This window comes from Pseudomonas sp. p21 (assembly GCF_001642705.1).
In the GTDB taxonomy this organism is placed as follows: Bacteria; Pseudomonadota; Gammaproteobacteria; order Pseudomonadales; family Pseudomonadaceae; genus Aquipseudomonas.
The window spans coordinates 517,465-572,506 of record NZ_LWBV01000001.1; the positions used below are offsets into that span (position 1 = coordinate 517,465).

At 62.7% G+C, this 55,042-nt stretch carries 58 protein-coding genes (2 of these 58 running past the window's edge); 23 read left to right on the plus strand and 35 right to left on the minus strand.

Features of this window, described 5'->3' with window-relative positions:
• Positions 1-86 carry the end of a metalloprotease TldD gene (gene tldD, locus A4C63_RS02445; RefSeq protein ID WP_063911355.1) on the plus strand. The gene continues 1,354 nt to the left of window position 1, outside the view, so only the last 86 of its 1,440 coding nucleotides appear in the window; its start codon lies off the left edge, out of view; its stop codon occupies positions 84-86.
• A 138-nt stretch (positions 87-224) separates the two neighbouring features.
• On the opposite strand, the gene yjgA is transcribed toward tldD, so the two are convergent.
• Positions 225-746 carry a ribosome biogenesis factor YjgA gene (gene yjgA / locus A4C63_RS02450; RefSeq protein ID WP_063911356.1) on the minus strand — a complete coding sequence of 174 codons (522 nt, stop codon included), beginning with the start codon at positions 744-746 and terminating at the stop codon, positions 225-227.
• A 108-nt stretch (positions 747-854) separates the two neighbouring features.
• On the opposite strand from yjgA, the gene pmbA reads away from it, so the two are divergent.
• From pmbA to A4C63_RS02470, 4 genes are all read left to right on the plus strand, one after another.
• Entirely contained in the window at positions 855-2,201 is a 1,347-nt protein-coding gene (gene pmbA / locus A4C63_RS02455) for a metalloprotease PmbA (protein ID WP_063911357.1), read from the plus strand.
• A gap of 242 nt (positions 2,202-2,443) precedes the next feature.
• Complete coding sequence (locus A4C63_RS02460) at positions 2,444-2,845, plus strand: hypothetical protein (protein ID WP_063911358.1); 402 nt, start codon at positions 2,444-2,446, stop codon at positions 2,843-2,845.
• Complete coding sequence (locus tag A4C63_RS02465; RefSeq protein WP_063911359.1) at positions 2,838-4,214, plus strand: lyase family protein; 1,377 nt, start codon at positions 2,838-2,840, stop codon at positions 4,212-4,214. The genes A4C63_RS02460 and A4C63_RS02465 overlap by 8 nt, the downstream gene beginning before the upstream one ends.
• A 75-nt stretch (positions 4,215-4,289) precedes the next feature.
• Positions 4,290-4,901: a superoxide dismutase gene (locus A4C63_RS02470; protein WP_063911748.1), complete on the plus strand. Its 612-nt coding sequence runs from the start codon at positions 4,290-4,292 to the stop codon at positions 4,899-4,901.
• A gap of 364 nt (positions 4,902-5,265) precedes the next feature.
• Here the strand turns inward: A4C63_RS02470 and A4C63_RS02475 are convergent, their stop codons facing one another.
• The 10 genes from A4C63_RS02475 to A4C63_RS02520 all read right to left on the minus strand — a co-directional run bounded on the left by A4C63_RS02475 (position 5,266) and on the right by A4C63_RS02520 (position 12,279).
• Complete coding sequence (locus A4C63_RS02475; protein ID WP_013971075.1) at positions 5,266-5,538, minus strand: HPr family phosphocarrier protein; 273 nt, start codon at positions 5,536-5,538, stop codon at positions 5,266-5,268.
• A 19-nt stretch (positions 5,539-5,557) separates the two neighbouring features.
• The gene (rapZ, locus tag A4C63_RS02480; RefSeq protein WP_063911360.1) at positions 5,558-6,412 is read right to left on the minus strand and encodes an RNase adapter RapZ; all 855 of its coding nucleotides are present in this window, start codon (positions 6,410-6,412) and stop codon (positions 5,558-5,560) included.
• A 2-nt stretch (positions 6,413-6,414) separates the two neighbouring features.
• Positions 6,415-6,879, minus strand: a complete 465-nt coding sequence (gene ptsN / locus A4C63_RS02485; protein ID WP_015269060.1) for a PTS IIA-like nitrogen regulatory protein PtsN — start codon at positions 6,877-6,879, stop codon at positions 6,415-6,417.
• Between the two features lie 12 nt (positions 6,880-6,891).
• Positions 6,892-7,200, minus strand: a complete 309-nt coding sequence (gene hpf, locus A4C63_RS02490) for a ribosome hibernation-promoting factor, HPF/YfiA family (RefSeq protein WP_003255135.1) — start codon at positions 7,198-7,200, stop codon at positions 6,892-6,894.
• Between the two features lie 79 nt (positions 7,201-7,279).
• Positions 7,280-8,773, minus strand: a complete 1,494-nt coding sequence (locus A4C63_RS02495; RefSeq protein ID WP_063911361.1) for an RNA polymerase factor sigma-54 — start codon at positions 8,771-8,773, stop codon at positions 7,280-7,282.
• Between the two features lie 176 nt (positions 8,774-8,949).
• On the minus strand, positions 8,950-9,675 hold the full coding sequence (lptB, locus tag A4C63_RS02500) for an LPS export ABC transporter ATP-binding protein (RefSeq protein ID WP_003255132.1): 726 nt from the start codon (positions 9,673-9,675) through the stop codon (positions 8,950-8,952).
• Positions 9,676-10,200, minus strand: a complete 525-nt coding sequence (gene lptA / locus A4C63_RS02505) for a lipopolysaccharide transport periplasmic protein LptA (protein ID WP_063911362.1) — start codon at positions 10,198-10,200, stop codon at positions 9,676-9,678. It abuts the gene before it with no gap.
• The gene (gene lptC, locus A4C63_RS02510) at positions 10,187-10,759 is read right to left on the minus strand and encodes an LPS export ABC transporter periplasmic protein LptC (protein WP_063911363.1); all 573 of its coding nucleotides are present in this window, start codon (positions 10,757-10,759) and stop codon (positions 10,187-10,189) included. Before lptC ends, lptA begins: the two co-directional genes overlap by 14 nt.
• 8 nt (positions 10,760-10,767) lie before the next feature.
• Positions 10,768-11,292 carry an HAD family hydrolase gene (locus A4C63_RS02515; RefSeq protein ID WP_063911364.1) on the minus strand — a complete coding sequence of 175 codons (525 nt, stop codon included), beginning with the start codon at positions 11,290-11,292 and terminating at the stop codon, positions 10,768-10,770.
• 12 nt (positions 11,293-11,304) lie between these two features.
• Positions 11,305-12,279 carry an SIS domain-containing protein gene (locus A4C63_RS02520; RefSeq protein WP_063911365.1) on the minus strand — a complete coding sequence of 325 codons (975 nt, stop codon included), beginning with the start codon at positions 12,277-12,279 and terminating at the stop codon, positions 11,305-11,307.
• A gap of 248 nt (positions 12,280-12,527) precedes the next feature.
• Between A4C63_RS02520 and A4C63_RS02525 the strand changes: the two genes are divergently transcribed.
• The 13 genes from A4C63_RS02525 (at position 12,528) to A4C63_RS02585 (ending at position 23,286) form a co-directional block, all read left to right on the plus strand.
• Entirely contained in the window at positions 12,528-13,337 is an 810-nt protein-coding gene (locus tag A4C63_RS02525; protein WP_012270662.1) for an ATP-binding cassette domain-containing protein, read from the plus strand.
• Positions 13,337-14,134 carry a lipid asymmetry maintenance ABC transporter permease subunit MlaE gene (gene mlaE / locus A4C63_RS02530; RefSeq protein WP_063911366.1) on the plus strand — a complete coding sequence of 266 codons (798 nt, stop codon included), beginning with the start codon at positions 13,337-13,339 and terminating at the stop codon, positions 14,132-14,134. The genes A4C63_RS02525 and mlaE overlap by 1 nt, the downstream gene beginning before the upstream one ends.
• Complete coding sequence (gene mlaD / locus A4C63_RS02535; protein WP_003257921.1) at positions 14,134-14,619, plus strand: outer membrane lipid asymmetry maintenance protein MlaD; 486 nt, start codon at positions 14,134-14,136, stop codon at positions 14,617-14,619. The genes mlaE and mlaD overlap by 1 nt, the downstream gene beginning before the upstream one ends.
• Before the next feature lie 9 nt (positions 14,620-14,628).
• Complete coding sequence (locus A4C63_RS02540) at positions 14,629-15,276, plus strand: phospholipid-binding protein MlaC (RefSeq protein ID WP_063911367.1); 648 nt, start codon at positions 14,629-14,631, stop codon at positions 15,274-15,276.
• On the plus strand, positions 15,273-15,575 hold the full coding sequence (locus A4C63_RS02545; RefSeq protein WP_063911368.1) for a lipid asymmetry maintenance protein MlaB: 303 nt from the start codon (positions 15,273-15,275) through the stop codon (positions 15,573-15,575). The genes A4C63_RS02540 and A4C63_RS02545 overlap by 4 nt, the downstream gene beginning before the upstream one ends.
• Positions 15,576-15,692: 117 nt before the next feature.
• The gene (locus A4C63_RS02550) at positions 15,693-15,932 is read left to right on the plus strand and encodes a BolA family protein (RefSeq protein ID WP_003255121.1); all 240 of its coding nucleotides are present in this window, start codon (positions 15,693-15,695) and stop codon (positions 15,930-15,932) included.
• A 23-nt stretch (positions 15,933-15,955) separates the two neighbouring features.
• Positions 15,956-17,221: a UDP-N-acetylglucosamine 1-carboxyvinyltransferase gene (gene murA / locus A4C63_RS02555; protein WP_063911369.1), complete on the plus strand. Its 1,266-nt coding sequence runs from the start codon at positions 15,956-15,958 to the stop codon at positions 17,219-17,221.
• Positions 17,222-17,323: 102 nt separating this feature from the next.
• Complete coding sequence (hisG, locus tag A4C63_RS02560) at positions 17,324-17,959, plus strand: ATP phosphoribosyltransferase (protein WP_003257924.1); 636 nt, start codon at positions 17,324-17,326, stop codon at positions 17,957-17,959.
• Between the two features lie 134 nt (positions 17,960-18,093).
• Positions 18,094-19,419: a histidinol dehydrogenase gene (gene hisD / locus A4C63_RS02565; RefSeq protein ID WP_063911370.1), complete on the plus strand. Its 1,326-nt coding sequence runs from the start codon at positions 18,094-18,096 to the stop codon at positions 19,417-19,419.
• 2 nt (positions 19,420-19,421) lie between these two features.
• The gene (hisC, locus tag A4C63_RS02570) at positions 19,422-20,468 is read left to right on the plus strand and encodes a histidinol-phosphate transaminase (protein WP_063911371.1); all 1,047 of its coding nucleotides are present in this window, start codon (positions 19,422-19,424) and stop codon (positions 20,466-20,468) included.
• A gap of 208 nt (positions 20,469-20,676) precedes the next feature.
• Positions 20,677-21,327: a FadR/GntR family transcriptional regulator gene (locus A4C63_RS02575; protein WP_063911372.1), complete on the plus strand. Its 651-nt coding sequence runs from the start codon at positions 20,677-20,679 to the stop codon at positions 21,325-21,327.
• 13 nt (positions 21,328-21,340) lie between these two features.
• The gene (locus tag A4C63_RS02580; RefSeq protein ID WP_063911373.1) at positions 21,341-22,621 is read left to right on the plus strand and encodes an MFS transporter; all 1,281 of its coding nucleotides are present in this window, start codon (positions 21,341-21,343) and stop codon (positions 22,619-22,621) included.
• A gap of 179 nt (positions 22,622-22,800) precedes the next feature.
• Complete coding sequence (locus A4C63_RS02585) at positions 22,801-23,286, plus strand: nuclear transport factor 2 family protein (RefSeq protein WP_063911374.1); 486 nt, start codon at positions 22,801-22,803, stop codon at positions 23,284-23,286.
• Here A4C63_RS02585 and A4C63_RS02590 read toward each other — a convergent pair.
• Complete coding sequence (locus tag A4C63_RS02590; RefSeq protein ID WP_156510840.1) at positions 23,265-24,113, minus strand: hypothetical protein; 849 nt, start codon at positions 24,111-24,113, stop codon at positions 23,265-23,267. The two genes, A4C63_RS02585 and A4C63_RS02590, sit on opposite strands and share 22 nt — an antisense overlap.
• Positions 24,114-24,174: 61 nt before the next feature.
• Between A4C63_RS02590 and A4C63_RS02595 the strand changes: the two genes are divergently transcribed.
• A complete protein-coding gene (locus tag A4C63_RS02595; RefSeq protein ID WP_172827480.1) occupies positions 24,175-24,489 on the plus strand; it encodes a GIY-YIG nuclease family protein in 315 nt (104 codons plus the stop codon).
• A gap of 5 nt (positions 24,490-24,494) precedes the next feature.
• On the opposite strand, the gene yejK is transcribed toward A4C63_RS02595, so the two are convergent.
• Positions 24,495-25,502 carry a nucleoid-associated protein YejK gene (gene yejK / locus A4C63_RS02600; RefSeq protein ID WP_063911749.1) on the minus strand — a complete coding sequence of 336 codons (1,008 nt, stop codon included), beginning with the start codon at positions 25,500-25,502 and terminating at the stop codon, positions 24,495-24,497.
• Between the two features lie 370 nt (positions 25,503-25,872).
• Here yejK and A4C63_RS02605 point away from each other — a divergent pair, with 370 nt between their 5' ends.
• Positions 25,873-26,154 carry an HU family DNA-binding protein gene (locus tag A4C63_RS02605; RefSeq protein ID WP_003257928.1) on the plus strand — a complete coding sequence of 94 codons (282 nt, stop codon included), beginning with the start codon at positions 25,873-25,875 and terminating at the stop codon, positions 26,152-26,154.
• Positions 26,155-26,204: 50 nt separating this feature from the next.
• On the opposite strand, the gene rlmF is transcribed toward A4C63_RS02605, so the two are convergent.
• The 5 genes from rlmF to A4C63_RS02630 form a co-directional block, all read right to left on the minus strand.
• Positions 26,205-27,158, minus strand: a complete 954-nt coding sequence (rlmF, locus tag A4C63_RS02610) for a 23S rRNA (adenine(1618)-N(6))-methyltransferase RlmF (protein ID WP_063911376.1) — start codon at positions 27,156-27,158, stop codon at positions 26,205-26,207.
• A 178-nt stretch (positions 27,159-27,336) separates the two neighbouring features.
• A complete protein-coding gene (locus A4C63_RS02615) occupies positions 27,337-30,183 on the minus strand; it encodes a valine--tRNA ligase (protein ID WP_063911377.1) in 2,847 nt (948 codons plus the stop codon).
• Positions 30,184-30,393: 210 nt separating this feature from the next.
• Positions 30,394-30,753, minus strand: a complete 360-nt coding sequence (locus A4C63_RS02620; protein ID WP_063911378.1) for a hypothetical protein — start codon at positions 30,751-30,753, stop codon at positions 30,394-30,396.
• 5 nt (positions 30,754-30,758) lie between these two features.
• Entirely contained in the window at positions 30,759-31,190 is a 432-nt protein-coding gene (locus A4C63_RS02625; protein WP_063911751.1) for a DNA polymerase III subunit chi, read from the minus strand.
• 49 nt (positions 31,191-31,239) lie between these two features.
• Positions 31,240-32,733, minus strand: coding sequence for a leucyl aminopeptidase (locus tag A4C63_RS02630; protein WP_063911379.1), 1,494 nt, complete (start codon positions 32,731-32,733; stop codon positions 31,240-31,242).
• Positions 32,734-33,034: 301 nt separating this feature from the next.
• Here A4C63_RS02630 and lptF point away from each other — a divergent pair, with 301 nt between their 5' ends.
• Both lptF and lptG read left to right on the plus strand, forming a co-directional pair.
• Positions 33,035-34,150, plus strand: coding sequence for an LPS export ABC transporter permease LptF (lptF, locus tag A4C63_RS02640; RefSeq protein WP_063911380.1), 1,116 nt, complete (start codon positions 33,035-33,037; stop codon positions 34,148-34,150).
• On the plus strand, positions 34,143-35,204 hold the full coding sequence (lptG, locus tag A4C63_RS02645) for an LPS export ABC transporter permease LptG (RefSeq protein ID WP_063911381.1): 1,062 nt from the start codon (positions 34,143-34,145) through the stop codon (positions 35,202-35,204). The genes lptF and lptG overlap by 8 nt, the downstream gene beginning before the upstream one ends.
• 161 nt (positions 35,205-35,365) lie before the next feature.
• Here the strand turns inward: lptG and A4C63_RS02650 are convergent, their stop codons facing one another.
• From A4C63_RS02650 to A4C63_RS02700, 12 genes are all read right to left on the minus strand, one after another.
• Positions 35,366-35,854, minus strand: a complete 489-nt coding sequence (locus A4C63_RS02650; protein WP_063911382.1) for an RDD family protein — start codon at positions 35,852-35,854, stop codon at positions 35,366-35,368.
• A 91-nt stretch (positions 35,855-35,945) separates the two neighbouring features.
• The gene (locus A4C63_RS02655) at positions 35,946-36,158 is read right to left on the minus strand and encodes a cold-shock protein (protein WP_003257941.1); all 213 of its coding nucleotides are present in this window, start codon (positions 36,156-36,158) and stop codon (positions 35,946-35,948) included.
• 355 nt (positions 36,159-36,513) lie between these two features.
• The gene (gene gcvT / locus A4C63_RS02660) at positions 36,514-37,635 is read right to left on the minus strand and encodes a glycine cleavage system aminomethyltransferase GcvT (RefSeq protein WP_063911383.1); all 1,122 of its coding nucleotides are present in this window, start codon (positions 37,633-37,635) and stop codon (positions 36,514-36,516) included.
• 27 nt (positions 37,636-37,662) lie between these two features.
• Entirely contained in the window at positions 37,663-39,039 is a 1,377-nt protein-coding gene (locus A4C63_RS02665) for an L-serine ammonia-lyase (RefSeq protein ID WP_063911384.1), read from the minus strand.
• Between the two features lie 153 nt (positions 39,040-39,192).
• A complete protein-coding gene (gene gcvP / locus A4C63_RS02670; RefSeq protein WP_063911385.1) occupies positions 39,193-42,048 on the minus strand; it encodes an aminomethyl-transferring glycine dehydrogenase in 2,856 nt (951 codons plus the stop codon).
• A gap of 11 nt (positions 42,049-42,059) precedes the next feature.
• The gene (gene gcvH / locus A4C63_RS02675; protein WP_063911386.1) at positions 42,060-42,443 is read right to left on the minus strand and encodes a glycine cleavage system protein GcvH; all 384 of its coding nucleotides are present in this window, start codon (positions 42,441-42,443) and stop codon (positions 42,060-42,062) included.
• Between the two features lie 445 nt (positions 42,444-42,888).
• Complete coding sequence (locus A4C63_RS26980; RefSeq protein ID WP_082888236.1) at positions 42,889-43,284, minus strand: GFA family protein; 396 nt, start codon at positions 43,282-43,284, stop codon at positions 42,889-42,891.
• 481 nt (positions 43,285-43,765) lie between these two features.
• Entirely contained in the window at positions 43,766-45,826 is a 2,061-nt protein-coding gene (locus A4C63_RS02680; protein WP_063911387.1) for a TonB-dependent receptor, read from the minus strand.
• 79 nt (positions 45,827-45,905) lie between these two features.
• Positions 45,906-46,310 carry a DUF2946 family protein gene (locus A4C63_RS02685; RefSeq protein WP_063911388.1) on the minus strand — a complete coding sequence of 135 codons (405 nt, stop codon included), beginning with the start codon at positions 46,308-46,310 and terminating at the stop codon, positions 45,906-45,908.
• Positions 46,311-46,502: 192 nt separating this feature from the next.
• Positions 46,503-47,075 carry a histidine phosphatase family protein gene (locus A4C63_RS02690; RefSeq protein ID WP_063911389.1) on the minus strand — a complete coding sequence of 191 codons (573 nt, stop codon included), beginning with the start codon at positions 47,073-47,075 and terminating at the stop codon, positions 46,503-46,505.
• A 7-nt stretch (positions 47,076-47,082) separates the two neighbouring features.
• Positions 47,083-48,126 carry an SDR family oxidoreductase gene (locus tag A4C63_RS02695; RefSeq protein ID WP_063911390.1) on the minus strand — a complete coding sequence of 348 codons (1,044 nt, stop codon included), beginning with the start codon at positions 48,124-48,126 and terminating at the stop codon, positions 47,083-47,085.
• 3 nt (positions 48,127-48,129) lie between these two features.
• The gene (locus tag A4C63_RS02700; RefSeq protein ID WP_063911391.1) at positions 48,130-48,552 is read right to left on the minus strand and encodes an ester cyclase; all 423 of its coding nucleotides are present in this window, start codon (positions 48,550-48,552) and stop codon (positions 48,130-48,132) included.
• Between the two features lie 118 nt (positions 48,553-48,670).
• Here A4C63_RS02700 and A4C63_RS02705 point away from each other — a divergent pair, with 118 nt between their 5' ends.
• The gene (locus A4C63_RS02705; RefSeq protein WP_063911392.1) at positions 48,671-49,573 is read left to right on the plus strand and encodes a LysR family transcriptional regulator; all 903 of its coding nucleotides are present in this window, start codon (positions 48,671-48,673) and stop codon (positions 49,571-49,573) included.
• 16 nt (positions 49,574-49,589) lie between these two features.
• On the opposite strand, the gene gltS is transcribed toward A4C63_RS02705, so the two are convergent.
• The 5 genes from gltS to A4C63_RS02730 form a co-directional block, all read right to left on the minus strand.
• Complete coding sequence (gene gltS / locus A4C63_RS02710) at positions 49,590-50,786, minus strand: sodium/glutamate symporter (RefSeq protein WP_063911393.1); 1,197 nt, start codon at positions 50,784-50,786, stop codon at positions 49,590-49,592.
• A gap of 209 nt (positions 50,787-50,995) precedes the next feature.
• Positions 50,996-52,504: a sigma-54-dependent transcriptional regulator gene (locus A4C63_RS02715; protein WP_063911752.1), complete on the minus strand. Its 1,509-nt coding sequence runs from the start codon at positions 52,502-52,504 to the stop codon at positions 50,996-50,998.
• Positions 52,505-52,688: 184 nt separating this feature from the next.
• Positions 52,689-53,057 (minus strand): DUF5064 family protein, encoded by a 369-nt coding sequence (locus A4C63_RS02720; protein WP_063911394.1) that lies wholly within the window; start codon positions 53,055-53,057, stop codon positions 52,689-52,691.
• A 56-nt stretch (positions 53,058-53,113) separates the two neighbouring features.
• Positions 53,114-54,043, minus strand: a complete 930-nt coding sequence (arcC, locus tag A4C63_RS02725) for a carbamate kinase (protein WP_063911395.1) — start codon at positions 54,041-54,043, stop codon at positions 53,114-53,116.
• A gap of 179 nt (positions 54,044-54,222) precedes the next feature.
• On the minus strand, positions 54,223-55,042 hold the 3' portion of the coding sequence (locus A4C63_RS02730) for an ornithine carbamoyltransferase (RefSeq protein ID WP_063911396.1). 191 nt of this gene lie beyond the right edge of the window; 820 of the gene's 1,011 nt are visible here — the last part of the coding sequence; the start codon falls outside the window, past its right edge; the stop codon is at positions 54,223-54,225.

The following is a 55,042-nucleotide window of genomic DNA, read 5'->3' on the forward strand; positions in this document are numbered from 1 at the left end:
GCAAGGACGGGCAGTCGGTGCCGGTCGGGGTCGGGCAGCCGACCTTGAAGCTGGATGCGATTACCGTGGGCGGTACAGGGGCGTGATGGCCATCTGGGACCGCTTTGCGGTCCTTTCGCGACGCAAGGCCGCTCCCACAGGGACCGCGCCGTGCAGAAATGGCAGCGCACTTACTGTGGGAGCGGCCTTGTGTCGCGATTGGGCCGCAAAGCGGCCCCAGCGATTCAGCGCAAGCCGCGTTGCAGCTCGTCCAGGTCGCGGATGTACTTGAACACCTTGCGCGCGGCGGCAGGCGGCTTGTTCCGCGCCTTCTCGTGCTGGGCATGGCGTACCAGCGAGCGCAGCTGCTGGCGGTCGGTGTCGGGGTACTCGTTGACGAAGCGCTCGAGGTCTTCGTCATTACCGTCGATCAGCCGGTCGCGCCAGCGCTCCAGGTTGTGGAAGCGCTCGTTGTACTGGCGGGTCGAGCTGTCCATCTGTTCGAGCAAGGCGTGGATGGCATCCAGGTCTTGCACGCGCATCAGCTTGCCGACGAACGACATGTGGCGTTTACGGGCACCGTGAGCGGTGTGCTTGCTGGCTTCGGCCAAGGCCTTGCGCAGCTCGTCGGTCAACGGCAGGCGGGCCAGGGTATCGGCCTTGAGCGTGGTAAGGCGCTCGCCGAGTTCGACCAGCGCATGCAGCTCGCGCTTGATCTGGGTTTTGCTTTTTTCGCCGTCGAAGGCGTCGTCGTTTGAATCAACCATGGTGGCAGTCCGCTAGAAATCGCCGCCATGATAACCAGTCGGGGGCCGCTTGTCCGGCCCGGTCGTAGAATGACCCTTGCCGAACGCAGAATTTGAGTGGAGAAAACCATGAGTGCAGTCCAGAGCGTAGGTCCCAAGGACCTGCCAGCATTGCAGGAGCAGGTCGAGGCGATCATCGCCGAAGCGCGCCGCCAAGGGGCCAGTGCCTGCGAAGTGGCAGTGTCGCTGGAGCAGGGCCTGTCCACCACGGTACGTCAGCGTGAGGTCGAAACGGTCGAGTTCAACCGCGATCAGGGGTTTGGCATCACCCTCTATGTCGGCCAGCGCAAGGGCTCGGCCAGCACCTCGGCCAGTGGCCCGGAAGCGATCCGCGAAACCGTCGCCGCCGCCTTGGCGATTGCCAGGCATACCTCCGAGGATGAGTGTTCCGGCCTGGCCGACGCAGCGCTGATGGCCCGCGAGATTCCGGACCTGGACCTGTACCACGACTGGAACCTCGAGCCTGAGAAGGCCATCGAGATGGCCCTGGCCTGCGAGGCGGCGGCGTTCGACGCCGACCCGCGTATCCTCAATGCCGACGGTACCACCCTCAATACCCATCAGGGCTGCCGCGTGTATGGCAACAGTCATGGCTTCATCGGTAGTTACGCCTCGACCCGGCACAGCCTGAGCTGCGTGATGATCGCCGAAGGCGACGGGCAGATGCAGCGTGACTACTGGTACGACGTGAACCGTCAGGGCAACCTGCTGGCCGACCCGCGTAGCATCGGCGTGCGCGCTGCCCAGCGTGCCGCCAGCCGCCTGGGTGCGCGGCCGGTGCCGACCTGCGAGGTGCCGGTGCTGTTCTCGGCCGAGCTGGCCGGTGGCCTGTTCGGCAGCTTCCTGTCGGCCATCTCCGGCGGCAACCTGTACCGCAAATCCTCGTTCCTGGAGGGGACCATTGGCCAGCGCCTGTTCCCCACCTGGCTGACCCTCGACGAGCGTCCGCACATTCCGCGGGCACTGGGCAGTGCCGCATTCGATGGCGATGGCCTGGCTACCTATGCCAAGCCGTTCGTCGACAAGGGCGAACTGGTCTCGTACCTGTTGGGTACCTATTCCGGGCGCAAGCTGGGGTTGCCAAGCACGGCCAACGCCGGCGGTGTGCACAACCTGTTCGTCAGCCACGGTGTCGAAGACCAGGCGGCGCTGATCCGCCGCATGGGTCGCGGGCTGCTGGTGACCGAGCTGATGGGGCATGGCCTGAACATGGTGACGGGGGATTATTCCCGTGGCGCGGCAGGGTTCTGGGTCGAGAATGGCGAGATTCAGCACGCGGTGCAGGAAGTGACCATTGCCGGGAACATGAAAGACATGTTCCAGCAGATTGTCGCGATTGGCAGCGATCTTGAGACCCGCAGCAACATTCACACCGGTTCGGTGCTGATCGAGCGGATGACTGTAGCAGGCAGTTGATCCATAACCTGCACCGGCCTCTTCGCGGGCTTGCCCGCGCCCACAGGTACTGCATCAAGCTTGAAACCTGTGCGATCCCTGTGGGAGCGGGCAAGCCCGCGAAAGGGCCGGTGCAGGCTACAGAGAATTTTCAAGAAAATCGAAGACCCGGCCCCCGCGCCGGGTTTTTGTTTCATCACCTTTTCCTTGAAGTGATTCTAGTTATCACCTAATAATGAATATCATTATCCAGTAACTCGGCGATGATGTTCATGAAACCCGTCCTCCGCGAACTGCCCTACCTGGAAAACTGGCGTTGGCTCAGCCGACGCATCCGCTGCGCGCTCGAACCCGACGAGCCGCGCCTGATCGAGCATTACCTGGCCGAAGGGCGCTACCTGGTGTGCTGCACCGAGACCTCGCCATGGACGGTGGCGCTGACTTCCTTTCGCCTGCTGCTGGATACCGCCTGCGACCGCATGCTGCCCTGGCATTGGCGCTGCCTGTGCCTGGACCAGGCCTGGCGCCCGCTGCTGGACCTGCGCAACCTCGACCGCGAGGCACAGAACCCGCGTTGGCAGCCCTACGCCCTGCAGTTGGCCAACTGCCGCCTGCTGCCGTCGATTTCTCCCGATGAACTGATGCAAGGATTTGATGATGAGTGATACCCGTATCGAGCGTGACAGCATGGGCGAACTGCAGGTGCCGGCCCAGGCCCTGTACGGTGCCCAGACCCAGCGCGCGGTCGACAACTTCCCGATCAGCGGCCAGCGCATGCCGGCCCAGTTCATTCGTGCGCTGCTGCTGGCCAAAGCTGCCGCGGCCAAGGCCAACGTCGAACTGGAACAGCTGTCGGCTGCGCAGGGACAGGCCATCGTCAAGGCAGTCGAGCAGCTGCTGGCTGAAGATTTCATCCAGCACTTCCCGGTGGATGTGTTCCAGACCGGTTCTGGCACCAGCTCGAACATGAACGCCAACGAGGTGATCGCCACCCTGGCCAGCCGCGTGCTGGGTGACGCTGTCAACGCCAACGACCACGTCAACTGCGGCCAGAGCAGCAACGACATCATCCCGACCACCATCCACGTCAGCGCCGCCCTGGCCCTGCACGAGCAATTACTGCCAGCCTTGGCGCACCTGGTGCAGGTGATCGAGGCCAAGTCGGCACAGGTGCATCAGTACGTGAAGACCGGCCGCACCCACCTGATGGACGCCATGCCCGTGCGCCTGAGCCAAGTGCTGGATGGCTGGGCGGCGCAAATCACTGGCGCCAAGGCACACATCGAAGCGACCCTGCCGAGCCTGCAGGCGCTGGCCCAGGGGGGCACCGCCGTGGGCACCGGCATCAACGCCCACCCACAGTTCGCTGCTGGCTTCGCCCGCCAGCTCAGCGGCCTGACGCAGGTCGAGTTCACCCCCGGGCAGAACCTGTTCGCCCTGATCGGCTCGCAGGACACCGCCGTGGCGCTGTCGGGCCAGCTCAAGACTACTGCCGTGGCGCTGATGAAGATCGCCAACGACTTGCGCTGGATGAACTCCGGCCCGCTGGCCGGGCTGGGCGAAATCGAGTTGCAAGGCCTGCAGCCGGGCTCTTCGATCATGCCAGGCAAGGTCAACCCGGTGATTCCGGAGGCCACCGCCATGGTCGCCGCCCAAGTGATCGGCAACGATGCCACCATCGCCATCGCCGGCCAGTCCGGCAACTTCGAGCTGAACGTGATGTTACCGGTGATCGCCCGCAACCTGCTGGAGAGCATCGAGCTGATGGCCAACGTCAGCCGCCTGCTGGCCGACAAGGCCATCGCCAGCTTCAAGGTCAACGAAAGCAAGCTCAAGGAAGCCCTGGCGCGCAACCCGATCCTGGTCACCGCGCTGAACCCGATCATCGGCTATCTCAAGGCCGCCGAAATCGCCAAGACCGCCTACAAGCAGGGCCGACCTATCATCGACGTGGCGCTGGAGCACACCGACCTGTCGCGCGACCAGCTGGAAGCGCTGCTGGACCCGGAAAAACTCACCGCCGGTGGTATCTGACACGGAGTCACGGCCCAAGCGCCTGCGATGGCCGTGCTGGCCATCGCCCAACCCATGCCTATGGAATTTGCTGAAATGCCTCATACCTTGCCTGCACTGCCTTATGCCTACGCTGCGCTGGAGCCGCACATCGACGCGCAGACCATGGAAATCCACCACACCAGGCACCACCAGACCTACGTCAATGGCCTCAACGCCGCCATCGAAGGCACCGAGTGGGCTGAGTGGCCGGTGGAAAAACTGGTCGGTGCGGTCAGGCAACTGCCGGAAAACCTGCGTGGTGCGGTGACCAATCATGGCGGCGGGCACGCCAACCACAGCCTGTTCTGGACCGTGATGTCGCCGCAGGGTGGGGGGGAGCCGCAGGGCTCGCTGGCGCAAGCCATCAGCGCGCAGCTGGGCGGTTTCGACACCTTCAAGGAGGCCTTCACCAAGGCTGCGCTGACCCGCTTCGGCAGTGGCTGGGCCTGGCTCAGCGTGACACCGCAGAAAACCCTGGCAGTGGAAAGCAGTGGCAACCAGGACAGCCCGCTGATGCACGGCAATACACCTATCCTCGGCCTGGATGTGTGGGAGCATGCCTACTACCTGAAGTACCAGAACCGTCGTCCGGAATACATCGGTGCCTTCTACAACGTCATTGACTGGGCGGAAGTGGAGCGCCGCTACCTCGAAGCCCTGAAGTGAGTCGCACCGGAATGCGCCCCGGGATGATGGCTGTCAGCCGTGTGCGCTTGTTTCGCTTGTTTCGCCTGACGCTTGGGACTTTGCTGTTGCTGGTAGGCACTGCGCTGCTATTGGCGCGCGGTTTCACCTGGTTGGACCTGGCTTGGCCGGCTTGGGGCTGTGTATTGGCTTGCGCCTGATGATGGGGGCACCGGCTTCGCTGTGGGAGCGGCTTCAGCCGCGAACACCGGCGCAGCCGGTGCCATGCACCGCGTTGGATTCTTCGCGGCTAAAGCCACTCCCACAGGGTACGCGGACCGCTTGCGCAGCCCAAAGGACTGGGCAATCTAGCTGTTCCCACAAGGACCGTGCGGGCCAGCGAAATTCATTCACCTTCGTCGAAATAATTGTTGATCAGCTCGACCAGCGCTGCCATGGCATCGTCGTCCTGCTCACCTTCGGTATGCAGGTGCACCTGGGTGCCTTTGCCGGCCGCCAGCATCATCACCGCCATGATGCTCTTGCCATCCACCAGCTTGTCCGGCGCACGGCCAACCCTGACCTGGCAGGGGAAGCGGCCGGCAACGCCGACGAACTTGGCTGCCGCCCGGGCATGCAGACCCAGCTTGTTGATGATGGTTATTTCACGGGCGGGCATCGTGGGGTGGATCCTTGGGCTAGAGGTCGCGGTGGCGGACCTGGACGTTTTTCAGGGATTGCTGCAGCAACTGGCCAAGGCGTTCGGTGATATACACCGAGCGGTGGTGGCCGCCGGTGCAGCCAATGGCAATGGTAACGTAGGCACGGTTGCTGGCGGCGAAGCGGGGCAGCCACTTGAGCAGGTAGCTGGAAATGTCGTTGAACATCTCTTCGACATCCGGCTGTGCGGCCAGGTAGTCGATCACCGGTTGGTCGAGGCCGGAGTGCTCACGCAACTCGGGCTTCCAGTAGGGGTTGGGCAGGCAGCGCACATCGAACACCAGGTCGGCATCGACCGGCATTCCGCGCTTGAAACCGAACGACTCGACCAGGAACGCGGTGCCAGGCTCGGGCTGGTTGAGCAGGCGCAGCTTGATCGAATCACGCAGCTGGTAAAGGTTCAGGTTGGTGGTATCGATCTTCAGGTCGGCCAGGTCCGCAATCGGCCCCAGCAATTCGCTTTCCACACGAATCGCTTCCGCGAGCGAGCGGTTGGCGTTGGTCAGCGGGTGGCGTCGGCGGGTTTCCGAGAAGCGCTTGAGCAGCATGTCTTCGTCGGCATCCAGGTACAACACGTCGCACTGGATGTGCCGGGCGCGGGCTTCTTCGAGCAGTTCGGGGAAGCGTGTCAGGTGGCTGGGCAGGTTGCGCGCGTCGATCGACACGGCGACCTTGGGTTGCTGCGATTCGGTGTTGATCAGCGCATTTTCCGCCAACTGCGGCAGCAGCCCGGCGGGCAGGTTGTCAATGCAGTAGAAACCGTTGTCTTCCAGGACATCGAGGGCGGTGCTCTTGCCGGAGCCGGACCGGCCGCTGACGATGATCAGGCGCATGTTCAGTGCTCGTTCTGTACGTCCAGGACAACCTGGAACAGGGCCTCGCTGCTGGTGGCCGCACGCAGGCGATCACGGACCTCCTTGCGATCGAGCATGCTGGCAATCTGGCGCAGCAGTTCCAGATGGGCATCGGTGGCGGCTTCCGGCACCAGCAGGACGAACAGCAGGTCCACCGGCGCGCCATCGATGGCGTCGTAGTCGATAGGGGCTTCCAGGTGCAGCAGGGCGCTGACCGGAGCGGAACATCCTTCAAGCCGGCAGTGCGGGATGGCGATGCCATTGCCGAAACCGGTCGAACCGAGTTTTTCCCGGGCGACCAGTTTTTCGAAGACATCCTGCATCTCCAGTTCTGGCACTTGTTCGGCGATGACGGTGGCGACCTTTTCCAGGGCGCGCTTCTTGCTGCCGCCCGGCACGTTCACGAGGGAACGGCCGGGGGTCAGGATGGTTTCAAGTCGGATCATGGATGAGGGGGATCAGCGGGCAGCTGCACCTTGCAGCAGGCTTTGCTGTTTTTCCTTGTGTTTTTTCAGTTGGCGGTCGAGCTTGTCGGCCAAGGCGTCGATCGCTGCATACATGTCTTCGTGTTCGGCGTTGGCAACCACTTCGCCGCCAGGAATCTGCAAGGTCGCTTCGACCTTCTGCTGCAGCTTCTCGACTTTCATGATGACCTGCACGTTGGTGATCTTGTCGAAGTGACTTTCCACGCGAGCGAGCTTTTCAAGCACATAATCGCGCAGTGGCTGGGTGACTTCTACATGCTGTCCACTGATATTGACTTGCATACAGCTTCTCCTTTGTTGCCCGTGCATAAAGAGGCAGGTCTTGCACCTGCCCCACAAACGCTTTGGTACATCTCAGGGGCTACATCAGTCGCTTGCGCTCGCTCGACGGTGCGATGCCGAGGGACTCGCGGTACTTGGCGACGGTGCGACGGGCTACCTGGATGCCTTGTGCCTCCAGTAAACCAGCGATCTTGCTGTCACTCAATGGCTTTTTCTGATTTTCCGCCGCAACCAGTTTCTTGATGATCGCGCGGATCGCCGTGGACGAGCATTCTCCGCCTTCGGAGGTGCTGACATGGCTGGAGAAAAAGTATTTCAGTTCGTAGATGCCACGCGGCGTGTGCATGTATTTCTGCGTGGTAACCCGCGAAATGGTCGACTCGTGCATGCCCACCGCTTCGGCGATGTCATGCAGCACCAACGGCTTCATCGCTTCGTCACCGTGGTCAAGGAAGCCGCGCTGGTGCTCGACGATCTGCGTGGCCACCTTCATCAGGGTTTCGTTGCGGCTTTGCAGGCTCTTGATGAACCAGCGCGCTTCCTGCAGCTGGTTGCGCATGAAGGTGTTGTCGGCGCTGGTGTCGGCCCGGCGCACGAACCCGGCGTACTGCGGGTTGACGCGCAGGCGCGGGATGGCCTCCTGGTTCAGTTCCACCAGCCAGCGGTCGCTGTCCTTGCGCACGATGACGTCGGGCACCACGTACTCAGGCTCGCTGGACTCGATCTGCGAGCCGGGGCGCGGGTTGAGGCTTTGTACCAGCTCGATGACCTGGCGCAGCTCGTCTTCCTTGATTTTCATGCGACGCATCAGCTGGCTGTAGTCACGGCTGCCGAGCAGGTCGATGAAATCTGTGACCAGGCGCTTGGCTTCGGTCATCCACGGGGTGTTGGCGGGCAGCTGGCGCAGTTGCAGCAACAGGCATTCGCCTAGGCTGCGGGCGGCAATACCGGCGGGCTCGAACTGCTGGATGCGGTGCAGCACCGCTTCGACCTCGTCCAGCTCGATATCCAGCTCCGGGTCGAAACCGGCGCAGATTTCCTCGAGGGTGTCTTCCAGGTAGCCCTGGCCGTTGATGCTGTCGATCAGGGTGACGGCGATCAGGCGGTCGGTGTCGGACATCGGTGCCAGGTTCAGCTGCCACAGCAGGTGGCTTTGCAGGCTTTCGCCGGCCGATGTGCGGGTGGTGAAGTCCCACTCGTCGTCATCGTTGCTTGGCAGGCTGCTGGCACTGGTCTGGTAGATGTCTTCCCAGGCCGTGTCGACTGGCAGTTCGTTGGGGATGCGCTCGCTCCACTCACCGTCTTCCAGGGTGTCGGCACTGGTGGTGCTTTCCTGGAAGCTGTTGTCCTGGACTTCGGCGGCCGGCTTGTTCTCGGCGTTGTCCGCCATCGGGTCGCTGTTGTCGAAGTCGTCGCCGTCTTCCTGACGTTCGAGCATCGGGTTCGACTCCAGCGCTTCCTGGATTTCCTGTTGGAGGTCCAGGGTGGAGAGCTGGAGCAGGCGGATGGCCTGTTGCAACTGCGGTGTCATCGTCAGTTGCTGGCCCATTTTTAGGACGAGCGATGGTTTCATGGCTGGGGCTTAATACCTTGTTCGCCGGCGCGCATGCGCCATCCACTACACGAGGGCGCCGGAGCGCCAAATCAAGCAAGTTTTATGCCTTAAATTGTAGCGTTTGCCTAGAGCACTGTAACAACTTTACCCGCTGTTTCAGGGCGATTTGCCAGTACTCCAGGCGCGTGCCGGGCTCAGAGCCGGAACTCGTGGCCCAGGTAAACCTCTTTGACCAGGTCGTTGGCCAGGATGGTTTCGGCGTCGCCTTCGGCGATCAGTCGGCCATCATTGACGATATAGGCGGTTTCGCAGATATCCAGGGTCTCACGCACGTTGTGGTCGGTGATCAGTACACCGATGCCCTTGGCCTTGAGGTGGTGGATGATCTGCTTGATGTCGCCGACCGAGATCGGGTCGACACCGGCGAAGGGTTCGTCCAGCAGGATGAACTTGGGCGCGGTCGCCAGCGCGCGGGCAATTTCCACGCGGCGGCGCTCACCGCCGGACAGGCTCATGCCGAGGTTGTCGCGGATGTGGCTGATGTGGAACTCCTGCAGCAGGCTTTCCAGCTCTTTGCGCCGGCCGTCGCGGTCGAGGTCCTTGCGGGTCTCGAGGATGGCCATGATGTTGTCGGCCACCGACAGCTTGCGGAAGATCGAGGCTTCCTGCGGCAGGTAGCCGATGCCGGCGCGGGCGCGCCCGTGCATGGGCTGGTGGCTGACATCGAGGTTGTCGATCAGCACGCGCCCCTGCTCGGCCTGGACCAGGCCGACGATCATGTAGAAGCAAGTGGTCTTGCCGGCGCCGTTGGGGCCGAGCAGGCCGACGATCTGGCCGCTGTCGATCGACAGGCTGACATCACGTACGACTTGCCGCCCCTTGTAGCTCTTGGCCAGGTGCTGGGCTTTGAGGGTTGCCATTTACTCGGCCTTCTTCTTGGGCTGGATCACCATGTCGATACGCTGACGCGGCGAGGTCACGTTGCCACCACGACCGGCGGTCGCCACCTGGGTCTGGGTGTTGTAGACGATCTTCTCGCCTTCGGTGGTGTTGCCTTCGTTCTCGACCTTGGCGCGGTCGGTGAGGATCACCAGGTCCTTCTGCGACTGGTACTGGATGGTCACGCCCCAGCCTTTCATCTTGTCCGGCTTGGCCGCGCTCTGCTGCTGCTCGAAGTAGGCCAGGTTGCCCACCGAGGTCACCACGTCGATATCGCCGGAGGCGGAGCGGGTGATGGTCACGGTGTTGCCTTTGATCATCATCGAACCCTGGGTGATGATCACGTCGCCGGTGTAGGTGGCCACGCCCTGCTTGTCGTCCAGGTGGGCGTTGTCGGCCTGGATGCGGATAGGCTGGTCACGGTCGTTCGGCAGGGCGAGGGCGCTCGCGCTTCCCAGTGCTGCGCTCAGGCTGAGCAAAAGGGGGAGGGTTTTAACGAGCCTCATACTGTCCTCTTACGTTAGAGAGCAAGTCCATCTTGCCTTCTTTCAAATACGCTTTCATTCCTTTGCCCGTAGTTGTGCCACCGGCGCCGTCGATTCTAACGGCTTGCTCGGTCTGCGCATATTGCTTCTGCGGGAACACGGTCATGCGTGAGCTGGTAATGATGGTTTCACGCTGCTTTTCGTCGGTGCGGGCAACCCGGACCTTGTCGATCAGTTCGACCTCGCTGCCGTCCGGGTTGACCTCGGCGCGGGTGCTCTGCACGTGCCACGGGTATTCGGTACCGCGGTACAGGTGCAGGTCCGGCGTGGTCAGCAGGGTGATTTCGCTGGCCTTGAGGTGCTCGACCTTGTCGGCGGTCATTTCGTACTGCAGCTTGCCGTCGGGCAGGAACTGCACACTGTGGGCGTTGATCGCGTAGTAGTCGATGGCGCTTGCGTCGACCTGGGCCACCGGCTTGTCGAGGAAGCTTTCCGGGCTGACATTCCAGTAGCCGATCGCCACCAGCAGGGCGGCGATTGCCGCGAGCAGCGCAATGTTGCGGGCTTTCTTGCTGAACATGGGCAGCCTTACAGGTAATTGGCGTTGGCAGCGTCCAGGGTGCCCTGGGCCTGCATGATCAGTTCGCAGAATTCACGGGCCGCGCCTTCGCCGCCACGTGCCTGGGTCACGCCATGGGCGTGCTGGCGAACGAACGGCGCGGCGTTGGCCACCGCCATGCCCAGGGCGACCCGGCGAATCACCGGCAGGTCGGGCAGGTCGTCGCCCAGGTAAGCCACTTCAGCATAGCTCAGGCCCAGTTCGGCGAGCAGGCCGTCCAGCACCACCAGTTTGTCCTCGCGGCCCTGGTACAGGTGCGGGATGCCGAGGTTCTTCGCCCGGCGCTCGACCACCGGGGTCTTGCGCCCGCTGATGATCGCCGTGGTCACGCCCGAGGCCATGAGCATCTTGATGCCCTGGCCGTCGAGGGTGTTGAAGGTCTTGAACTCGCTGCCGTCCTCGAGGAAGTACAGGCGCCCGTCGGTGAGCACGCCGTCCACGTCGAACACTGCCAGCTTGATATGCTTGCCGCGTTGCATGAGGTCCTGGTTCATTCCATCGCTCCTTTACATTACGCCGGCGCGCAGCAGGTCGTGCATGTTCAGGGCTCCGGTCGGGCGGTCCTCGCGGTCCACCACCACCAGGGCGCCGATCTTGTGGTCCTCCATGATCTTCAGGGCCTCGGCCGCGAGCATTTCGGCGCGGGCCGTCTTGCCGTGCACGGTCATGACCTGGTCGATCAGGGTGGTGTGAACGTCGATGTTGCGGTCCAGGCTGCGGCGCAGGTCACCGTCGGTGAAGATCCCGGCCAGCTTGCCGTCGGCTTCGACGATCACGGTCATGCCCAGGCCTTTGCGGGACATTTCAAGGAGTGCGTCCTTGAGCAGGGTGCCACGGGGCACCTTGGGCAGTTCGTCGCCGGCGTGCATCACGTTCTCCACCTTGAGCAGCAGGCGGCGGCCCAGCGCACCACCCGGGTGCGAGAAGGCAAAGTCCTCGGCGGTGAAGCCGCGGGCTTCGAGCAGGGCAATGGCGAGCGCGTCGCCCAGCACCAGCGATGCGGTGGTGGAGGAGGTGGGGGCCAGGTTCAGCGGGCAGGCCTCTTGCTCGACGCGGGCGTCGAGGTTGACCTCGGCAGCCTGGGCCAGGGGCGAGTCCGGGTTGCCGGTCAGGCTGATCAGCTTGATGCCCAGGCGCTTGATCAGCGGCAGCAGGGTGACGATTTCGGCGGTGCTGCCGGAGTTCGACAGGGCAAGGATGACATCATCGCGGGTGATCATGCCCATGTCGCCATGGCTTGCTTCGGCCGGGTGCACGAAAAACGCCGGTGTGCCGGTGCTGGCCAGGGTGGCGGCGATCTTGTTGCCGATGTGCCCGGACTTGCCCATGCCGACCACGACGACCCGGCCCTTGCTGGCCAGGATCAGTTCGCAGGCCTTGACGAAATTGTCGTCGATGCGCGCCAGCAGGGCCTCTACGGCCTCGAGTTCCAGGCGCAGGGTGCGTTGGGCGGATTGGATCAGCTCGCTGGATTGGCTCATGTCGAAAAAGCAATGCCTGATGAAAAGGCGGCGATTATAGCTGCAATGAAAGAAACCCTCACGCTTTCGATTGCCGTGGCGAATGTCTCGTTAGCCTGTCGCAGGGCTGAACGACTCGTTAGCCGACCTTGGGGCGGCGCTGTCAGCGGTGCTATAGTTCGCCGCTATTCGGCCTGCCAGGGGCGCTTGTGCCTTCCAGATGGAGGCCGACGTCCATAAGGACGAGGCTGCACTAGCAAGGAGTCTAGATGAGTGTGGATAGCGCCTACGCGGTCGAGTTGAAGGGGGTTACCTTCAAACGCGGTTCGCGCAGCATTTTCAGCAACGTCGACATTCGCATCCCGCGCGGCAAGGTCACCGGTATCATGGGGCCATCGGGTTGCGGCAAGACCACGTTGCTCCGCCTGATGGGCGCGCAGTTGCGCCCTTCCAGCGGTGAGGTCTGGGTTGCCGGGCAGAACCTGCCGACGTTGTCGCGCAGCGACCTGTTCGACGCCCGCAAGCAAATGGGGGTGCTGTTCCAGAGCGGCGCGCTGTTCACCGATCTCGATGTGTTCGAGAACGTTGCGTTCCCGCTGCGCGTGCACACCCAGCTGTCGGACGAAATGATCCGCGATATCGTGCTGATGAAACTGCAGGCCGTAGGGCTGCGCGGTGCCATCGACCTGATGCCCGACGAACTGTCCGGTGGCATGAAACGCCGGGTGGCACTGGCCCGGGCGATTGCCCTGGACCCGCAGATCCTCATGTACGACGAACCGTTCGTCGGCCAGGACCCGATCGCCATGGGTGTATTGGTGCGCCTGATCCGCCTGCTCAATGATGCCCTGGGTATCACCAGCATCGTCGTTTCCCACGACCTGGCAGAAACCGCCAGCATCGCCGACTACATCTATGTGGTAGGTGACGGCCAGGTGCTGGGCCAGGGGACGCCTGACGAACTGATGGGCTCGGACAATCCGCGCATTCGCCAGTTCATGAAGGGCGACCCGGACGGCCCGGTACCTTTCCACTTCCCTGCGCCTGACTACCGCGCCGACTTGCTGGGGGCGCGTTGATGCGCAGAAAATCCTTACTCGAACGTGTCCGCCTGTTGGGCCGCTCGGCAATCGACGTGCTGGCGGTGCTGGGGCGCTCCTGCCTGTTCCTGTTCCATGCGCTGATTGGCCGTGGCGGTATCGGCGGCGGCTTCCAGCTGCTGATCAGGCAGCTGTACTCGGTGGGCGTGCTGTCGCTGGCGATCATCGTCGTGTCTGGGGTGTTCATCGGCATGGTGCTGGCGCTGCAGGGCTTCAGCATCCTGACCAAGTACGGCTCGGAGCAGGCGGTGGGGCAGATGGTCGCCCTGACCCTGCTGCGAGAGCTCGGCCCGGTGGTGACGGCGCTGCTGTTTGCCGGCCGTGCCGGTTCGGCGCTGACCGCCGAAATCGGCAACATGAAGTCCACCGAGCAGTTGTCGAGCCTGGAAATGATCGGCGTCGACCCGCTCAAGTACATCGTAGCGCCACGCCTGTGGGCCGGCTTCATCTCGCTGCCGTTGCTGGCGCTGATTTTCAGCGTGGTCGGCATCTGGGGTGGCTCTTGGGTGGCGGTGGACTGGCTGGGCGTCTACGAGGGCTCGTTCTGGGCCAACATGCAGAACAGTGTTTCGTTCACCGACGACGTGCTCAACGGGCTGATCAAGAGCCTGGTATTCGCCTTCGTCACGACCTGGATCGCCGTATTCCAGGGGTACGACTGTGAGCCCACCTCAGAAGGGATCAGCCGTGCCACCACCAAGACCGTGGTCTATGCCTCGTTGGCAGTGCTGGGTCTGGACTTTATTCTGACCGCCTTGATGTTTGGAGATTTCTGATGCAAAACCGCACCCTGGAAATCGGTGTCGGCCTGTTCCTCCTGGCCGGGATCCTGGCGCTGCTGCTGCTGGCACTGCGTGTCAGCGGGCTGTCGGCCAGCCCGAGCAGCGATACCTATAAAGTTTATGCCTACTTCGACAATATCGCCGGTTTGACGGTCAGAGCTAAAGTGACCATGGCCGGTGTGACCATCGGCAAGGTTACCGCCATCGATCTGGACCGTGATTCCTACACCGGTCGGGTGACGCTGCAGCTGGACAAGTCGGTGGACAACCTGCCGACCGACTCCACTGCCTCGATCCTGACCGCCGGGTTGCTTGGCGAGAAGTACATCGGCATCAGCGTGGGCGGTGAAGACCAGGTGCTCAAGGATGGCGGGACCATCCACGACACCCAGTCGGCGCTGGTGCTGGAAGATCTGATTGGCAAGTTCCTGCTCAACTCCGTTGGCAAGGAACCTAAAGAAGCGCAACCGGCTAATTAAGGAGTTTCCATGATTTCCATCCTGCGACGTGGCCTGCTGGTCCTGCTGGCGGCCTTCCCCCTGCTGACCATGGCTGCGCAGACCCCACACGATGTGATCCAGGGCACCACCACTGAACTGCTGGGCGACCTGAAGGCCAACAAGGAACAGTACAAGTCCAACCCTAATGCCTTCTACGATGCGCTGAATCGCATCCTCGGCCCGGTGGTGGATGCCGACGGTATTTCCAAAAGCATCATGACCGTCAAGTACTCGCGCAAGGCCACCCCTGAGCAGATGCAGCGCTTCCAGGAAAACTTCAAGCGCAGCCTGATGCAGTTCTATGGCAATGCCCTGCTCGAGTACAACAACCAGGGCATCGCAGTCGACCCGGCCAAGGCTGATGACGGCAAGCGCGCCAGCGTCGGCATGAAGGTCACTGGCAACAACGGTGCCGTGTATCCGGTGCAGTACACCATGGAAAACATTGGCGGCGAGTGGAAGGTGCGTAATGTGATCGTCAACGGCATCAACATCGGCAAGCTGTTCCGCGACCAGTTCGCCGACGCCATGCAGCGCAACGGCAACGACCTGGACAAGACCATCGACGGCTGGGCCGGCGAAGTGGCCAAGGCCAAGCAGGCCGCCGACAACTCGCCAGAGAAGACCGTCAAATGAGTGAGGCCGGTGTAAGCATGGCCGAGCCGGGCGTGTTGCGCCTGGCCGGTGTGCTGGACTACCGCAGCGGGCCGGCCCTGCGCAAGCAGGGCAAGGCACTGATCGCGGCCTGCCGCGAGGTGCAGTTGGTACTCGATTGCTCGGCGGTGCAGCGCTCCACCAGTGTCGGCCTGTCGTTGCTGCTGGCCTTCATGCGCGATGCCCAGGCCGCCGGCAAGGGCTGCCAGGTGCGCAGCATGCCCGACGACATGCGGGAAATTGCCGAGGTCTATGACCTTGACGAAGTGCTGGCAACCTGATAGCTCGGCACGGGTGATGGCCCCTCGGTCAGCGAAGCCCTCGTTGGGCTTCGCAGGCGAGGGGCTTTTTTGTATGATGGCCGACCCGTGCGCATCGGGCGCCGATTGAGGTTGAGCATGCAGGCCGTAGAAGTTAAAAGCTTCCTTGAAGAGAAATTGCCGGGTTCCCGGGTCGAAGTTGAAGGCGAAGGCTGCAACTTCCAGTTGAACGTGATCAGCGACGAGTTGGCTGGCCTGAGCCCGGTCAAACGCCAGCAGGCGATCTATGCTCACCTGAATCCGTGGATCGCCAATGGCAGCATCCATGCGGTAACCATGAAATTTTTCAGCAGCGCAGCCTGGGCTGAGCGCACCTGAGCCAACGTGGCGGCGAGATTCCAATGGACAAACTGATTATTACTGGCGGCGCTTGCCTTGATGGCGAGATCCGTATTTCGGGCGCGAAGAACGCAGCCCTGCCGATTCTGGCGGCGACCCTGCTGGCCGACGGCCCGGTCACCGTGGGCAACCTGCCGCACCTGCACGACATCACCACCATGATCGAGCTGTTCGGCCGCATGGGCATCGAGCCGGTGATCGACGAAAAGCTGGCGGTGGAGATCGACCCACGCACCATCAAGACCCTGGTCGCGCCTTACGAGCTGGTCAAGACCATGCGCGCCTCGATCCTGGTGCTGGGCCCGATGGTCGCCCGTTTCGGTGAGGCCGAAGTGGCCCTGCCTGGCGGTTGCGCCATTGGCTCGCGCCCGGTCGACCTGCACATCCGTGGCCTTGAGGCCATGGGCGCGAAGATCGAAGTCGAAGGCGGCTACATCAAGGCCAAGGCGCCTGAGGGTGGCCTGCGCGGTGCGCACTTCTTCTTCGACACCGTCAGCGTGACCGGTACCGAGAACATCATGATGGCCGCTGCCCTGGCCAACGGCCGCAGCGTGCTGCAGAACGCCGCGCGCGAGCCGGAAGTGGTCGACCTGGCCAACTTCATCAACGCCATGGGCGGCAAGGTCCAGGGCGCGGGTACCGACACCATCACCATCGATGGCGTCGAGCGCCTGCACTCGGCCAATTACCGCGTGATGCCGGACCGTATCGAGACCGGTACCTACCTGGTCGCTGCTGCCGTGACCGGTGGCCGCGTCAAGGTCAAGGACACCGACCCGACCATCCTTGAAGCCGTACTGGAAAAGCTCAAGGAAGCCGGCGCCGACATCAACACCGGCGAAGACTGGATCGAGTTGGACATGCACGGCAAGCGGCCGAAAGCCGTCAACCTGCGTACCGCCCCGTACCCGGCGTTCCCGACCGACATGCAGGCGCAGTTCATCTCGCTCAACGCCATTGCCGAAGGTACTGGCGCGGTGATCGAGACGATCTTCGAAAACCGCTTCATGCACGTCTACGAAATGCACCGCATGGGCGCGCAGATCCAGGTCGAAGGCAACACAGCCATCGTCACTGGCGTCAAGGCGCTGAAGGGGGCCCCGGTAATGGCCACCGACCTGCGTGCTTCCGCCAGCCTGGTGCTGTCGGCGCTGGTAGCCGAAGGCGATACCCTGATCGATCGCATCTACCACATCGACCGTGGTTACGAGTGCATCGAAGAAAAACTGCAGATGCTGGGCGCGAAGATTCGTCGCGTACCGGGCTAGTCGTCTGCTGCGGGAGTGGGCTTGCCCGCTCCCGCATAACGAATTGAATGCGGTCGGGCTCGACGCCCGGCCGGCAGTAGCCGCTTAAGGACCGACGTTCCAATGCTGACCATCGCGCTTTCCAAAGGCCGTATTCTCGACGATACCCTGCCGTTGCTGGCCGAGGCCGGTATCGTGCCGACCGAGAACCCGGACAAGAGCCGCAAACTGATCATCCCCACCACGCAGGACGATGTGCGCCTGCTGATCGTGCGTGCCACCGACGTGCCGACCTATGTCGAGCATGGTGCCGCCGACCTGGGTGTGGCCGGCAAGGATGTGCTGATGGAGTACGGCGGCCAGGGCCTGTACGAGCCCCTGGACCTGCAGATTGCCCGTTGCAAGCTGATGACCGCTGGCGTGGTCGGCGCACCCGAGCCCAAGGGCCGTCTGCGCGTGGCAACCAAGTTCGTCAACGTAGCCAAGCGCTACTACGCCGAACAGGGCCGCCAGGTCGACATCATCAAGCTGTACGGCTCGATGGAACTGGCACCGCTGATCAACCTCGCCGACAAGATCATCGACGTGGTCGACACCGGTAATACCCTGCGTGCCAACGGCCTGGAGCCCCAGGAACTGATCGCCACGATCAGCTCGCGCCTGGTGGTCAACAAGGCCTCCATGAAAATGCAGCACGCCCGTATCCAGAGCCTGATCGACACGCTGCGCGGTGCGGTCGAATCGCGACACCGCGGCTGACTCTCTACCGACTGTGCGCGGCCTTTGCTGTCGCGCCCGTCTATCCGCGTCATAGCCATTTTTCTCGGGTGCCCGCGCGGATGGACTGGTAGCCTAGGGCGCCTGAGCATTCGCCAATAATCGAGGCCCTCGCCATGACCGTGTCCACTGCAATTGCCCGTCTCAACGCTGCTGATCCGGATTTCGCCCGACATCTGGATCATCTGCTGAGCTGGGAAAGTGTGTCCGATGACGCGGTCAACCAGCGCGTGCTCGACATCATCAAGGCCGTGCGTGAGCGTGGCGATGCGGCATTGGTGGAGTTCACCCAGCGTTTCGATGGTGTCGATGCCAAGTCGATTGACGACCTGATCCTCGATCGCGCGCGCCTGGAACTGGCCCTGACCCGCATTACCCCGGCCCAGCGTGAAGCCCTGGAAAAGGCCGCCAACCGTGTGCGCATGTACCACGAGCGGCAGAAGCAGGACTCCTGGCAGTACACCGAAGCCGACGGCACCGTGCTCGGCCAGAAGGTCACCCCGCTGGACCGCGCCGGCCTGTATGTGCCGGGCGGCAAGGCGTCGTACCCGTCGTCGGTGCTGATGAACGCCATCCCGGCCAAGGTCGCCGGTGTGGCCGAGGTGGTGATGGTGGTGCCGACCCCGCGTGGCGAGGTCAACGAGCTGGTGCTGGCGGCTGCCTGCATCGCCGGTGTTGACCGTGTGTTCACCGTCGGTGGCGCCCAGGCTGTTGCCGCGCTGGCCTACGGTACCGAAAGCGTGCCGCAGGTGGACAAGATCGTCGGCCCGGGCAACATCTACGTCGCCACCGCCAAGCGCCATGTGTTCGGCCAGGTGGGTATCGACATGATCGCCGGCCCGTCGGAAATCCTCGTGGTGTGCGACGGCCAGACCGACCCGGACTGGATCGCCATGGACCTGTTCTCCCAGGCGGAGCACGACGAAGATGCCCAGGCCATCCTGGTCAGCCCCGATGCCGCCTTCCTCGACCGCGTTGCCGCCAGCATCGACAAGCTGCTGCCAACCATGGAGCGTGCCGAGATCATCGAGAAGTCGATCAATGGCCGTGGCGCGCTGATCCAGGTGCGTGACATGCAGCAGGCCATGGAAGTGGCCAACCGCATCGCGCCGGAGCACCTGGAGCTGTCGGTGGCCGACCCGCAGGCCTGGCTGCCGCACATCCGCCACGCTGGCGCGATCTTCATGGGCCGCCACACCAGCGAAGCGCTGGGCGACTACTGCGCTGGCCCCAACCACGTGCTGCCGACTTCCGGCACCGCGCGTTTCTCGTCGCCGCTGGGGGTGTATGACTTCCAGAAGCGTTCGTCGATCATTTTCTGCTCCGAGCAGGGCGCGTCCGAACTGGGCCATACCGCCTCGGTCCTGGCCCGTGGCGAGTCGCTGACCGCCCACGCCCGCAGCGCTGAATACCGCATTCTGACCCAAGAGAAGGGGAACTGAGCATGAGTCGATTCTGGAGCCCCTTCGTCAAGGACCTGGTGCCTTACGTGCCGGGCGAGCAGCCCAAGCTGGCCCGCCTGGTCAAGCTGAACACCAACGAAAACCCCTACGGCCCGTCGCCCAAGGCGCTGGAGGCCATGCGCGGCGAGCTGAACGACAACCTGCGCCTGTACCCGGACCCGAACGGTGACCGGCTGAAGCAGGCGGTGGCCGAGTACTACGGCGTGACCCCGGCGCAAGTGTTCGTCGGCAACGGTTCGGACGAGGTACTGGCGCACATCTTCCACGGCCTGTTCCAGCACGACGCGCCGCTGCTGTTCCCGGACATCAGCTACAGCTTCTACCCAGTCTATTGCGGGCTCTACGGTATCGCCTTCGAACAGGTGGCGCTGGATGAGCAGTTCCAGATCCGCATCGAGGACTACAACAAGCCCAACGCCGGCATCATCTTCCCCAACCCCAACGCGCCGACCGGCTGCCTGATGCCGCTGCAGGCGGTGGAGCAGTTGCTGCAGGCCAACCGTGATTCGGTGGTGGTGATCGATGAGGCCTACATCGACTTCGGTGGCGAAACGGCCATCAGCCTGGTCAACCGCTACGACAACCTGCTGGTCACCCAGACCCTGTCGAAGTCGCGTTCGCTGGCCGGGCTGCGGGTTGGCCTGGCGGTGGGGCACCCGGACCTGATCGAGGCGCTGGAGCGTATCAAGAACAGCTTCAACTCCTACCCGCTGGACCGTGCGGCGATCGTCGGCGCGGCTGTGGCGTTCGAGGACCGCGAGTACTTCGAGGAAACCTGCCGCAAGGTGATCGACAGCCGCGAGGTATTGGTCGGGCAACTGCGGGCCAAGGGCTTCGAAGTGCTGCCATCGGCGGCCAACTTCATCTTTGCCCGCCACCCGCAGCAGGATGCCGGTGAGCTGGCCGCGCGCCTGCGCGAGCAAGGCGTGATCGTGCGCCACTTCAAGCAGCCGCGCATTGCCCAGTTCCTGCGCATTACCATCGGTACGCCAGAGATGAACCAGGCGCTGCTTGATGCGTTGAACTGACGGTATTGCAAGCTGCCGTGACGCGGCCCTTGTGGGAGCGGGGGTGCCCGCGAACACCGGCAACGCCGGTGCCATCCATCGCGTTGGATTTTTCGCGGGCATGCCCGCTCCCACAGGGATTTCCACTATCGGCAGAAACCATCAGTGTTTGCTGTATTGCCGGTATACATTATGCTGACCAGATTCATCGGATGATTGGTTGAGTTGCATGAGTACCGAATTGACCAAGCGCTCCCTGGTCGAACTGGCCGTCGAGCGCATGCGTGAACGCATCGAGCTGGGCGACTGGCAGGTTGGCCAGCGCCTGCCGACCGAGCCGGAACTGGCCCTGCAACTGGGCATCAGCCGCAACACTGTGCGCGAGGCCATGCGTGTGTTGGCGTTCAGTGGCCTGGTGGAGATCCGCCAGGGCGACGGCAGTTACCTGCGCACGGCCCAGGACCCGCTGCAGGCGGTGCAGGCGATGTCCCGTTGCACGCACGAGCAGGCCCGTGAAACCCGGCACATCCTCGAAGCCGAGGCCATCGGCCTGGCCGCACTGCGCCGTACCGACGCCGACCTGCAAGCGCTGCGTGATGCCCTGGCCAACAGTGCCGGGCATTTTCACGGTGATATCGATGCTTATGTGGCCTGCGACCTGGTGTTTCACCAGCGGCTGGTCGATGCCGCCCATAACCCGGCCTTGAGTGAACTGTACCGGTACTTTTCCGGGGTGGTGGCTGCCGCGCTGCAGCACAACATGGCGACTGTGCCGCGCTGCCAGGCCACGTTCGACTTGCATGGGCAGATCCTCGCCGCCATCGAGCAACGCGATGCGGAGCGGGCCAAGCGCCTGAGCCGTACCCTTATCGAATCCTGACCCCGAGAAGGCCATGGCTGAATCCATCACCCGTAACACCCCACCGAACGAGCGGGACCTCGATGAGTTGCTGATCGACGCCGAGGCTGACGACGAGCAGGTCCAGCAGCAGCCAGTGGTAGTGCGGCGGCCCTGGCTGTTGTTGCTGGGCCTGGTGCTGGTGGCCTTGAACCTGCGTCCGGCGCTGTCGAGCATGGCGCCGGTGCTGGGCCAGGTATCCGAAGGTTTGGGGCTGAATGCTTCGCAGGCCGGTTTGCTGACCACCCTGCCGGTGCTGTGCCTGGGCCTGTTCGCCCCCTTGGCGCCGGTGCTGGCGCGGCGCTTTGGCAGTGAGCGGGTGATCCTCGGCATCCTCGTCACCCTGGCGCTGGGCATTTTGGTGCGCAGCACCTTTGGCGCTATCGGGGTGTTCCTTGGCAGCCTGATGGCGGGGGCCAGTATTGGCATTATTGGCGTGCTGTTGCCGGGTATAGTCAAACGCGACTTCCCGCAGCATGCTGGCACCCTGACCGGCGTGTATACCATGGCGTTGTGCCTGGGCGCCGCCATGGCGGCGGGTGCCACGGTACCCCTGGCCCGGCATTTCTATGACAGCTGGGCGCTGGGGCTGGGTTTCTGGGGGCTGCCGGCCGTGCTGGCCATGCTGGTATGGCTGCCGCAAGCCCGCCAGGGCCATGGTCTGCACAAGGTGGCCTATCGCGTGCGTGGGCTTTGGCGTGATCCGCTGGCCTGGCAGGTGACCCTGTACATGGGCCTGCAGTCTTCGCTGGCGTACATCGTCTTCGGCTGGTTGCCATCGATCCTGATCGGCCGCGGCCTGAGCCCGACCGAAGCGGGCCTGGTGCTGTCGGGGTCGGTGATCGTGCAACTGGTCAGTTCGCTCAGTGCGCCCTGGCTGGCCACGCGCGGCAAGGACCAGCGGCTGGCGATCGTGCTGGTCATGCTGATTACCCTGGCTGGCCTGTTCGGTTGCCTGTATGCGCCACTTTCCGGGCTGTGGGGCTGGGCGGTGGTGCTGGGCCTGGGGCAGGGCGGTACCTTTGCCCTGGCGCTGACCTTGATCGTGCTGCGCTCGAAGGATGCCCATGTGGCGGCAAACCTGTCGAGCATGGCGCAGGGAGTGGGGTATACGCTGGCGTCGATGGGACCGTTCGCGGTGGGGCTGGTGCATGACCTGACCGGGGGCTGGGCGGCAGTGGGGTGGATTTTCGCCGTGCTGGGGGCGGGTGCCCTCGTGTTCGGCCTGGGGGCCGGGCGGGCTTTGCATGTGCAGGTGAGCAGCGAGAAAGTCTGAAGTTGATGTTGGCAGTGCCGGCCCTTTCGCGGGTGAACCCGCTCCCACAGCTACTGCACAATTTTCAAGATGTGTGCGATCCCTGTGGGAGCGGGTTCACCCGCGAAGGGGCCGGTACTGGCATAAGCAACCGGGGCAGATTATCGTGCTGCTTTGACTCCCAGGATGGACCAGCCCTCATGAGCGATGCCAACCACGACCTGATCACCCGTTTCTACCAGGCCTTCCAGCGCCTGGACGCCGAGGCCATGGTTGCCTGCTACAGCGATGATATCGTCTTCAGCGACCCGGTCTTCGGCACCCTGCGTGGCAAGGATGCAGGCGACATGTGGCGGATGCTGACCAGCCGCGCCAAGGACTTCACCCTGACCTTCGATAACGTCCGCGCTGACGAGCGCAGTGGTGGAGCGCACTGGGTGGCCACCTACCTGTTCAGCCAGACCGGTCGCACCGTGGTCAACGATATCCAGGCGCGTTTCGTGATCCGTGACGGGCTGATCTGCCAGCACGACGACCACTTCGACTTGTGGTGCTGGACGCGGCAGGCGCTGGGAGTGCCTGGCGTGCTGCTCGGCTGGTCGCCGCTGGTGCAGAACAAGGTACGCCAGCAGGCATTCAAAGGCCTGCGGGCGTACCAGCATGCTCAAGGCAGCGCTACTGCCTGATCACTCTCGTGATAGCTGAAGGCGGCACGTTCATCGAGGTCGTTCGGTAGGCGAATACGAATGACGGGTATGAATGTGCCGTTGGTCCTGTGCCAATCCTGCTGATCGGCCTGAGCTTGTTGCAATGCGCCGTAAGCGCCTTCGATATGGAAGAACGACTGGATTGGCAGCCTGCTGGACTGCTCTTCGTCCCACGCACCGATCACTACTTCGTTCCACGGGAAAGGTAATTCAGGCGCAAACAACTGTTTGGCACGTATGCTCTGGTAGAAGGCTTCAGCCCGCTCAGGCACCCGCGCCCGGCGGATATCGAATGCACACTGGGCCTTGTAGTCGCCGCTTTGCCGGAAGCGCTCTATCCACTGCTCGGCAGTGAGTACCCCCTGTTCATGGCAGGCCGCTTCGGTTGCGGCTGTCTGCCGATTGTCGCCGCAACCGCGGTTGTCACGCTCCCAGGTATCACCGTCAGTGGGCCAGGCGCATAGCATTTCGTAGCGCAAGCTCTCTTTCGGGCGTTGCAGCAGCGGGTACAGGGTAAAGCCGCTACGGCCGTCGGCAGCCAGCTGCGTGGTGGGAATGTCGGCGCGCAGGTAAGAGAACGATACGCCGCCTTTGTCCTTGCTGTTCTGGCTATGATGCCAGGAGTGATAAAGCGGTGAAGGTCTGGTTGACCTTAGTAAAACGCCCGAACAGGCGTGGGCAGGTACCGCGTTGCCCTGGCACTGCGCGGGCGTGGAGTCGTAGTTTTTCTGCAACTGCTTGGCGGTCTGGGCGCCGATGGAGGCCTGGGCGGTGGATACGCCGGCCCAGAGGGCAGCGGCAAGCAAGGTGCGGGATGCTGAAGTGAGCATGATGAAGCCCTTTTTGGGGGGGCTCACCAAATTAATGATGGAAAGAGCAGGCGTCGTGAGTGAAAAAGTGCCGGATCAGGCAGTAAAACCCTGGTATGTCTACTTGGTAAGGGCTGCCAATGGATCGCTGTATTGCGGTATCAGCGATGACCCGCAGCGGCGTTTTCTGGCGCACCAGAAAGGGCAGGGCGCACGTTACTTCAAGACCAGCCCGGCCCAGGCGCTGGTGTATGTGGAGCAATGGCCGGACAAGGGCGAAGCATTGCGCCAGGAGCGGTTGGTGAAGCGGCTGCGCAAGTCGGCGAAGGAGGCGTTGGTGGCCTCCTATGAGGCTGTGTCTTCCGCTACTTAGGGCCCTCAGTCCTTGCGCCGCTTCAACTGATCCACCAAGGTGGTCGGAAGGCCCTTGATGATCAAGGTCCCTGCCGCTTCGTCATATTCGACCTTGTCCCCCAGCAGGTGCGCTTCGAAGCTGATCGACAGCCCCTCGGCACGCCCGGTGAAACGGCGGAACTGGTTGAGAGTGCGCTTGTCCGCGGGGATTTCCGGCGACAGGCCGTAGTCCTTGTTGCGGATGTGGTCGTAGAACGCCTTGGGCCGGTCCTCGTCGATCAGGCTGGACAGCTCTTCCAGGGTTACCGGCTCGCCCAGCTTGGTCTGGGTAGTGGCGTACTCGACCAGGGTCTGGGTTTTTTCGCGGGCGGACTCTTCCGGCAGGTCTTCGCTCTCGACGAAGTCGCTGAAGGCCTTGAGCAGGGTGCGGGTTTCACCCGGGCCGTCGACGCCTTCCTGGCAGCCGATGAAGTCGCGGAAGTAGTCCGAGACCTTCTTGCCGTTCTTGCCCTTGATGAACGAAATGTACTGTTTGGAGTTCTGATTGTTCTTCCACTCCGACAGGTTGATGCGCGCTGCCAGGTGCAACTGACCAAGGTCGAGGTGGCGCGAAGGCATCACGTCGAGCTCGGCGTTCACCGCCACGCCTTCGCTGTGGTGCAGCAGGGCGATCGCCAGGTATTCGGTCATGCCTTGCTGGTAGTGGGCAAACAGGATGTGGCCGCCGGTGGACAGGTTGGACTCTTCCATCAGCTTCTGCAGGTGTTCCACGGCCACGCGGCTGAAGGCGGTAAAGTCCTTTTCTTCGTCCAGGTACTGTTTCAGCCAGCCACTCAGCGGGTAGGCGCCAGACTCACCGTGGAAAAAACCCCAGGCCTTGCCTTGCTTGGCGTTGTAGCTGTCATTGAGGTCGGTCAGCAGGTTCTCGATGGCGTCGGAGGCGGCCAGTTCGGAATCGCGGGCATGCAGCACGGCGGGGCTGCCATCGGGCTTTTTGTCGATCAGGTGAACGATGCAATGACGGATTGGCATGGAATTCTCGGCGAGCTGCAAAAGTCGTCCAGTTTACCCTAGACACAAGGTGATGCAGTGGCCGGATGTTGGCAGAAATGCCGGTTGTTCGTTTTTTGTTCAAATTTGTGCGTTTTAGGCTAAAACCCCCGAAAAACCTGCATTAAATCAAAGTGCGCAGCGGATATTTATCCGTTCCTGTGGTAGCTTTGCGCGGTCTTGCGCCCCTTGTGTGGCGCATTGCTGGCAGCGTGCTGTCGTCGTGTCGAACCAAACGTCGATTTACGTATCTACATACGCGATTGGCGCGGCCCTCCACTTTCAGGGGCTGGCCCGATAACGTCGTAGTCCGCTGCATAACCATCGAATTTGATAGGGAAGGAACACCACCATGGCATTGACCAAAGACCAACTGATTGCCGACATCGCCGAATCGATCGCCGCGCCAAAAGCCACCGCCAAGAACGCTCTGGAGCAACTGGGCCAGATCGTTGCCGACCAACTGGAAAACGGCGCTGAAATCACTCTGCCAGGCATCGGCAAGCTGAAAGTCGCTGAGCGTCCTGCCCGTACCGGCCGCAACCCTTCGACTGGCGCTGCCATCGAAATCGCTGCCAAGAAAGTCGTCAAGTTCGTTCCAGCCAAAGTGCTGACCGACGCCATCAACAAGTAATTGTTGAAGCATTGACGAAACCGCGCCCGGCTTGCCCGGGCGCGGTTTTTTCATGCCTGGGATTTACGCCGGGCGTGCCAGGCCTGGCGCGCGGTGTTGTCGTGGAAGCTCCAGGCGACCATGCGGCTTTGTTTCTGCCCCTGGCCCATTTCACTGATGCGCACGGCCTTGGCGCCCGCTTTCTTGAGCGCGGCCTCGATCCCTGGCAGGTTGCTGGCCTTGGACACCAGGCTGGTGAACCACAGTACCCGCTCGGCGTACTGCACGCTTTCGCCAACCAGTTGGGTGACAAAGCGGATCTCGCCACCTTCGCACCATAGTTCATTGTTCTGGCCGCCGAAGTTGAGCACCGGCAGCTTGCGCTTGGGGTCCTGCTTGCCAAGGTTCTTCCACTTGCGCTGGCTGCCACGGGTGGCTTCGTCGCGTGAAGCATGGAAGGGCGGGTTGCACAGGGTCAGGTCGAAGCGTTCGTCCTCCTGCAGCAGGCCGCTGAGGATGTGGGCACGGTTGGCCTGCTGGCGCAGGGTGATGGCCTTGCCCAGGCCGTTGGCCTGGACGATGGCTTTGGCCGAAGCCAGGGCCACGGGGTCGATGTCCGAACCCAGGAAGCGCCAGCGGTAGTCGCTGTGGCCCAACAGCGGGTAGATGCAGTTGGCGCCCACCCCAATGTCCAGCGCGCGCACCTGGGCGCCCTTGGGGATCTCGCCGGCATTGTCGTCGGCCAGCAGGTCGGCGGCCACGTGGATGTAGTCGGCGCGGCCGGGAATTGGCGGGCACAGGTAATCGGCGGGGATGTCCCAGTGCTGGATGCCGTACTGGGCCTTGAGCAAGGCTCGGTTGAACACCCGCACGGCCTCGGGGTTGGCGAAGTCGATGCTGGGTTTGCCGTGGGGGTTGGTGATGGTGAAGCGCGCCAGGTCAGGGTGGGCCTTGATCAGGCTGGGGAAGTCGTAGCGACCCTGGTGGCGGTTGCGCGGGTGCAGGGTGGGTTTGTTCGGGGTCATGGCAGTGTCCAGCCCTATACGAGCGGTGGCTTGAAGAGCCTGGGGCTGCTGCGCAGCCCTTTCGCGACACAAGGCCGCTCCCACAGGATGGTAGCGCCTTGAAGGTTGGCGCCGTCCTGTGGGAGCGGCCTTGTGTCGCGAAAGGGCCGCACAGCGGCCCCAACGGTCTCTCTAGTGATTACAGCGCTGCAATCCGCGCATGCTGCTCGGTGAAGTTGGCCAGGGCCTGTTCGGACTCGGCCAGCTTGGCGCGTTCCTTCTCGATCACCGCAGGCGGTGCCTTGTCGACGAAGGCGGCGTTGGACAGCTTGCCACCCACGCGTGCCACTTCACCCTGCAGGCGCTGGATTTCCTTGTTCAGGCGCGCCAGCTCGGCATCCTTGTCGATCAGGCCGGCCATTGGCACCAGCACTTGCAGGTCGCCAACCAGGGCAGTGGCCGACAGCGGCGCTTCGTCGGCATCGCCCAGTATGGTGAACGATTCGACCTTGGCCAGCTTCTTCAGCAGGGCTTCGTTTTCCTGCAGGCGACGCTGGTCGTCGGCATTGGCGTTTTTCAGGAACAGCGGCAGCGGCTTGCCCGGACCGATGTTCATCTCGGCGCGGATGTTGCGCAGGCCGACCATCAGTTCCTTGAGCCACTCGATGTCACCTTCGGCAGCAGCGTCGATGCGTGCTTCATTGGCCACCGGCCACGGCTGCAGCATGATGGTCTTGCCTTGGATGCCGGCCAGCGGCGCGATGCGCTGCCAGATTTCTTCGGTGATGAACGGCATGAACGGGTGCGCCAGGCGCAGGGCCACTTCCAGTACGCGCACCAGGGTGCGGCGGGTGCCACGGGCGCGCTCGACCGGGGCGTTCTCGTCCCACAGCACCGGCTTGGACAGCTCCAGGTACCAGTCGCAGTACTGGTTCCAGATGAACTCGTACAGCGCCTGGCTGGCCAGGTCGAAGCGGAACTGTTCCAGCTGGCGGGTCACTTCGGCTTCGGTACGCTGCAGCTGCGAGATGATCCAGCGGTCGGCCAGTGACAGCTCGACGGCTTCGCCGTTCTGGCCGCAGTCCTCGCCCTTGTCCAGCACGTAGCGGGCGGCGTTCCAGATCTTGTTGCAGAAGTTGCGGTAGCCTTCGACGCGGCCCATGTCGAACTTGATGTCGCGGCCGGTGGAAGCCAGCGAGCAGAAGGTGAAGCGCAGGGCGTCGGTGCCGTAGCTGGCGATGCCTTCGGGGAACTCGGCCTTGGTCTGCTTGGCGATCTTCTCGGCCAGCTTGGGCTGCATCATGCCGCTGGTGCGTTTTTCCAGCAGGGCGTCGAGGGTGATGCCGTCGACGATGTCCAGCGGGTCCAGCACGTTGCCCTTGGACTTGGACATCTTCTGGCCCTGGCCGTCACGTACCAGGCCGTGTACGTACACGGTCTTGAACGGTACCTGCGGGGTGCCGTCCTCGTTCTTGATCAGGTGCATGGTCAGCATGATCATGCGCGCAACCCAGAAGAAGATGATGTCGAAGCCGGTCACCAGCACGTCGGTGGAGTGGAACTTCTTGAGGAACTCGGTCTGCTCCGGCCAGCCCAGGGTGGAGAAGGTCCACAGGCCCGAACTGAACCAGGTATCGAGTACGTCATCGTCCTGGCGCAGGGCCACATCGGCGCCCAGGTTGTGCTTGGCGCGCACTTCATCCTCGTTGCGGCCGACATAGACCTGGCCGGCCTCGTCGTACCACGCCGGGATGCGGTGGCCCCACCACAGCTGGCGGCTGATGCACCAGTCCTGGATGTCACGCATCCAGGAGAAGTACATGTTCTCGTACTGTTTGGGCACGAACTGGATGCGGCCATCTTCCACGGCGGCGATGGCAGGTTCTGCCAGCGGCTTGGTGGAAACGTACCACTGGTCGGTCAGCCACGGCTCGATGACGGTGCCCGAACGGTCGCCTTTCGGCACTTTCAGGGCGTGGTCGTCGATGCTCACCAGCAGGCCCTGGGCATCCAGGTCGGCGACGATCTGCTTGCGCGCGACGAAGCGGTCGAGGTTGGCGTACTGGGCCGGCAGGCGGGTGTCGACCTGCTCGTTGACGCTGCCGTCGAGGTTGAAGGCCTGTGCGCTGGCCAGCACGAAGGCGTTCTTGTCGAAGATGTTCAGCAGCGGCAGGTTGTGGCGCTTGCCGACTTCGTAGTCGTTGAAGTCGTGGGCCGGGGTGATCTTCACGCAGCCGGTACCGAACTCGGGGTCGCAGTAGTCGTCGGCGATGATCGGGATGCGGCGGCCGACCAGCGGCAGTTCGACGAATTTGCCGATCAGTGCCTGATAGCGCTCGTCGTTCGGGTTGACCGCCACGGCGGCGTCACCCAGCAGGGTTTCCGGACGGGTGGTGGCGACGACCAGGTAGTCCTTGCCTTCGGCGGTCTTGGCGCCGTCGGCCAGCGGGTAGCGCAGGTTCCACAGGTGGCCCTTCTCGTCGTGGTTTTCCACTTCGAGGTCGGAGATGGCCGTGTGCAGCTTGGTGTCCCAGTTGACCAGGCGCTTGCCGCGGTAGATCAGGCCGTCTTCGTGCAGGCGCACGAAGGCTTCCTTGACCGCTTCGGACAGGCCGTCGTCCATGGTGAAGCGCTCGCGGCTCCAGTCGACCGACGAGCCCAGGCGGCGGATCTGACGGCTGATGTTGCCGCCGGACTGGTCCTTCCATTCCCAGACCTTTTCCAGGAACTTTTCGCGGCCCAGGTCATGCCGGTTCTGGCCCTTGGCCTCGAGTTGGCGCTCGACCAGCATCTGGGTGGCGATACCGGCGTGGTCGGTGCCTGGCTGCCACAGGGTGTCGCGGCCTTGCATGCGGCGGAAACGGATCAGGGCGTCCATGATCGCGTTGTTGAACCCGTGGCCCATGTGCAGGCTGCCGGTCACGTTCGGCGGCGGGATCATGATGGTGTAGGACTCGCCTGCACCTTGTGGGGCGAAATAGTTCTCGGACTCCCAGGTGTTGTACCAGGAAGTTTCGATGGCGTGCGGCTGGTAGGTCTTATCCATGCGCGGCGGGACCCTGTGCATTTATTCGGGAAAGCCGGGAAGTATAACCAAGCTGGGGGCCGCAGGCGACAAGCTGCTGCTATCTGGCACGGCAGGGATGGCCTATTCGCGGGTAAACCCGCTCCCACAGGACCGGCGCAAGTCTCAAAGCTTGCGCCGGTCCTGTGGGAGCGGGTTTACCCGCGAAGAAGGTACCGCCGAATCTCGGTTTTACTCGGAACGCTTGATCAACCGCTCGATCCGCGCATCCAGCCGGCGCTTGATCTCGTTCTCGATGTGCGGGGTGAAGTCGTTGATCACGTCCTGCATGATCATCTGCGCCGCGGCACGCAGCTCGCTTTCCAGGTGCAGCAGGGTGTCCTGGCGGCGGGTCTGCGGGTCGTCTTCGGGCTCGACCGGTTCGGCCACAGGCGCGGGGTTGCCGGGCGCCTCTTCCAGCAGCAACGGGATCTGCTCCACCGTCTCGGTCAGCAGCGGTGGTTGCAGGTCGGCGTCGCCAAGCAGCTGGCGTATCGACTCGAGGTCATCGAGCAGATGGGCGGAGTCGGGCAGGGGGGAGGGCTTGTCCATCGTCGTCAAAGTCGCTGTAAGCGGTGGTCTTGCAGAGCATAGCCCTGTTCACGGTAGAAACGGAATCGTTCACGGGCCGATTGGCGGATGCCAGGCTCCTCAACCACGATTTCGGCCACTCGTTCGAACTGGCCGACAAAGCCCGGTACGCCGGCGCCCAGGTTGATCAACAGGTCGTGGTGATCGCCTGCACTGTCGGCGGCCAGGCCCAATGCCACGTCGGCATCGGCATGTACTTCCGCGAGGTCGTGGGGCACGAAGGCCTCGCCCTTGAAGCGCCACAGGCGTTGGTCCAGCTCGCTGCGCTGCTCGGCGTCCTGGCAATGCAGGTAGACCCGGTGGCCAAGGCGCCAGGCCTTTTCGCACAGCTTGCAGGCGAAATCGAGCCGCGCCGACAGCGAGTCGGTGGGCAGGATGTAGAAATCGACTTTGCTCATGGTGGTATCGCCGGCCGGTGGCGCGTGGGGCACCACCGGCGTCACGGCATCAGGCGCCAGCGCGGTCCAGCAGGTACTGGGTCAGCAGGGGCACAGGGCGGCCAGTGGCGCCCTTGTCCTTGCCGCCGCTGACCCAGGCGGTGCCGGCGATGTCCATGTGTGCCCAGTCGTAGGCCTTGGCAAAGCGCGACAGGAAGCAGCCGGCGGTGATGGTGCCGGCCTTTGGCCCGCCAATGTTGCCCATGTCGGCGAACGGGCTGTCCAGCTGCTCCTGGTATTCATCGAACAGCGGCAGCTGCCAGGCACGGTCGTCGGCGCGCTTGCCGGCGTCGAGCAACTGGCCGACCAGGTCGTCGTTGTTGCCCATCAGGCCTGTGGTGTGGCTGCCCAGGGCGACAATGCAGGCGCCGGTCAGGGTGGCAATGTCGATCACTGCCTGTGGCTTGAAGCGCTCGGCGTAGGTCAGGGTGTCGCACAGCACCAGGCGGCCTTCGGCGTCGGTGTTGAGGATTTCCACGGTCTGCCCGCTCATGGTGGTGACGATGTCACCCGGGCGGGTGGCGCCGCCGCTTGGCATGTTCTCGGCGCAGGCCAGCAGGCACACCAGGTTGACCGGCAGCTGCAGTTCGAGCACCGCACGCAGGGTGCCGAGCACGCTGGCGGCACCGCACATGTCGTACTTCATCTCGTCCATGCCGGCACCAGGCTTGAGGCTGATGCCGCCGGTGTCGAAGGTAATGCCCTTGCCCACCAGCACGAACGGCTTGTCTGCCTTCTTGCCGCCCTGGTAGTTGAGTACGATCAGGCGTGGCGGCTGGTCGCTGCCCTGGCCGACGGCGTAGAACGCGCCCATGCCCAGGTCCTTGATCTTTTTCTCGTCCAGTACTTCGACTTTCAGCGCCTTGTGCGCCTTGCCCAGGTCCTTGGCCTGTTCGGCCAGGAAGCTTGGGTGGCACAGGTTGGGCGGCAGGTTGCCCAGGTCGCGGGTGAAGGCCATGCCGGTGGCGATGGCGCTGGCGTGCTTGACGGCACGTTCGACCTCGGCCTGACCGGCCTTGTCGGCCAGCAGGGTGACCTTCTTCAGGGTGCGTGGCTCGGCCTTCTGGCTCTTGAAACGGTCGAACACGTACTCGCCGTCGAGCAGGGTTTCGGCCAGCAGGCGGTACTTGCCGTAGTGGGCGTCGCGGTTGCTGACCGCGATGTCGTCCAGTGCAAGCACGGCGTCAGTGCCGTTCAGGCCCTTGAGCACGCCGGCGACGCTGGCGACCAGTTTGCGCCAGGCGCGGTCGCCCAAGGCTTCGTCCTTGCCGCTGCCCACCAGCAGCACGCGCTCGGCCTTCAGGCCCGGGAGGCTCTGCAGCAGCAGGGTCTGGCCCGGCTTGCCGGCCAGGTCGCCACGCTTGAGCACGGCGCTGATGGCGCCTTCGCTGGCCTGGTCGACGGCCTTGGCCACGGCGCCGAGCTTGCGGTTTTCACCTACCGGGATGACCAGGGTGGCGGTTTTTACGGATGCAGCAGCTACGCTTTTTACAACCAGTTCCATGTCAGGATCCCCGAATGATCGATACAGTCGGCGCTGTGTATTCCAGCGCTCTGGACGGGCCAGGCCGCGTCGTCGCGCGCCAGCGGAAAAGCTGCCAGTTTGAGCCTGCGGCAAGCGTGCTGACAACCCCGTTATGCGCCTTCATGCGCGGCGAAGTGACAGGGGCGGTCAATCACAGGATAATGCGCGCACTTTACATGGAGGTTCGCCTTTGGCGAACCGGCATAGGTCTTGGCTGTACTAAGTCATTGTCTGGCGCCATAGATTGGCAGTCCGCCCTGACAACCCAGGAGTGTCTGGTTTGATCGTCTTTCGTTATTTGTCCCGCGAGGTCCTGGTGACCTTGAGCGCCGTCAGCGCCGTGCTGCTGGTGATCATCATGAGTGGGCGCTTCATCAAGTACCTGGCCCAGGCTGCCCAGGGCGTGCTCGACCCGAGCGTGCTGTTCCTGATCATGGGCTTCCGCCTGCCGGGCTTCCTGCAGTTGATCCTGCCCTTGGGGCTGTTCCTCGGCATTCTCCTGGCGTACGGGCGCCTGTACCTGGAAAGCGAGATGACCGTGCTGTCGGCCACCGGCATGAGCCAGCAGCGCCTGCTGGGCCTGACCATGGTGCCGGCTGCCCTGGTCGCCCTGCTGGTGGCCTGGCTGAGCCTGAGCCTGGCGCCGCTGGGCGTTGCCCAGGTGCAGCAGATCATCAGCCAGCAAGATGCCCTGACCGAGTTCGACACCCTGGTGCCGGGCCGCTTCCAGACCCTGCGCGACGGTTCACGAGTGACTTACACCGAAGAGCTTTCGGACGATCGCATCAACCTGGCCGGCGTGTTCATCTCCGAGAAGCGCTTCAACCAGGACAAGACCAAGGACCGCGCCCCGTCGGTGCTGGTTGCCGAAAAAGGCCACCAGGAAATACAGGCCGACGGCAACCGCTACCTGGTGCTGGAAAACGGCTACCGTTATGACGGCAACCCGGGCCAGGCCGACTACCGCGCCATCAAGTACGACACCTACGGCGTGCTGCTACCCAAGCCGGAAGTCAGCGAGGAAGTGACCGAGCGCGAGGCCGTCCCCACCTCCGAGCTGATCGGCAAGAAGGGCCTGCGTGAGCGCGCCGAGCTGCAATGGCGGCTGTCGCTGCCGATTCTGGTGTTCGTCGTCACCTTGCTGGCGGTGCCGCTGTCCCGGGTCAACCCGCGGCAGGGCCGCTTCCTCAAGCTGCTGCCGGCAATTCTTCTGTACATGGCCTACCTGACAATGCTGATTTCCGTACGCGGCGCCCTCGAGAAGGGCAAACTGCCGATCGCCCTGGGCATGTGGTGGGTCCACGGCCTGTTCCTGCTGATCGGCCTGGGCCTGATGTACTGGGAGCCGCTGCGCCTCAAGCGCGCCGCCCGTCGTGCGGAGGTGGCCCATGGGTAAGCTCGACCGTTACATCGGCCAGAGTGTGCTGCTGGCCATCCTCGCCGTGCTGGGGATCATCCTTGGCCTGGCTTCGCTGTTTGCCTTCATCGACGAGATGAGCGACCTGAGTGATACCTACACGGTGATGGAGGCGGGCAACTTCGTTCTGCTGACCGCACCACGGCGCCTGTACGAAATGCTGCCGATGGCCGCCTTGATCGGCTGCCTGATTGGCCTGGGCAGCCTGGCCAGCAGCAGCGAACTGACCATCATGCGCGCTGCCGGGGTTTCCATCGGCCGTATCGTCTGGGCGGTGATGAAGCCGATGCTGGTGCTGATGCTGGTCGGCCTGCTGATCGGCGAGTATGTGGCGCCGGTGACCGAGAACAAGGCCCAGGCCGACCGTTCCCTGGCCCAGGGTGGTGGTGATGCGCAAAGCTCCAAGCGCGGCATGTGGCACCGCCAGGGCGAGGAGTTCGTGCACATCAACGCCGTGCAGCCCAACGGCCTGCTGCTGGGTGTGACCCGCTACCGCTTCGACAACGAGCGCAAGATCGTCACCTCGAGCTTTGCACGCCGGGCGCAGTACCAGGATGACCACTGGCTGCTCGCCGATGTGCGCACCACCTACTTCCGTGGCGACCACACGGAAGTGGTGAACACGCCGCAGGAGCGCTGGGACGTTTCGCTCACGCCGCAACTGCTCAATACCGTGATCCTGGCGCCGGAGTCGCTGTCCATCACCGGGCTGTGGGACTACATCCACTACCTGTCCGACCAGGGTCTGAACAATGCACGTTACTGGCTGGCGTTCTGGACCAAGGTGTTGCAGCCGATGGTGACTGCGGCGCTGGTGCTGATGGCGATTTCCTTCATCTTCGGCCCGCTGCGTTCGGTGACCCTTGGCCAGCGCGTGTTCACCGGTGTGCTGGTGGGCTTCGTGTTCCGCATCGCCCAGGACCTGCTGGGGCCTTCGAGCCAGGTGTTCGGTTTCCCGCCGCTGCTGGCAGTGGTGATCCCGGCAGGCATCTGTGCCTTGGCGGGTGTGTGGTTGTTGCGCCGGGCGGGTTGATGGCCTGAGCTGCACAAAAAAGCCGACCTCAGGGTCGGCTTTTTGCTGGCATTTGTGTTGCCTGCTCCCACAGGTTCATCACAGGCCCTGAGGATTGTGAGGTTCCTGTGGGAGCGGGCGAGCCCGCGAAGAGGCCCGAACAGGCAACACAAATCCCCGGCTCATTTCTTCTGCTTCGGCACCCGCACCAGCTGGCTTTCCGAATAGATGTCATGCCAGCCCCGCTTGCGCTTGTCGATCAACACCCAGAAAAACCCCAGTCCCAGGCACAGCCACGAAGCAATCGACACCACAAAGCGCAACAGCGCCTGCCACAGGCTGATAGCCGTGCCATCGGCGTTCTGCACCCGCACGCCCCACACTTGCATGCCCAGGGTCTGCCCGCCATGGGTCCAGAACTTGGCAAAGAAACCGAACAAGGCGAACAGCAGCACCGTCGACAGCAGCGGGTCGCCGTCCAGTGCGCCAGCCTCGGTCAGCTCACGCATGCGGGCTTCGCCGATGATCGCCATCTGGATCATCTTGTAGGCACCGGCGGTCACGATCAGCAGCGCCGTGCACAGCAGGAAGTCATAGAACATCGCCGCCAGGCGCCGGCCCAGGCCGACTGGCGGAAAATCACCCTGGGGTGTGAGCAGAGGCTTGGACATGCAAAACGGCTCCAGAAGACGAAGCCGCTATTCTACGGGCAAAAAAAAGCCCCTGCACTTGGCAGGGGCTTTTCTCGAAGTCGGGTTCGGCTTAGCCGGCGACCTGAACTTTGTCAGCCTGCATGCCTTTCTGGCCCTGGACTGCTTCGAAGGTGACCTTCTGGCCTTCTTTCAGGCTCTTGAAGCCGTTACCTTCGATAGCGCGGAAGTGCACGAACAGATCCGGACCGCTTTCTGGGGTGATGAAGCCGTAACCTTTTTCGTCATTGAACCACTTGACGGTACCGTTCTGACGCTCAGCCATTGTCTTATTTCCTATGAAGCTTGAATTTTGATGACAGTTTCTTTTGCAATAAACAAGCAAAAGATTACTGGGCTGGGTTGCAGGAAAGTAAGAGACGTCAAACGGGTTGTAGCAGATTGCGGCTACTGGCCCAGGTCACGAACTGTTGCGACCCATGCAAACACAGTGCAGTGACTCTACGCCAACTCCCGAGCGAAAAACAAGCCCTTGGTCGTATGGAAAATCAGCCGTTTGCCGATAACCGACCGGTTTGTCGGAAACGGCATGGCGCCTGGCCTGGCGCCATGTTCAAAAGTTATTGGACAGGTTCGAAAACGAATATGTCGAACCTGCCCGCAACCTTCACAAAGCGGCTTCAGCCCCGGTAGTAACGTTGTGCCACGAAAGGCATTTTGCTGACTTTCAAGGCAACCTTCTTGCCACGCACCACGGCAAACAGTGGGGTGTCGAGTGCGGCATGTTCACTATCGATATAACCCATTGCTACAGGTGCACCGAGTGTCGGGCCAAAGCCGCCGCTGCACACTTTGCCTACAGGTTTATCGTTTGCATCGACAATATCCGCGCCTTCACGTACTGGCGTACGCTCCTGCGGCAACAGACCCACCCGTTTGCGCGCCACGCCATCGCGCTGGTGGGCGAAGATGGCCTCGGCACCCGGGAAGCCGGCGGCACGCGCGCCGTCGGCACGGCGGGCCTTGGAAATGGCCCACAGCAGGCTGGCTTCGACCGGGGTGGTCTCGGTGTTCATGTCGTGGCCATACAGGCACAGGCCGGCTTCCAGGCGCAGCGAGTCGCGCGCACCCAGGCCGATCGGCTGTACTTCGGGCTCGGCCAGCAGGCGGCGGGCCAGGGCTTCGGCGGCCTGTGCCGGTACCGAAATTTCATAGCCGTCTTCGCCGGTGTAGCCCGAGCGGCTGACGAAGCAGTCTTCACCCAGCAGTTTCACCGGGCGGAACTGCATGAAGGTCATGCCGGCCACTTCCGGGGCCAGGCGCTCCAGCACCTTGACCGCCGCCGGGCCTTGCAGGGCCAGCAGGGCGCGTTGCTCGAACAGCGACTGCACCTCGCAACGGCTGCCGATGTGCGCTTGCAGGTGGGCCAGGTCCTGGTCCTTGCAGGCGGCGTTGACCACCAGGAACAGGGTGTCGTCGCCCAGGTTGGCGACCATCAGGTCGTCGAGGATGCCGCCTTGCTCATTGGTGAACATGGCATAGCGCTGCATGCCCACTGGCAGGTCGATGATATCCACCGGCACCAGGCTTTCCAGGGCCTTGGCGGCGTCGCTGCCGCGCAGGGTGATCTGGCCCATGTGCGAGACATCGAACAGGCCGGCCTGCTCGCGGGTGTGCAGGTGTTCCTTGAGCACGCCCAGCGGGTACTGCACTGGCATGTCATAGCCGGCGAACGGCACCATGCGCGCACCCAGTTCCAGGTGCAGGGCGTGCAGCGGGGTCTTGAGCAGTGTTTCGGACATCGGTGACTCCTTGCTGTTGTTGTCGGGTCAACATTCGATGATGTTGACGGCCAGGCCGCCACGGGCGGTCTCTTTGTATTTGCTTTTCATGTCGGCGCCGGTCTGGCGCATGGTGCGGATGACTTTGTCGAGCGACACGTAGTGCTGCCCGTCGCCGCGCAAGGCCATGCGCACCGCGTTGATTGCCTTTACCGAGCCCATGGCGTTGCGCTCGATGCAAGGCACCTGGACCAGCCCGCCGATCGGGTCGCAGGTCAGGCCCAGGTTGTGTTCCATGCCGATCTCGGCCGCGTTTTCCACCTGTTGCACGCTGCCGCCCATCACTTCGCACAGCGCCCCGGCGGCCATCGAGCAGGCCACGCCGACCTCGCCCTGACAGCCCACTTCGGCGCCGGAGATGGAGGCGTTTTCCTTGTACAGGATGCCGATGGCCGCGGCGGTGAGCAGAAACCGCACCACCCCGTCCTCGCTGGCTCCCGGTACAAAGCGCATGTAGTAGTGCAGCACTGCCGGGACGATGCCCGCCGCGCCGTTGGTCGGCGCAGTGACCACACGCCCGCCATTGGCGTTTTCCTCGTTCACCGCCAGGGCGTAGAGGTTGACCCAGTCGAGCACTGACAGGGCATCGCGCAGGCTGGCCTCCGGGTGGCGGCTCAGCTGGCGGTACAACGCCGGCGCCCGGCGCTTGACCTTGAGCCCGCCCGGCAGGATGCCTTCATGCTGGCAGCCGGCTTCGACGCAATCCTGCATCACCTGCCAGATGCGCAGCAGCCCGGCACGGGTTTCCGCCTCGGGGCGCCAGGCCGCCTCGTTGGCCAGCATGACCTGGCTGACCGACAGGTTTTGCCCGGTGCAATGGCCAAGCAGTTCCTTGGCGGTCTTGAACGGGTAGGTCAGCGGTGTGCTGTCCTCGACGATGCGGTCGTGGCCGGCGGCGTCCTGGTCGACCACGAAACCGCCGCCCACCGAGTAGTACTCGCGGCTGCGGATTTGCAGGCCGGCCTCGTCGAAGGCGCGGAAGATCATGCCGTTGGGGTGGTAGTCCAGCGGCTTGCGGATCATCGCCAGGTGCTGCTTTTCGATGAACGCGATGCTGTGCTCGCCGAGCAGGTTCAGCCGACCGCTGTCGCGGATGGCCTGCAGGCGGGCAGGGATGGTGTCGGTGTCGATGACATCGGGGTGTTCGCCTTCAAGGCCCAGCAGCACGGCCTTGTCGCTGCCGTGGCCCTTGCCGGTGGCGCCGAGCGAGCCATACAGCTCGGCCTTGACGCTGACGGTGCGGGCAAGCAGGTCATCACGGCGCAGTCCTTCGGCGAAACGCGCGGCGGCGCGCATCGGGCCGACCGTGTGGGAGCTGGAGGGGCCGATGCCAATCTTGAACAGGTCGAAGACGCTCAGTGACATGGGAGACCTCCAGCCAGGAATGTTGGGCGGACGGTGAACCCTGTGGGAGCGGGCATGCCCGCGAATGCGTCGGTGAAGCCACCAGCGCATTCGCGGGCACGCCCGCTCCCACAGAGGTCCACACCTCAAGCAAGGTAGCGGGCCTGAGGGCTATCAGGCGTCCTGATAGCTCTCGATCGACGGGCAGGCGCACACCAGGTTGCGGTCGCCGAACACGTTGTCGACCCGGCCGACCGGCGGCCAGTACTTGCCTTCCACCAGGCTTGGCAGCGGGTACACCGCCTGCTCGCGGCTGTAGCCATGGGCCCATTCGCCAACCAGCTCGGCCGCAGTGTGCGGGGCGTTCTTCAGCGGGTTGTCGTCCTTGTCCAGGCTACCGTTTTCGACCGCGCGAATTTCTTCGCGGATCTGGATCATCGCGTCGCAGAAGCGGTCCAGTTCTTCCTTGGACTCGCTTTCGGTCGGTTCGATCATCAGCGTGCCTGCCACCGGGAAGGACATGGTCGGGGCGTGGAAGCCGAAGTCGATCAGGCGCTTGGCCACGTCGTCGACGCTGATGCCGCTGGTGTCTTTCAGCGGGCGCAGGTCGAGGATGCACTCGTGGGCCACCAGGCCATTGCCGCCGGTATACAGAACAGGATAGTGCTCTTCCAGGCGACGGGCGATGTAGTTGGCGTTGAGGATCGCCATCTGCGAGGCACGCTTGAGGCCGGCACCGCCCATCATGCGGATGTACATCCAGGTGATCGGCAGGATGCTGGCGCTGCCGAACGGCGCGGCGCAAACCGCGCCCTCGGTGTTTTCCAGCTGTGCGTGGCCGGGCAGGAACGGCGCCAGGTGCGACTTGACGCCGATCGGGCCGACGCCCGGGCCGCCACCGCCGTGCGGGATGCAGAAGGTCTTGTGCAGGTTCAGGTGGGAAACGTCGCCGCCGAACTTGCCCGGGGCGCACAGGCCGACCATGGCGTTCATGTTGGCGCCGTCGATGTACACCTGGCCACCGTTGTCGTGGATGATCGCGCAGATTTCGCCGATCGCTTCCTCGAACACGCCGTGGGTCGACGGGTAGGTGATCATGATCGCGGCCAGGCGCTCGCGGTGCTCGATGGCTTTGGCGCGCAGGTCCTCGACATCGACGTTGCCGCGGGCGTCACAGGCGGTGACCACCACGCGCATGCCGGCCATGTGCGCGGTCGCCGGGTTGGTACCGTGGGCCGACGACGGGATCAGGCAGATGTCGCGGTGGCCTTCGCCACGGCTGCGGTGGTAGGCGCGGATGGCCAGCAGGCCTGCGTACTCGCCCTGGGAACCGGCGTTGGGCTGCAGCGACACGGCGTCGTAGCCGGTGGCGGCGCAGAGCATGGCTTCCAGCTCGGTGGTCATCTGCAGGTAGCCCTGGCTCTGCTCGGCCGGGGCGAACGGGTGCAGGTTGCCGAACTCGGCCCAGGTGACCGGGATCATTTCACTGGCGGCGTTCAGCTTCATGGTGCACGAGCCCAGCGGGATCATGCTGCGGTCCAGCGCCAGGTCCTTGTCGGCCAGACGGCGCAGGTAGCGCATCAGCTCGGTTTCGCTGTGGTAGCGGTTGAACACCGGGTGCGCGAGGATGGCCGACTGGCGCAGCAGGGCAGCAGGCAGCAGCGAGCCGGTGCTGGCGGCCAGGGCGTTGAAGTCCGGCTGGGCCTGGTCGCCACCGATCAGTTGCCACAGGGCCTCGACATCGGCCTGGCTGCTGGTTTCGTCCAGCGACAGCCCCACGTGGGCGGCGTCGATCTGGCGCAGGTTGATGCCCTGGGCGCGCGCCTTGTCATGCAGGCTGGCAGTGGCACTGCCGGTGGCCAGGGTCAGGGTGTCGAAGGCGCTGGCGCCCACTACCTGCACACCCAGCGTCTTCAGGCCGGCGGCCAGGATCGCGGTCAGGGCATGGGTACGTTCGGCGATGCGCTTGAGGCCGGCCGGGCCGTGGTACACGGCGAACATGCTGGCGATGTTGGCCAGCAGCACCTGGGCGGTGCAGATGTTGCTGGTGGCCTTTTCGCGGCGGATGTGCTGCTCGCGGGTCTGCATGGCCAGGCGCAGGGCGGTCTTGCCGAAGCGGTCGATCGACACGCCGACCAGGCGGCCCGGCATGTCGCGCTTGAACGCGTCACGGGTGGCGAAGTAGGCGGCGTGCGGGCCTCCGAAGCCCAGTGGTACGCCGAAGCGCTGGGCGCTGCCGATGGCCACGTCGGCGCCGAACTCGCCCGGCGGGGTCAGCAGGGTCAGGGCCAGCAGGTCGGCGGCAACGGCGACCAGGGCGTTGGCGGCGTGGAAGCGCTCGACCACTTCGCGGTAGTCGAACACTTCACCGTTGCTGGCCGGGTACTGCAGCAGGGCGCCGAAGAAGGCGCTGACATCACCCAGTTCGCGCTCGTCGCCGACCACGATCTCGATGCCCAGCGGCTCGGCACGGGTGCGCAGCACGTCGAGGGTTTGCGGGTGGCAGTGCACGGAGGCGAAGAAGGCGTGGCTGGCCTTGTTCTTCGACAGGCGCTTGCAGAAGGTCATGGCCTCGGCCGCAGCGGTGGCTTCGTCGAGCAGCGAGGCGTTGGCGATCGGCAGGCCGGTCAGGTCGCTGATCAGGGTCTGGAAGTTCAGCAGCGCTTCCAGGCGACCCTGGGAAATTTCTGGCTGGTACGGGGTATAGGCGGTGTACCAGGCCGGGTTTTCCAGCAGGTTGCGCAGGATCGGCGCCGGGGTGTGGGTGTTGTAGTAGCCCTGGCCGATGTAGCTCTTGAACAGCTGGTTCTTGCCGGCGATGGCCTTGAGCGCGGCGAGCGCGTCGGCTTCGCTCTGGCCGTCGTGCGAACCGAGTACGCTGGTGCCCTTGATGCTGTCGGGGATGACCGCGGCGGTCATGGCTTCCAGCGAGTCGAAGCCGAGGGCGGCCAGCATGGCCTGCTCGTCGGCGGCGCGCGGGCCGATGTGGCGGGCGATGAATTCGTTGGCGGTGCCGAGGTTGATGGTCATGGCGGGGTTCCTCAGGCGTCGTCGTTGGCTTTGATCAGGCGGTCGTAGGCATCCTGGTCGAGCAGGGCGGCCACGGCGCTGGCATCGGCGGGAATGAAGCGGAAGAACCAGCCTTCGCCCATCGGGTCTTCGTTGACCAGTTCTGGGCTGTCTTCGAGCTGGCCGTTGATCTGCACCACTTCGCCGGTCAGGGGCATGTACACACCGCTGGCGGCCTTGACCGACTCGACGGTGGACGCTTCGCTGCCTTTCTCATACTGCTGCAACTCTGGCAGTTGCACGAAAACCACATCGCCAAGGGCATTCTGGGCGTAGGCGGTGATGCCCACGGTGACGCTGCCATCGGCTTCGACGCGCAGCCATTCGTGATCTTCAGTGAAACGCAACTCGCTCATGGGGAATCCTCGGGAAGCAGGGCGTTAGGCGCGGTGGCTCCGCGCTCTTGGGGTTGGGATTCCCTTAGCAAAAATGCGGCCAATGTATAAAAAATCATTTAAATCAATGATTTACAAAGTTCTCAAGACGCTTTCTCATTTTCTTTGGAATGAAAACGCTACACACAGTGGACGGAGGAAAAGGGTTTGGGGTTCAAAACCTTGGAGAGCCGTATCCAGGCAAGGTTGTAGCGAATTCGATACGATGTACTGAAATCAGTACAGGTGGTGAGGTCTGGCTGATGTGAAGGTGGGGCAGCAATAAAATCTGTCGCGCATCGGTTGGCGGGCAAGGACCGACTTGGGCAGTTGTGTCTGCCTGCGCGTCAGATCATGAAGTGGCTATTCTCTATCGCGGTCAGCTTCGTCTTGTACTCTGTCAGAGTTGTAGTTCGACGTGGTCGATTTAATTGTAAGGGTGTGCAGCGAATTGTTTGGCGTTATCGCAAATTTCGTACCAATTCGGTTTTTCCTTGACAAATTCGTGGAACAGGTTTGAAAGGTGCAATGCGTCGTCGAAACAGTTAGCAGCCACTGGAAAGGAATCGGCGGTTGCTGTCACTTCACCTAATGCAGTTCCGCATATCGAGCAAAAGCATCGGTTGTACTTGTAAGGTGCTTCGGGCTTGTAAGTAGTTATCGAATCCAGGCCGGACAGCATTTCGAACGATGAGCGCTGAACAAAAACAAATGTACTGGCTCCTGCTTTTCTGCAGCGGGAGCAGTGGCATGTACCCATCATTGTCGGCGGGCTGGATACCATGAACTTTACCGCTCCACAGCAGCAACTACCTTTAAGCATATATTCCGTCCTCTGGATAAATGTACACTGTACAAAATTACAGTGTCCTGAGCGAACCTTACCATCAAGCGCGCGGTGACGCCACTCCCACCAAAATGGGCGGCAAGCCTAGCGCTTCAATGGAAGTCGGTGTCCGAGGCGCGCGCTGCTTGACGACGCTATCCTTCGGTGCGGGCAGGTTTTTCATTTCGGAAAGGTCGGATTGCTTGATCCAGCGCTTCATATCGAGCGCTGAAAATCTTGCCGGCAGCACAATCAATCAGCTTGTTCCGCTGTGCATCCGGAATCTCGCCAATTTCCCCTGGGTGCGACAAGGCTCGGCGACCCAGTTACAGGGGGGCACAGAGGTAAGCGATGCGGATTTATCAACTCACTTCACGCCGTTGCATAAATCGGCAGGGGAGCGATAAAGCATTCCGAATGCTGCCCCCGAGCGATCCAGCCACAGCGTGTTTTCGCTAAACCCGAGAGCAGGCACCCTTTAAAAATCGAGCGTCATACCGGCATAAATTGCGCGACCATCACCAGGCGAATGCAGGGACGCGTCCGCTCCATCCGGGTCGTACCAGACATACTCATAGTAGCGATTGGTGAGGTTCTTCAGTTGCAGGTCCACGCTCATCAAGTCGCTGAGCCTGCAGGTCGCGCCTAGGTTCATCAATACGTAGCCGCCATAAGTTCCCTGAGTGTTCTCCCGCTCAAGGTAGTAGTTGGTCTGCCCGTTAGCCCAAGCTGTAAGTTGCAGTGCCGGGGTGGCCTGGTAGCTGATACCGGTGTTCCACAGGTGGTGCGGCACGTGGTCGATTTCCTTGCCTTTGCTGTCCGGGAGCGCGCTGCTGGGTTCAAGAATTTTCGAGTACTGCCAGGAGTAGGACATCCAGACCTCGGTGCGTTCGTCAGGGTGCAGGTTGACCTGCAGGTCATAGCCCCAGCGGCGTGTCTCACCGACGTTATCGGATTCGCCGCTCGGGTCGTTCAGGCGACGGCTGACCTCGCCGGTGGCGTCCTGGCGCCAGTAGGCCACGCGGCCATCGATCCAACTGGCATGGGTAAATTTCACACCGGTTTCCCAGCCTTCGTTGATCGAAGGGTCGAGGTCTTCGTTGCGCGGCGGCACCTTGTAGGCTGCAGCGCCGGTACCGACCTGGAAGGTGCGGCCCCAGTTCGCATAGATACTGGCGAACTGCCACGGTGAGTAGACAATGCTGAGTTTGGGCTGCTTGATCAACCCATAGTCGTTTATGTCGTAGTCCTGCCCGGTCATCTTGTTGGTGAAATCACCACTGATCTTGTCGATGCGATACGCAGGGACAATCTTCAGCGTTTCGACCGGTTCGATTTCAGCCAGGACATAGGCACCGACGGTGTTGAGGTCGAAGTCCTGATCGCGGGTCTGCACCTGGCGCACACGTTCTACCGTGCGGTAGCGCTGGCTACGGTTCTGCTGCTTCTGCACGTCGCTGCCGCCTTCCAGGGCGAAAGTGTGCAGCCAGTCGATCTGAGGCCGCCAGGTCAGGGAGGTGATGGCGCCGTACTGGTCCTCGTAGCTATCGCGCTCCTGCTGTGAGCTGGTGCGCCAGTACTGGGTCCAGCGGAGGTCGTCGAAGGTGTTGACGTAGGTCTTGGCTGACCAGGACAAGGTGTCGGCCAGTTCGGTGTCGAAGTGCACGCTGACCTGGTTCATTCGCCGTGTGCCTTTGTCCGTGGCGTTGTAGGCGTTGCTCATGCGTGGGTGATGGCGGGCATCGTCTTCGGTCAGGTAGCCGGCTTCCTGGGCTTCGGACTCATAGTGGCGGGCAATCAGGCCGAGGCGGTAGCTGCCATCGTCGGGGGTGTAGAACCACTTGCCGCCGAAGCTGTAGCGTTCGGTATCGGCATGGTCGCGATAGCCGTCGACCTGCTGGCGGCCGAAGAAATAGTTCTGCGTCCAGTTGCTGGTCTCGATGCCCTTGGCCAGTTGCACCTCAAGGGTGTTGAAGCTGCCGTAACGCACGCGTGCCTTGTTGTAGTTGCCGCCGGTGCGGGTATTGATGTTGACGTTACCGGCGATGTTGTTCAGGCCGTAGCGCGGGTCGCTGGTGCCGCGCGCCACCTCGATGCTGTCGATGTCCATCGGGAACACCGAGTCGATGAAGGGCATGTTGCCGTCGTTGCTGTTGCTGGGAATGCCGTCGATCAACAGCTTCACTGCATTGACTTCACCTTCGCCGTTGAAGCCGCGGAACGACAACTTGCCAGAGGTGGTGCCCTGGTTGAACTCTGTAAGCATTACACCGGGCGCGCGGTTGAACAGTTCCCAGCTGTAGGTGACTGGCATTTTCTCAAGGATATCGCCACCGAGAATGTCCACCGAGCTGAGGAAGGTACTGGTGGTCAGCGGACCGGTACTGGTACCGCTGACGGTGACGGGGCCGAGGGTCAAGGTGGAGTTTTTGCTAGGCAGCGTCTCGGCTACCGCCTGGGACAGAGGGTTCAGGGTGGAAACGCAGGTGATGGCAAAAACGGGTAATACAGTGCGTGCGGTGCTACGGAACGCAGGCATGGACAGAGCTTCCTGGCAAGAAAAAGTCGGGCACGGTCATCACGCGCATCGTGCGCGGGACCGAGGAGTAGTCGACAGATCAGGCCAAGGGAGAGGCGCGTGGACTCAGTTTGGGCCACTGCTCACGAGGTAGCCGCAAGGTAGGGGTATGGCCGAGCAGCAGTTCAGCGGGCCAGAAACGCGGGAACAGATGCTTGAAATAGTCACCGGCTAGCAGTGCCTGACCGGCGTGCCCACAGCAGCAATCACCGGCTTGCAGCTTGCTATCGGCATGCTCAGCCAGTTCGGGCTGATTGAGTTTGAGTTGAGCCAGTAGTGATTTTGGCAGACTCTGCGTGCCATGCAGGCTGCAGAAGCTGCCGAGAATCAGCGACTGGTCTACAGCCGGGGCGCGCAAGGAACGGTCGAGCGGCATCGCCAGCAGGTTGAACACCACTGCGAAACAGGCGAGCAGCCAGAGGTGAGTGCGAAGGTCTGGCAGCATGGACCGCCCCATGGAGTAAGTTGCGCATTAAGCCGCATCGGTGGCGCTCTGTAAAAGTTCCAGGCAGCGCCCTTTTGTCGCAGACGGGGCCGGGCAGTTCAGCTTGCTGGCCGCTCGCAGTGCTTCAACCAGGGAGGATGCTAGAGTCGCCGGTCATGGATCGTACCTGGAACTTGTAGCTATAACGGCCGCTTAGTCCTGGCCCTCATTACCCTTCGCAAAAACAGCCGCGCTCCAATAGCGGCTGCCGTTTTGGTGTTGGCGAGCCCAGCCCTTTGCCATCAGTTCCTTGGCAATCATCCGGTTCATGAACCCGTGACCCAGCAGCAGTACTGGCCCCCCGCTGGCGAGTGATAACAGCCGTTGTGCTGCCATGCTGGCGCGAAGCCTGGCACCGCTGACTGTCTCGACATTGCGCGAGTAACCACACAACCACAGAACGCGAAGGATGAATGCCCAGGTAAACGGTGAAAGCCGAGGCAACTTCCATTGGCCATACGGCAGCTGCGCTTCACAAAAAAGCGCATCGACGTGGCTGGGCTCAAGACCGAGCGCCTGCAGCGAGCTCAATGCACGAGGCGCTGTGCTCGAGACAATCACCCTCGCCGTTGTGGCGAGCTGCAGGCTGGCGGCCGGGATGGGCTGGTCGGTAATTTCGGCGCGGTTGTAGCCTTCGATCCAGTCCTTCATATCCAGCGCTGACACTTTGTTGCTTGTAACCAGTGCTGGCTGGCCGTGGCGCATCAAGATTATTTCCGCGGTCATGGTGTAACTACTTCCTTGTCCTGGTGGGCGTGCCCTGTTGTTCAAACCAGCCGTGATCACGATACCACGCCACGGTATCGGCGATTGTCAGCTCCAGCGCCCGAAAGCTCAGGCCAAGCGCGTGTTCGCTTTTGCTGTGGTTGAAACGCGTACGATCCTTTTCCCGTACCAGCAGGCGCAGTGTGGCCAAGCTTAGCAGGATGGGCTTGCCGGTGAGCCGCGCATACATTTCCTGCACTGCGGCCAGGCAGAACAACAACGGCAGCGGTAAATGCCGTGCTGGCGTTCGTACGCCTGCCAGACGGCCCACTATTGGTATCAGTTCAGCCATGGTCATATGCCGACCGGCGGCCAGGTAGCGTTCGCCACTTCGTCCTTGTGTGGCTGCTGCAATGTGCGCCAAAGCCACATCGCGGGCATCGACCACCGAGAAACTGCCCGGGATCAAGCCAGGCAGTTTGCCGTGCACGACATCGTTGACCAGTTGCCCGGACGACGTAGGGCCGATGTCGCCAGGGCCCCACATCCAGCCTGGGAGCACCATGCAGGCGTGCATGTCGGAGTGGGCTTCGAGAAACGCAGCCACGACGCGGTCGGCGAGGATCTTGCTGCGGTAGTAGTCATCTGCATCTGCTTCGGCCCGCAGGCATGTCTCATCGATGGACGTGCCGGGTGCCCCGTCGAGCACTGCAATGGACGAGGTGTGGATGAACCGCCGGATGTCGGCCTGGTAGGCCTGTTCCAACAGGCGGCGGGTACCGGTCACATTGATCTGCTCGAGTGCTTGCCAATGGCTGCCGCCTTTGTAGTTGTCACGAAAGAACGCTGCAGTATGGAACACCGTATCGCAGCCGCGCAGCGATGCCGCGAAAGCGTCGACATCGGCCATGTCGCCTTCGACCAGCTCCACTTCGGGCATATCACCGAACTGCTGTTCCCCCTTTTCTCTTGACCGCACCAGCCCTTTGACCTTGTAGCCACGAGCGACCAGTTCGCGGACCAGGTTGTTGCCCAGCAGGCCGGTTGCTCCGGTGACGAATACATTGCGCATGGCTCAACCCTCGTGCTGTTCGGCAGATGGCCGCAACATGGCGCTGTCGAAAAATACCGCTTCGCGAATGGCCAGGCCGTTCCTGAAGGTGAAGTGGGCCGCATAGTGCACGCACACTCGACGCCCATGGGCCGGAACGATCACGCCTGCTGGCAGCAGCAGCGGGGCAGCGAAGGTGCCGGTCAGGATGGCGGTCATTGCCAGCCGATCGTCCGAGACCATGAATGGGGTCATGGTCACCAGGGCATCAGGGAATGCGCTGAACAGCGCCATCTCGCGTGCGCGCATGGCTTCGCGCCCGGTTTGTGTCGTCATGCCATCCAGGTACACGAAGTCTTCGTCGACCAATGCCAGCAGCCCTTGCACATCACGCTGGTTAAAGGCGTTGGCGGCTCGCTGGGCATAATCCTTGGGGCTAGTCATCATGCAATCCATTCCATTCGTTCAGAGGGGCCCAAGGTATACTCCGGCGGTTGCTGTCGAAAAACAGCGCCTACCGCATAATGGCTTTGCGTATTTGCAAACCAGGGAGAGGCCAGCACGTATGGCATTGCAGGAAAACTGGGATGATCTTCGGCTGCTATTGGCCGTATGGCGACGGGGCAGCTTTCTTCGCGCTGGCGAGTTGCTGGGTATTGCACCCTCGACCGTTTCGCGTCGCCTGACCCAGCTTGAGGCCGCGTTGGGTGAGCCACTGGTCGAGCGAGGCGTAGAGGGATGCAGGCTGACCTCGCGCGGCCAATCGCTGGTCGAAGTGGCCCTGGCCGCAGAAGCTGGCCTGCGGCGCCAGACGCGTGCAGGCGAAGCCGAGCTGCCTTGCGAGCTCTCGGGCACTGTTCAGGTGAGCGCAGGGGAAGGCTTCTCGACTTGCGTACTGGAGGCAGCCGATCGCTTCACCGGCCTACACCCGGGTTGCTCGGTGGAGTTGACCGTGACTGCCGACTTCCACAAGATCGTCCGGGGTGTGGCGGACGTTGCCGTGCGCACAGCCAACCTGGGGGAGCCCTCACTGATTTATCGGCCGATAGGCCGGCTTGGCTATGGTGTGTTTGCCGCTGCTGGTTACCTGCAGCGGTTTCCGGGGGTTACCCCTGCGACGGCGGTCAATATCGGCCTGCTTCCGCCGCTGGACGTGTTGCCGCAAGTACGTGCGGCTAAGGCAGGGGGGCTGGAACGTGCGCCGATCCGCGTGAACTCGTTCAGCGCACAGTTCGAATCGGTGAGACGAGGCATGGGGGTGGCGGTACTTCCCCGGATTCTGGCCAAGGACTTGATCGAGTTGTTCGTCGACCTTCCCCTTCCAGATATGGACGTCTACATGGTGACCCGGCCACAGGCGTTGAAGCAGCCTCACATAAAGTGCTTTTTCTCGATCCTGGAGAACATGCTGCACCAGGCCCTGTCAACGGATCCTGGGCAGCACCTGGCGGAGCAGCTTACCGGCTGAGTGCTCCGCGCCTGACTCAAAAGAACGGCAAGGCCAGATACAGCTTGATGACGATGACATTGATGATGTCGATGAAGAACGCTCCCACCATCGGCACCACCAGGAAGGCAATGTGCGAGGCTCCGTAGCGCTGGGTCACCGCTTGCATGTTGGCGATTGCCGTCGGCGTTGCGCCCAGGCCGAAACCACAGTGCCCGGCAGCCAGTACTGCGGCATCATAGTTACGGCCCATGACCCGGAACGTGACGAATATCGCAAACAGTGCCATGACCAATGTCTGTGCGGCGAGCAATACAAAGAACGGTAATGCCAACGCCGCCAGGTCCCACAACTTGAGCGACATCAAGGCAATGGCCAGGAATAACGACAAACTCACATTGCCCAATACCGAGACCTCCCGCTCGAAGACATGATAAACGCCGAATGCCGAAAGGCCGTTTCGCAACAGCACACCCACGAACAGCACGCAAACGAATGTTGGCAGTTCAAACGCAGTGCCTTTCAACAAACCGTCAAGTAATGAACCCGCGAGCAAACTGACAGCGATCAGCGCCAGTGTTTCGATAAATGAAAACGATGTAATCAGGCGCTCTTTGTCCGGTTGTTCGAAACCCTTGGGCAGTTGTGGTGCAGCTTCTTCGATGCCCGGTGTTCTTACCCGCTTGATCAGAAGCCGGGCGACCGGGCCGCCAATCAGGCCACCCAGCACCAGGCCGAAGGTAGCGGATGCCATTGCCAGTTCGGCGGCCGAGGCCAGGCCAAACTTCTCCGAGAAAGTCGCCCCCCACGCAGCACCTGTGCCGTGGCCACCCGACAAGGTGATAGACCCGGCCAGCAGGCCCATCAGCGGGTCGAGCCCCAGTGCTGTTGCCAGGCCGATGCCCATGGCGTTCTGAACCAGCAGCAAGCCGGTTACCACCAACAGGAACACGGTAACCACGCGGCCACCTTTTTTCAGGCTGGCGAAGTCTGCACTCAAACCGATGGTCGCGAAGAATGCCAGCATCAGGGGGGCTTGCAGTGAGGTATCGAATTGCACGTGGACATCGAAACTGCGCAACGTCAAGAGTGTCAAGGCCACTACCAGGCCGCCTGCGACAGGTTCCGGAATGTTGTAAGTGCGCAAGAAACCAATGCGTGCGACAAGGCCGCGCCCCAATAACAGTACTAAAGAGGCGGCTACAAGCGTCCCGTAAAAATCGAGTTCAAACATCAGGTGCTCTCGTTATATCCAATAGCGAACCACATCCCGCTCTGCGGCGGACAAGTGGGGTGACAGGTAGGATTACACTGTCACCATTCTACGAGGCATCCGTGGGAGAGTATCTTTCACTGGTGTAGGAAAAGCCTGAATAACAACCGGATTATTACAATAACTATCAGGGGCCGCAAAGCGGCCCCGTTGACGCTATCTGACAGGTATCAGGCTTTGCCCGGTATTCCATATTTGCGCAGGCGTTGCGCAATGGCGGTATGTGAAGTTTGCAATCGCCCGGCCAGTTGCCGTGTCGATGGGTAGCTGGCGTAAAGGCGCTGCAACAGCTCGCGCTCGAAATCGCCCACGGCCTGTTCCAGGCTGGCCACTTCGCCGTCCTGGCCACGGGCCACCGAGGTGCCGGCGATGTCCAGGTCACCGATATCCACCAGGTTGCTTTCGCAGATGGCTGCGGCGCGGAATATCACGTTTTGCAGCTGGCGCACATTGCCCGGCCAAGGGTTGGCCAGCAGTGCCGAATGGGTGGCCGGGGTCAGCCGGCAGGCGGGGCGCTGGATCTGCGTGCAGGCCTGCTGCATGAAGAAATGCGCCAGCATCAGGATGTCCTGGCCACGGTCACGCAGCGGCGGCACCTGCAGGTTGAGCACGTTCAGGCGGTAGAACAGGTCTTCGCGGAAGCTGCCTTCGGCGACCATGCGCTCCAGGTCGCGGTGGGTGGCGCTGATGATGCGTACATCCACCTTCACTTCGCGGTCGCCACCCACCCGGCGGAAGCTGCCATCGCTGAGAAAGCGCAGCAGCTTGGCCTGCAGGTACGGCGACATTTCGCCGATTTCATCGAGGAATACCGTGCCCTGGTTGGCCAGCTCCATCAGCCCGGGTTTGCCGCCCCGTTGCGCGCCGGTGAAGGCGCCGGGGGCGTAGCCGAACAGTTCGCTCTCGGCCAGGCTTTCGGGCAGCGCGGCGCAGTTCAGGGCCAGAAATGGCGCCGCGTGGCGGCTGCTGATGGCGTGGCAGGCGCGGGCTACCAGTTCTTTGCCGGTGCCGGTTTCGCCATGCACCAGCAGCGGCGCATCGAGCGCCGCCACGCGCAAGGCGCGGGCCTTGAGGGTGCGGATGGCCGGTGACTCGCCGAGCAAGGCATCCAAGCCTTCGGCATGGTCGTGGTGCATGGCCGACAGGCGTTCGCCCATGCGCGTGGGTGGGTACAGCGTCAGCAGGCCACCGGCGTTGGTGATCGGCATGGCGTCCAGCAGCAGGCTCTGGCCGTTGAGCTGCATTTCGCGCATGGGCAGGTGGAAGTTGTTGTCCAGCAGGGCCTGCAGCAGCGCCGGGTCGCCGAACAGTTCACCCACCGAGCGCCCGGCCGATTCGCGGCCGCACAACTCGATCAGCGCGGGGTTGGCCAGCAACACCTTGCCGGCACTGTCCACGGCCAGCACCGGGTCGGTCATTGCCGCCAGCAGGGCATCGAGCTGCAGGTGCCGGCGTTGGCCAGGGAGGATGTCGACCACGTCCACCGATTGCACGCCATGCACCTCGAACAGCGCGTCGTGCAGTTCTTCGAGCACGGCGGGGCTGAGGGTGGGCGCATCGATGTAGACGTTCGGCGGGACCATCTCCACGGCGTCCAGGTTGAGGTTGCGGGCACCGAGCAGGGCGAGGACTTCCTGGGTGATGCCGACGCGGTCGATGAAGCTGACGTGGATGCGCATGGGGAGGGTGAAGTGGTGGCCGGGGAGGGCGGTAGTATGCCTCAACATTGTCGGGGCCGCTTTGCGGCCCTTTCGCGACGCAAGGCCGCTCCCACAATATTGCACAGGCCTTGAGGTCAGCGGCCAACCTGTGGGAGCGGCCTTGTGTCGCGATGGGCTGCGCAGCAGCCCCCGGATCCTGAAATTACTCCAGATGCTCAGGCTTGATCGGGTCGCCCGACTTCACATCCAGCTTTTCGCGAATGTCCGCGAACATATGGTCATAAAGCTTGTGCGGCGAACTCAGGTTCTCGAATTTCTTCGGTGGCGTCAGGTACGACTGCGCCTTGCGGGTCAGCAGCATGAGGAAGCTGGGCAACACCTGATCCTTGGCCAGGAAGAACTTTTCTTCGACTGGCTTGCCTTCGATGCTGCCATGCATCTTGAACTGGATACCTCTGCCTTCCTTGGGGTCCGACGCGGCTTCGTATTCGATGTTCAGGTCATAGCTGTGGTCGTTCTTGTTCAGCGCGGTGCGCTCGATGTGTACATGACCGGGCTGGTACTGGGCCATGGCAAGCTCCTTTGGAAGGTCGAAAATGGCGGGCGCCTGGCGCCCGCCCACTGCATTCAACGGTAGCTGATCCCCGGCTTCGCGGTGGAAACGCGTGTGCCGGCGGTGCCTTTGACGATGTCTTCGATGTTCTCCAGCGAACTGATGACAGCCACTTTGCCGGTGTTGCGGGCAAAGTCGCAGGCGGCCTGCACCTTCGGCCCCATGGAGCCGGCGGCGAAGCCGAGGCGTTCGAGTTCGTCGGGGTGTGCCTGGGCGATGGCTTTCTGCGTGGGTTTGCCCCAGTCAATGTAGGCCGCATCGACGTCGGTGGCGATTATCAGAAGGTCGGCGTCCAGTTGCTCCGCCAGCAGGGCCGAGCACAGGTCCTTGTCGATCACCGCCTCGATGCCCTTGAGCTTGCGGTTCTCATCGTACATGGTGGGGATACCGCCGCCGCCGGCGCAGATCACGATGCTGCTCTTTTCCAGCAGCCACTTGATCGGGCGGATCTCGAAGATGCGCTTGGGTTTCGGGCTGGCCACCACGCGGCGGTACTTGTCGCCGTCGGGCTTGACCACCCAACCCTTTTCCTTGGCCAGGCGCTCGGCTTCTTCCTTGCCGTAGACCGGGCCGATGAACTTGGTCGGGTCCTTGAAGGCGGGGTCGTTGGCGTCCACTTCGACCTGGGTCAGCAGGGTGGCGAACGGCACTTCAAAGGCCAGCAGGTTGCCCAGTTCCTGTTCGATCATGTAGCCGATCATGCCCTCGGTCTCGGCACCCAGCACATCCAGCGGGTAGGCCTCGTCGGGCTTGTAGGACAGGCCCTGCAGCGATAGCAGGCCAACCTGCGGGCCGTTGCCGTGGGCGATGACCAGCTCGTTGCCTGGGTGGATCTTGGCGATCTGTTCGGTGGCGGTGCGGATATTGGCGCGCTGGTTGTCAGCGGTCATGGGCTCGCCGCGACGCAGCAGGGCGTTGCCGCCCAATGCAACAACGATACGCATGGGGAATGTCCTTTAACGAAAGAATGAGCTGCCGCTGCTCGGAGGCTGCCAGGCTCCCTGTGGGAGCGGGCGTGCCCGCGAAGAGGCCAGGCCAGACACCATCATTGGTGCGGCTGACGCATTCGCGGGCATGCCCGCTCCCACAGGTACAGTGCAATCCTCCGGTAGGCGGATATGGCTTACAGGTCAGCCAGGGTCGACACCAGGATCGCCTTGATCGTGTGCATGCGGTTTTCCGCCTGCTCGAAGGCGATGCAGGCCGGCGACTCGAACACGTCGTCGGTCACTTCGATACCGTTGGCCAGGTCCGGGTACTGTTCGGCGATCTGCTTGCCTACCTTGGTTTCGGAGTTGTGGAACGCCGGCAGGCAGTGCATGAACTTGGTCCGTGGGTTACCGGTGGACTTCATCAGCTGCGCATTCACCTGATACGGCTTGAGCAGCTTGATGCGCTCACCCCAGGCTTCGATCGGCTCACCCATCGATACCCACACGTCGGTGTGCACGAAGTCCACGCCCTTGACCGCGGCAAGCGGGTCTTCGGTGAGGGTGATGCGGGCGCCGCTTTCTTCCGCGTATTTCTTGCAGCGTTCGACCAGATCGTCATGCGGCCACAGCGCCTTGGGCGCGGCGATGCGCACATCCATGCCGAGCTTGGCGCCGATCAGCAGCAGCGAGTTGCCCATGTTGTTGCGGGCGTCGCCCAGGTAGGCGTAGCTGATGTCGTGCAGCGGCTTGTCGCTGTGTTCACGCATGGTCAGCACGTCGGCGATCATCTGGGTGGGGTGGTATTCGTCGGTCAGGCCGTTGAACACCGGTACGCCGGCGAACTTGGCCAGCTCTTCGACGATTTCCTGCTTGAAGCCACGGTACTCGATGGCGTCGTACATGCGCCCGAGCACGCGGGCGGTGTCCTTCATGCTTTCCTTGTGGCCGATCTGCGAGGAGGTCGGGTCGATGTAGGTGACATTGGCGCCCTGGTCATAGGCGGCCACTTCG

Excerpts from the sequence above, each read along its gene's own strand:
- rapZ (WP_063911360.1), bottom strand. The coding sequence starts at position 6,412 with ATGCGCCTGATCATCGTCAGCGGCCGGTCCGGCTCCGGCAAGAGCACC.
- A4C63_RS02515 (WP_063911364.1), bottom strand. The coding sequence starts at position 11,292 with ATGAACCAGGACCTCATGCAACGCGGCAAGCATATCAAGCTGGCAGTG.
- A4C63_RS02475 (WP_013971075.1), bottom strand. The coding sequence starts at position 5,538 with ATGCCCGCCCGTGAAATAACCATCATCAACAAGCTGGGTCTGCATGCC.
- A4C63_RS02595 (WP_172827480.1), top strand. The coding sequence starts at position 24,175 with ATGGAAAGAGCAGGCGTCGTGAGTGAAAAAGTGCCGGATCAGGCAGTA.
- A4C63_RS02630 (WP_063911379.1), bottom strand. The coding sequence starts at position 32,733 with ATGGAACTGGTTGTAAAAAGCGTAGCTGCTGCATCCGTAAAAACCGCC.
- A4C63_RS02575 (WP_063911372.1), top strand. The coding sequence starts at position 20,677 with ATGAGTACCGAATTGACCAAGCGCTCCCTGGTCGAACTGGCCGTCGAG.
- gltS (WP_063911393.1), bottom strand. The coding sequence starts at position 50,786 with ATGTTTGAACTCGATTTTTACGGGACGCTTGTAGCCGCCTCTTTAGTA.
- arcC (WP_063911395.1), bottom strand. The coding sequence starts at position 54,043 with ATGCGTATCGTTGTTGCATTGGGCGGCAACGCCCTGCTGCGTCGCGGC.
- A4C63_RS02680 (WP_063911387.1), bottom strand. The coding sequence starts at position 45,826 with ATGCCTGCGTTCCGTAGCACCGCACGCACTGTATTACCCGTTTTTGCC.
- A4C63_RS02665 (WP_063911384.1), bottom strand. The coding sequence starts at position 39,039 with ATGTCACTGAGCGTCTTCGACCTGTTCAAGATTGGCATCGGCCCCTCC.
- A4C63_RS02525 (WP_012270662.1), top strand. The coding sequence starts at position 12,528 with ATGAGTGTGGATAGCGCCTACGCGGTCGAGTTGAAGGGGGTTACCTTC.
- mlaD (WP_003257921.1), top strand. The coding sequence starts at position 14,134 with ATGCAAAACCGCACCCTGGAAATCGGTGTCGGCCTGTTCCTCCTGGCC.
- A4C63_RS26980 (WP_082888236.1), bottom strand. The coding sequence starts at position 43,284 with ATGCTTAAAGGTAGTTGCTGCTGTGGAGCGGTAAAGTTCATGGTATCC.
- gcvH (WP_063911386.1), bottom strand. The coding sequence starts at position 42,443 with ATGAGCGAGTTGCGTTTCACTGAAGATCACGAATGGCTGCGCGTCGAA.
- A4C63_RS02705 (WP_063911392.1), top strand. The coding sequence starts at position 48,671 with ATGGCATTGCAGGAAAACTGGGATGATCTTCGGCTGCTATTGGCCGTA.
- lptA (WP_063911362.1), bottom strand. The coding sequence starts at position 10,200 with ATGAGGCTCGTTAAAACCCTCCCCCTTTTGCTCAGCCTGAGCGCAGCA.
- A4C63_RS02700 (WP_063911391.1), bottom strand. The coding sequence starts at position 48,552 with ATGATGACTAGCCCCAAGGATTATGCCCAGCGAGCCGCCAACGCCTTT.
- yjgA (WP_063911356.1), bottom strand. The coding sequence starts at position 746 with ATGGTTGATTCAAACGACGACGCCTTCGACGGCGAAAAAAGCAAAACC.
- lptG (WP_063911381.1), top strand. The coding sequence starts at position 34,143 with ATGGGTAAGCTCGACCGTTACATCGGCCAGAGTGTGCTGCTGGCCATC.
- A4C63_RS02650 (WP_063911382.1), bottom strand. The coding sequence starts at position 35,854 with ATGTCCAAGCCTCTGCTCACACCCCAGGGTGATTTTCCGCCAGTCGGC.
- pmbA (WP_063911357.1), top strand. The coding sequence starts at position 855 with ATGAGTGCAGTCCAGAGCGTAGGTCCCAAGGACCTGCCAGCATTGCAG.
- A4C63_RS02720 (WP_063911394.1), bottom strand. The coding sequence starts at position 53,057 with ATGGCCCAGTACCAGCCCGGTCATGTACACATCGAGCGCACCGCGCTG.
- A4C63_RS02695 (WP_063911390.1), bottom strand. The coding sequence starts at position 48,126 with ATGCGCAATGTATTCGTCACCGGAGCAACCGGCCTGCTGGGCAACAAC.
- A4C63_RS02460 (WP_063911358.1), top strand. The coding sequence starts at position 2,444 with ATGATGTTCATGAAACCCGTCCTCCGCGAACTGCCCTACCTGGAAAAC.
- mlaE (WP_063911366.1), top strand. The coding sequence starts at position 13,337 with ATGCGCAGAAAATCCTTACTCGAACGTGTCCGCCTGTTGGGCCGCTCG.
- A4C63_RS02585 (WP_063911374.1), top strand. The coding sequence starts at position 22,801 with ATGAGCGATGCCAACCACGACCTGATCACCCGTTTCTACCAGGCCTTC.
- A4C63_RS02625 (WP_063911751.1), bottom strand. The coding sequence starts at position 31,190 with ATGAGCAAAGTCGATTTCTACATCCTGCCCACCGACTCGCTGTCGGCG.
- A4C63_RS02620 (WP_063911378.1), bottom strand. The coding sequence starts at position 30,753 with ATGGACAAGCCCTCCCCCCTGCCCGACTCCGCCCATCTGCTCGATGAC.
- A4C63_RS02715 (WP_063911752.1), bottom strand. The coding sequence starts at position 52,504 with ATGCGCATCCACGTCAGCTTCATCGACCGCGTCGGCATCACCCAGGAA.
- ptsN (WP_015269060.1), bottom strand. The coding sequence starts at position 6,879 with ATGATCCGACTTGAAACCATCCTGACCCCCGGCCGTTCCCTCGTGAAC.
- gcvP (WP_063911385.1), bottom strand. The coding sequence starts at position 42,048 with ATGACCATCAACCTCGGCACCGCCAACGAATTCATCGCCCGCCACATC.
- gcvT (WP_063911383.1), bottom strand. The coding sequence starts at position 37,635 with ATGTCCGAAACACTGCTCAAGACCCCGCTGCACGCCCTGCACCTGGAA.
- A4C63_RS02545 (WP_063911368.1), top strand. The coding sequence starts at position 15,273 with ATGAGTGAGGCCGGTGTAAGCATGGCCGAGCCGGGCGTGTTGCGCCTG.
- hisG (WP_003257924.1), top strand. The coding sequence starts at position 17,324 with ATGCTGACCATCGCGCTTTCCAAAGGCCGTATTCTCGACGATACCCTG.
- A4C63_RS02690 (WP_063911389.1), bottom strand. The coding sequence starts at position 47,075 with ATGACCGCGGAAATAATCTTGATGCGCCACGGCCAGCCAGCACTGGTT.
- hpf (WP_003255135.1), bottom strand. The coding sequence starts at position 7,200 with ATGCAAGTCAATATCAGTGGACAGCATGTAGAAGTCACCCAGCCACTG.
- A4C63_RS02470 (WP_063911748.1), top strand. The coding sequence starts at position 4,290 with ATGCCTCATACCTTGCCTGCACTGCCTTATGCCTACGCTGCGCTGGAG.
- A4C63_RS02520 (WP_063911365.1), bottom strand. The coding sequence starts at position 12,279 with ATGAGCCAATCCAGCGAGCTGATCCAATCCGCCCAACGCACCCTGCGC.
- A4C63_RS02685 (WP_063911388.1), bottom strand. The coding sequence starts at position 46,310 with ATGCTGCCAGACCTTCGCACTCACCTCTGGCTGCTCGCCTGTTTCGCA.
- hisD (WP_063911370.1), top strand. The coding sequence starts at position 18,094 with ATGACCGTGTCCACTGCAATTGCCCGTCTCAACGCTGCTGATCCGGAT.
- A4C63_RS02655 (WP_003257941.1), bottom strand. The coding sequence starts at position 36,158 with ATGGCTGAGCGTCAGAACGGTACCGTCAAGTGGTTCAATGACGAAAAA.
- A4C63_RS02540 (WP_063911367.1), top strand. The coding sequence starts at position 14,629 with ATGATTTCCATCCTGCGACGTGGCCTGCTGGTCCTGCTGGCGGCCTTC.
- A4C63_RS02495 (WP_063911361.1), bottom strand. The coding sequence starts at position 8,773 with ATGAAACCATCGCTCGTCCTAAAAATGGGCCAGCAACTGACGATGACA.
- rlmF (WP_063911376.1), bottom strand. The coding sequence starts at position 27,158 with ATGACCCCGAACAAACCCACCCTGCACCCGCGCAACCGCCACCAGGGT.
- lptC (WP_063911363.1), bottom strand. The coding sequence starts at position 10,759 with ATGTTCAGCAAGAAAGCCCGCAACATTGCGCTGCTCGCGGCAATCGCC.
- hisC (WP_063911371.1), top strand. The coding sequence starts at position 19,422 with ATGAGTCGATTCTGGAGCCCCTTCGTCAAGGACCTGGTGCCTTACGTG.
- A4C63_RS02615 (WP_063911377.1), bottom strand. The coding sequence starts at position 30,183 with ATGGATAAGACCTACCAGCCGCACGCCATCGAAACTTCCTGGTACAAC.
- A4C63_RS02605 (WP_003257928.1), top strand. The coding sequence starts at position 25,873 with ATGGCATTGACCAAAGACCAACTGATTGCCGACATCGCCGAATCGATC.
- murA (WP_063911369.1), top strand. The coding sequence starts at position 15,956 with ATGGACAAACTGATTATTACTGGCGGCGCTTGCCTTGATGGCGAGATC.
- A4C63_RS02580 (WP_063911373.1), top strand. The coding sequence starts at position 21,341 with ATGGCTGAATCCATCACCCGTAACACCCCACCGAACGAGCGGGACCTC.
- A4C63_RS02550 (WP_003255121.1), top strand. The coding sequence starts at position 15,693 with ATGCAGGCCGTAGAAGTTAAAAGCTTCCTTGAAGAGAAATTGCCGGGT.
- lptB (WP_003255132.1), bottom strand. The coding sequence starts at position 9,675 with ATGGCAACCCTCAAAGCCCAGCACCTGGCCAAGAGCTACAAGGGGCGG.
- A4C63_RS02465 (WP_063911359.1), top strand. The coding sequence starts at position 2,838 with ATGAGTGATACCCGTATCGAGCGTGACAGCATGGGCGAACTGCAGGTG.
- yejK (WP_063911749.1), bottom strand. The coding sequence starts at position 25,502 with ATGCCAATCCGTCATTGCATCGTTCACCTGATCGACAAAAAGCCCGAT.